We start from the raw sequence: 54524 nt of genomic DNA on the forward strand, positions 1-54524 counted from the left end.
GCTCGACGTGGCGGACAGCACCTTCAAGGGCGCAACGCGCGAGTTCAAGCGGTGCGTCTGGGGCAGTGGCACCGCCCGCAAGGAAAAATGGACCGCTCAGAATAACTGGTGGTACTTCCGCACACCGGCCCGCTCGAACGACCAGCTTGAAGACGAGCTTGCGACGGTTCGCTAAGACTGACGCCATGAGCACGCCGAAAATCCTGGTCGAGGCCCACGGGCCGGTGACCACCATCATCATCAACCGGCCGCAGGCAAGGAACGCGCTCGACAACGAAGCTGCGCACGGCCTGGCCGATGCGCTGCGCGCCTTCGAAGCCGATCCCGAGGCACGGGTCGCCGTGCTGACGGGTGCGGGCGGCGCCTTTTGCGCCGGTGCCGATCTCAAGGAGCTGGGCTCGGGCACGGATTATTTTCCATGGGCCGGCAGCGACGAAGGGCCGCTGCGTGCACCTCTCTCCAAGCCGGTGATCGCCGCCGTGGAAGGGCATGCCTGCGCCGGTGGCCTCGGCGTGGCGCTGTTCTGCGACATCCGCATCGTCGACGACACGGCGACCTTTGGCGTCTTCTCGCGACGCTGGGGCGTGCCGATGAGCGACGGCACGACGGTGCGCCTGCCACGCATCGTGGGTCAGGGCCGCGCAATGGACATGCTGCTGACAGGGCGCGCCGTGAGCGCCGACGAGGCGATCGCGATCGGACTGGCCACGCGTAAGGTGGCGCGCGGCACGACACGCACCGAGGCCGAGACGCTGGCGCGCCAGATCGCAGGCTTTCCGCCGATCGCCATGACCTCGGACCGCAAGTCGGCCTACGAGAGCTTCGACCGCGACGAGGCCGCGGCGATCAAGCGCGAGATGGAACTGTCGCTCGACGCGCGACGGCAGGAATCCCAGGGCGGCGCTGCACGCTTCGCCCGTGGCGAAGGCCGCCACGGTCAGTTCAAGAAGTAGAATCAGTTCGAGAGGTAGGAAGATGCGGGCGCTGGTTTGTCATGCCTATGGTCCGATCGACAGTCTGAAGGTCGAGGACATCGCTTCACCCGAGCCGAAGGCGGGCGAGGTGCTGGTGAAAGTCCGCGCCGCAGGCGTGAGCTTCGCCGCCATGCTGGGCGTGCAGGGCAAGCACCAGAACAAGCCGCCCCTGCCCTACGTGCCGGGCAATGAACTGGCCGGCCACGTCGTGGCTCTGGGCGAAGGCGTGACGAACGTGGCGGTCGGCGACCGCGTGGCGACGGGCGTGAGCCAGGGCGCCTTCGCCGAATACGCCACGGCCGCTGCCGCCAACCTCATCCCGATCCCCGAGATCATGCCCTATGCCGAGGCGACGAATTTTCCGACCCTGTACCCCACCGCCTACGGCGCCCTGAAGTGGAAGGCCGACATGAAGCCGGGCGAGGTACTGCTGGTGCACGGCGCGGGCGGCGGCTCGGGCCTTACGGCCATCGAGGTCGGCAAGGCGATGGGCGCGGTGGTGATCGCCAGCGCCGGCGGCGCCGACAAGCTCAAGGCCGCCCAGGAGGCCGGTGCCGATCATCTGATCGACTACCGCGCGGAGGATCTGCGCACCAGGGTGCTGGAAATCACCGGCGGACGCGGCGCCGACGTGATCTACGATCCGGTCGGCGGCTCGGCCTTCGATGCGTCGCTGCGCTGCGTCGCTCCCGAGGGCCGCATCATCCCGATGGGTTTCGCGAGCGGCACCGTTCCGCAGATTCCGGCCAATATCCTGCTGGTCAAGAACGTGACGGTGATCGGCTTCTATTACGGATACTGGAACGGCTGGGGCGGGAAGAGCGCGCCCTCGCCCCGGGAAGCGGCTTCCCTCGCGCAGCGCCGTGCCATGGTCGCCGAGGCGCAGAGTGTCCTCACGGGCTGGTTCACCGAAGGCAAGTTGAAGGCCACCGTTGCCGCAACCTATGACCTTGCAGATTGGATGAAGGGTTTCCGCCTGATCGAGGAGCGTACGGTGGTCGGGAAAGCCGTTCTCGTTCCCTGACGCAAACGCGGGTTACGGCAACTTGTCGGGCCGGAGGAAACTCCGGCATAGTCCTCTCGCATGCCGGTACAGTGGACGATCTCCAATCCCCACCGACTCGTGATTGCCGTCGCGCGCGACGAGCTGCGCCTCGAGGACGTCGAGAACTATCTCGACGGCGTGGCGGTGGCGGATGCCCTCGCGTACCGCAAGATCTTCGATACGACGCACGCCAAGATGATGCTGAGCGACGCCGACGTTATGGCGCTCGGGGCTCGCATCCGCGCCTACCTCAAGATGGGCAGGCTCGGCCCATTGGCCATCGTGGCCGTCACGGAGCGCGCCTACCAGCAGGCCCGCCTGTTCGAGACGCTGGCCGAAGGCAACCGCCCGATCCGGATCTTCCGCGAGCTTCACCTCGCGCGAGAGTGGCTCGACGGGTTCGGCGAGGCGGCCTAGCCGCCACGGAACGGCCTCGACGCCCGACGCGAGGGGCGTTTATCGCGGCCACACCTTGGGAAAGGTCTCGCATTCCAGCCGGTCGCCGGGCTTCAGCCCATGCCCTTCGATGGGGGGCGAGATCTGGCCGGCGCGCGCGCCGTATCGGGCATCGTCGCCGCACCAGCGTGTCGCGTAAGCGCGGCGGCGGCGCGAAGTCGAGCGATTGCCCGAGGCGCCATGCAGGGTGAGCGCGTGGAAGGCGATGACGTCGCCCGGCTCCATCTCCCAGGCGAGGAACTCGTGCACGTCCCGTTCGGCGTCGAGATCGGGCAGCGGCTCGAAGCGGCTGTCCTGCACCTGCAGATCGACGCCGCCCTGCTTGAAGAACTTCGGCTGGAACCAGCGGCCCCAGCGATGGGAGCCCTTCACGTACTCCACGCAGGTCTCGCGATCGACAGGATCGAGCGGCGTCCATAGCGAGATGACCTGCTCGCCGTCGATCGGATAGTAGGGTTGGTCGTGATGCCAGGGCGTACGCTCCTGCGTGCCCGGCTCCTTCACCAGCAGGTGGTCGTGATAGTAGATCACCTCGCTCGCCCCCATGAGCTTCGCGACGATTTCACGCGCAGGCGACTCGTAGGCAAAGGCGCGCGCCGCGGGATGGCGCTGCCACAGCTGGAAGTCGACGAAGAAAAGGCCGGGCGCGCCCTGGGGCGTGTTGATGCGGACCATGGGCCCGGGGCTCTTCATGTCGTCGTCGACGGCATCGCGCAGGCGTTCGATCCATTCCAGCGGAATGGCGTTGCGCAGGCAGATCGCCCCGTCCTCGCGATAGCGGGCAATCTCGGCGTCGGTCGGCAGTGGCATGATCAGATCTCTCCAAAATCGCCGCCGCGGCCCTTGCCGGCGGCGAAGCGGGCCGCGCCCTTGCGCGACTCGGCCTGCAGCGCCGGCATGCCATGGCGGGCTTCGTTGACGAGGGCCGCCGGCACGTCGAGCGACCACTGGTCGTAGGACGACAGCCGGTCGGAGCGCAGGCAGGTCTGCGGGAACTTCGCCAGCTGCTCGGCCAGCGCCAGAGCCTCCGCCAGCGCCTGCCCTTCCGGAACCAGCCGGTTGGCCAAGCCCCAGTCGAAAGCCTCGCGCGCCCCGACCTCACGCCCGGTGAGGATCATGTCGAGGGCGCGGCTGTGGCCGATCAGCCGCGGCAGGCGCACCGTGCCGCCATCGATCAGCGGCACGCCCCAGCGCCGGCAGAACACGCCGAACCTTGCGCTCTCCGAGGCAACGCGCAGGTCGCACCACAGAGCGAGTTCCAGCCCGCCCGCGACGGCATATCCCTCGACCGCGGCAATGACCGGCTTGGAAAGAAGATGGCGAGTCGGCCCCATCGGGCCAGGCCCCGCGGGATCGTGCCTGGCCACGCCATCTCGGCTGGCCGCGACCTTGAGATCGTAGCCCGCGCAGAAGGTACCGCCGCGTCCGGTCAAGATGGCGACGGACTGGCTGTCGTCGTTATTGAAGGCGAAGAAGGCCTCGCGCAGCAGGATCGCAGTCTCCGGATCCACGGCATTGCGGGCCTCGGCAAATCGGTCGATCGAGACGATCGTCGTCGCGCCCGCCGTCTCGACCGCGACCTTCGCCACTTCTAGCGGCCCTGCATCATTCTCAAGGGCGTGTAGACCAGCACCGTCCCGCCCTTCTGATTCTTGACGAGATTGGTGGTCCGCACGAGGGCGCGCGAGGGATCCTTGGAGGTCGGCTTGATCTCGGTGATCTCGATCTCGACGTGAATCGTGTCGTTCACGTAGGTCGGCCCCTTGATGTCGAAGCCCATCGACAGGAAGGCGAGGCCCGTTCCCTGCAGCGTCGTCGGGATCACCAGGCCCTCGGCCATGGAATAGACGAGCGCCCCCGGCACGGGGTGCCCGCCGCGCATGGGCGCGTGCTCCTGGATATATTCCCGGTTGGTGAAGAGTTCCTCCGAGAAGCCGCACAGGGTCACGAAGCTGAGCAGATCCGATTCGAAGATCGTGCGGCCGTAGGTGACGAACGTGTCGCCGACCTTGAGGTCGCGCCAGTTCCAGCCTTCACCGAGCTGCTTCACGATACCGCTCCTTCAGTGGGCGTGCGCGGGGTGTGCCCCTTCGCGCAGCTTGTAGAGCCGGCTGCAATAGGGGCATTCGACATGCCCTTCGGCACTCAGGTTGAGATAGACCTTGGGATGGCCCAGCGCACCGCCGCCGCCATCGCAGGCGACGCGGTCGGTTTCGACGATGATGACTTCAAACGGCTCCGTCACGGTCCCACTCCTGTTGCGCGGGCCGATGATAGCGGCCCGGACGGTCGCGGTCATGCTTTCAGCCTGTGCTCGAACAGCGCGGAGCCAGACGCTCCGGTACTAGCCGCCGCAGCGGATGACCACGGAGGCCGCACCGCGAACCGACGTCATGTCGCCGCGCGTGGGCATGTTTTCCATCCTGAGCGTCGTATAGTTTCCACCGCTGCTGTTGCACATGGCGACCGCGCGGGTCTGGCAGGCGCCGGGTTCCTTGCAGCTGATGGCGATGGCGGGCTTGCCGTCCGTCCAGGTCACCTGCGTCGCATTGGTTTCCGTGCGGGGATCCTCGCCGGGCGTTCCCTTGGCCATGCCGCAGCCCGCGAGCAGTCCCGCGATGCCGACCACGAACGTCCACTGAACCATCGATCGCGCCGTCATCGCCTCTCCCCCTTGGCCCCGCCTGAAAGGGGCCAACGACAGTACATCGCGCCTGCGGAAACGTGCAAGGTCGCGCGGTCGGAAGCGGATTCTCGGCCGGGTCACCGCGACGTGATCCGATGGCGGCACAGGAGGCTCTAGGATGAGCCATGAGAAACTGCTCCAGTGCCCCGGTCCTGTGTGCCCTTGCGGGCTTCCTGCTGTCTGCCGCAGCGGCCAGCGCCCAGCAGACGAACGAACAGCTCGCCGCGCGCTGCGCCGAACTGGGCGCGCTCTACGATCGCTACAATACGCGCCGCAGCGAAGGCTCGGGTGGCCCCGACATGATACGCCTCGGGGCCGGCATCGATTGCCAGAAGGGGCGCTACCAGCAGGGCATCAAGGCGCTGGAGGATCTCCTGCAGCGCAACCGCGTGCCCATACCGCCGGCAAACTGAGGCCTACTTGCCCTTCAGCTTGAAGTCGCGCCACAGCACGATGCCGCTGGCATTGTCCAGCGTCGTGCCGTCGAGCTGCTTCTTCAGCTCATGCACCGTCGGCCGCCAGACGAGCGTGCTCTCGCCGGTCGCGCCGGCGAAGCGGGCGGTGCCGCCGGTCAGCTTGAACGTGCCACGGCACCCCACCAGCTCGTAGCCGGCGCAGTCCCATTCGCCCCAGGCCGTGGCGCCGTCGCCCGCGGTGAACGTGCAGCCGCCCGACGCGCTGGTCTTCCGGCTGGCCTGGTCGATCTTCGACGACAGGGCGCAGCTCACGCGACCCGCCTGCTGCGGCCCCTCGTCGGTTTCGATGAACAGCGGCCCCGACAGGCTCGCCGCCACGACCACCTGCTTCTCGGCGGAGCGTACGATCGTCCCGTTGGCGTTGACGACCGCGAAGGCGTTGAAAGTCTGGACATCGTCCTGGGCGAACGCGGGGCCGGCGACGGCCACGCAGAGGGCGCCCACGAGGGCGCGAGCGAACATCGTCATGGGTCGCCTCACTTGAAATCGATGACGACGGCATCGGCGCCGAGCGACACCGCCAGGCCCTGGCGGCGCGTCTTCAGGTCGATCATCACGCCGTTGGTGTTCTCGAGCCACATCTCGCCCTTGCCCTGGTCGCCGTAGGCGGCGCCATAGCGCGCCTGGCCGTAGGCGCCGGGAAACTGGCGCAGCTCGCGCAGATTGTAGACGTCGCCATAGGCTTCCATCTTGGAGATTCCGAAGCCGCCGACCCCGAGCCCGCCCACCGAGAACCGGTAGTTGCGGCCTTCGTAGTGGAGGGTGCCGCTGCCGACATTGCCGCTGCCGAAGAACGCCACCTGGACCTGCTCGATTGTCACGGTTCCGGACTTCACCCGCTGCTGGGCGATGGCCGGCGCCGCCAGCGCCGTTCCCACCAGCCCCACCGAGCCGACCAGCGCCTGCCGGCGCCCGAGCACACCCACTCTCTTCACACTCATCCCGCTCTCCCCGATCGGTCGCATCAGACGTCGACGACGGCCGTGGCCTCAATTTCGACCAGCAGGCCCGGCACGGCAAGGGCGCTCACGGCCACCAGCGTCGAAGTGACCACCGACCCCTTGAGCGACTTGCCCAGTGCCGCGGTGACGGCGCCCATGTCGCGGATGTCGGTCACGTAGATCGTCGTGCGCACGAGGTCGCCGAGGCGGGCGCCGGCCGATTTCAGGCCAGCCTCGATCTTGCGCATGGTGATCGTCGTCTGCTGGGCGGCGTCCTTGCCTTGGACCCTGCCTTTGGGGTCGAGCGAGGTCGTTCCCGACACGAACACGAACGGCCCGCTCCTGATCGTGCGGACGTAGAAACCCGCCACTTCGGTGCCGTCCGGAAAGACTTTCTTGGCCATGCCTCGCTCCCGCTTTCGATGCGCTATGCTGCCACTCTAGGCGGCCGCTCCCGCCGGGCAAAGGAGGATGCCGTGTCTCTCGATCGCTATCGCACCGCCATCGTCACAGGCGCGAGTCGCGGCATCGGCGCGGCAATCGTCCGCGAGCTGCGGGTCGGCGGCCTCGACGTCTATGCCGTCGCCCGTTCGGCCGACGATCTGACTGACCTGGCCCAGGAGACAGGCTGCCGGCCGATGGCCCTCGATATCTCCCACCGCGACGCCGTGCTGCATGCGCTGGGGTCGCTCGACGCCGACGTGCTGGTCAACAACGCCTCCGCCCCGGTGCGCGGCGGCGTGTCGTGGGAGACCTCGCCCGACGACATCGACCTCCTGATGGACGTGAATCTGCGCGGTGCGCTCAACTGTCTCGCCGCTGTCGTGCCGGGTATGGCGGCACGCGGCCTGGGCCACATCGTCAATCTCGGCTCGACCTCGGGCACCTCGCCGCTCCCCGGGATGCCGGTCTATGCCATGACCAAGGCCGCCATCCACAATCTCAGCCAGACGTTGCGGCTCGACCTGCACGGAACCGGCGTACGGGTCACCGAGATCTCGCCGGGCCGCGTCGAGACCGGCGCCCATCTCGGCCTGATGGAGGATCGCGAGGAAGGACGACGGCGGTTCTACGAAGGGTTCGAGACGCTGCAGCCGGCCGACATCGCCGAGGCCGTCATGTTCGTGCTGGGCGCACCGCAGCGCATGGACGTGAGTTTCATGGAGATCGTGCCGACCGACCAATCGTACGGCGGTTCGCAATTCCATCGCAGGCGCTGATCCGCGGCACGTCACTTGCAGGTACGAGCCCTTTGGGCAATCAGGGAACCATGAGCCTCAAGAACCTCGCCGCCATTCTCGACCCGCAGGCGCCAGCCGACCGGCCCTTCATCATCCAGGTTTCGCCGGAGGGCGACGAGCAGCTCCGCCTGAGCTACGGCGAGGCGCGGGCGCGCATCGCGGCGCTGGCCCGCGGCCTCCTGAAGCGCGGCCTGAAGCGCGGCGAGGCGGTCGCGATCGTCGCGGCCAACAGCACCGACTATCTCGTGCTCTACATGGCCACCATGGCGGCCGGCCTCGTCTCTGTCTGCGTCAACCACAAGCTGCCGCGCGAGACCGTAGCGCACATCATGAAGGACTCGGTCGTCAAGCTGGCGATCGCCGATGCCGAGCGCGCGCCGCTGGTCAGCGCGCTGGTGCCGACCGTCGCCATCGAGCAGCTCGACGGCCTGCTCGATCCCGGGTCCTTCGACGCGGTCGACATGGCGCCGGAAGAAGTCGCCATGATCCTCTACACCTCCGGTTCGACCGGCCTCCCGAAGGGCGTGCCACTGACGCATGGCGGCTACATCTGGGCGACCGGCGCCACGCCCGAGCAGCGGCCCGGCATCGAAGGGCAGAAGGTCATCATCGCGGCGCCGCTGTTCCACATGAACGGCCTGTTCAGCGCCAAGCTGGTGATGATCAACGGCGGCACGATCGTGCTGATGACCAACTTCACCGCGCGCGGCTTCATCCGCGCCATCGACCGCAATCGCGTGGCCATGATCACCTCCGTGCCGACCATGCTGGCGCTGGTGATGCGCGAGACCGGGGAGCTGGCGAAGGCCGACCTCGGCTGCGTCACCACCGCCGTCACCGGTTCGGCGCCGTCGACCGCCGAGTTCTTCGAGCAGATGCACCGCCTGTTTCCCAACGCCGAGACGGCCAACAGCTGGGGCACCACCGAGTCGGGTCCGCTCGGCTTCGGTCCTCATCCCGACGGGATTCCCAAGCCGATGGGATCGCTCGGCTATCCGCGAAAGAACATCGAGGTGAAGTTCGTCGGTGGCGCCGAGACCGGCGCAACGCAGGGCGTGCTGCACATCCGCACACCGGCGCTGATGAGCGGCTACCTCAACCGCGAGGCCGACACGAAGAAGCGGCTGATCGACGGCTGGTACGACACCGGCGACGTGATGCGCCGCGACGAGAACGGCTTCGTGTTCTTCGTCGGCCGCGCCGACGACATGTTCCAGTGCGGCGGCGAGAACGTCTATCCCGGCGAGGTCGAGAAGCTGCTGGGCCAGCATCCCGACGTCGCACAGGCCTGCGTCGTACCGGTGCCGGACGAGATCAAGTACCAGCTGCCGGTCGCCTTCGTCGTGGCGAAGCCCGGCACGTCACCGACCGAGGAGGCGCTGCGCCGCTTCGCGCTCGACAACGGCCCGGCCTACGCCCATCCGCGCGCGGTCTGGTTCGTCGACGAACTGCCGCTCGCGGGAACGAACAAGATCGACCGCAAGACCCTGGTCGACCGCGCCGTCGCGGCCTATGCGCGCGACGACGCGAAGCGCGTTTGACTTCCGACCGAGGTCAGGAGTCCGCGGTGAACCCGATCTTCTTCACGATCGGGCCCCAGCGGTCGTAGCTCTCCTTCAGGAGCGTCGCGAGTTCCTGCGGCGTCGACGACTTGACCTCGAGGCCCATGACGGCGAGACCGTCGATCACATCCTTCTGGGCGAGCGCCACGCGCAGCGCCTCGTTGGCGCGCGTGACCACCGGCGCCGGCGTGCCGCCCGGCGCGAAGAAGCCGAACCATTCGGAGAAGACGAGGTCCTTGTAGCCCTGCTCGGCGAAGGTCGGGACGTTGGGGGCGAAGCGGCTGCGGGTGGCACCCGACACACCGAGGAGGCGGGCCTTGCCGGCGGCGACCTGCTGGGTGAATTCGCCGACCGGGCCTGAGACGGCCTGGATCTGGCCGCCGACCATGTCCTGCACCGCGGGTTGCGTGCCACGATAGGCGACGTGCTTGAGCTCGATGCCACCGGCCTGCCCCAGCAGCACGCCGATGAAGTGCGGCACCGAGCCGGCCGCCGGTGAGCCGTAATTGGCCTTGTCCGGATTGGCTTTGCACCAGGCCAGGAACTCCGGAATGTTCTTCACGCTATCGGGAACGGCGGGGCCGACGCAGAAGCCGAAGTCGAACACGCAGGCCAGCGTGACCGGGGTCACGTCGGTGAAGGCATTGTAGGCCAGGCTCTTGTAGATGTGCGGATAGATCATCAGCATCGAGGCGGGCGTCTGCAGGATGACGCTGCCATCGGTCGCCGCGCCCTTCATCGACTGGATCGCGATCTGTCCGCCGGCACCCGGCTTGTTCTCGACCAGCGCCACCTTGGTATAGGCGGTGCCCTTCAGTCCCTCGGCGACGCGCCGGCACAGCGTGTCGGACGTCCCGCCCGGCGGGAAGCCGGTGACGATGCGGACTGATTCGAGCGGCTGGGTTGCCTGCGCGCCAGCACGGCCGGCGAAGCCCAGGGCGGCGAGCGCAGCGGCGGCGCCCGAAGCGCGGACGAAGCCGCGGCGGTTCTGTTCGGTCATTGGTTTCCTCCCGTTTGTGCGCGGACTGTCGCGCAAAACGGCGGTCGCGCCAAGAGCCGCCGCCGGCGAGATCACTTGCCCTTGTTGCGCCCCCGGGCAGAAGCCTTCCTGGCGCCGGAAGGGCCGGTCCATCGCGGGAACGTCTTGGTATCGAGACCGAACAGGTCGAGTGCCCTGGCCACCGAATGGGTCACGATGTCGTCGACCGTCTTCGGCCGCGTGTAGAACGCCGGCGAGGGCACCGCAACGATAGCCCCCATCTCGGTGACCGCCAGCATGCTCTTGATATGGCCGGCATGCAGGGGCGTCTCGCGGAACATCAGCACGACCCGACGACGCTCTTTCAGACAGACGTCGGCCGCGCGCGAGACGAGGCCCGAGGTCACGCCGGTGGCGATCTCGCTGAGCGTGCGCACCGAACAGGGCGCCACGATCATGCCCATGGTCTGGAACGAGCCGCTCGAAATGGAAGCCGCGATATCGCCCGGCGCATAGACATGATCGGCCATCGCCCGGAGTTCCGCCGCTGAAACGTCGGTCTCGAGCGCGCGGGTCTGATCACCCGCCTTGGAGATCACGAGATGGCTTTCGATTTTCAGCGCCCGCAACGCCTCGAGCACGCGGATGCCGTAGATCGTGCCCGAGGCACCAGTGATGCCGACCACCATGCGCCGCACGGGTTCGCTTGCCGCCATTTCAATGTCCTCCGCGATCGGTCTTGGTGTGACGCGCATACGAACGACGGAGCAGCGGCAGCGGCGCCTCCCAAAAGAGGGGCAGATCCGGCGCGTGACGAAGTACAGGGTCGGGCAAGCCTTCACCTTTATGTGAACAAGTCTCACCCGGAACGCAAGAAGGCGTAAGGTGGCCTTAAGCCAGCGACGATAGCAATGCCCCAAGATCGATCAAGAACCGTCCCCGGGCTGGTTGTCGCGATGAAGGATGCGGTGTCCCCCTCCCCCCTGAACCTGTTCTATGAGCACGACCCGGCTGACCGCTGGCTGCCCCTGGTGCGCCGTGCCTTGCGCAGGACGACGGGCGCCAGCGTGGCGCTGCAGGGCTTCCGCAACCTGTGCGCCGGCCTCGACCGCCTCGGCATCCCCTATCGGGTGAACAACTACGCGCGTCTCCGCCGCCACCCCGGCGAGATCGCCTGCGTCGTCGGCGAGGCCCCCGTCCTCAGGAAGATTCCGTGCGGCACGCCGGTTGTCTTCGGACCCGCGGGCTACGACCACCCGATCGACGATCCCACGCTTCTCTCCGATCACAACATCCGCGGCGTGCTGGTGTCGTGCGAGTGGGTCCGCAAGATGTGCGAGCCCTACTGGGGCAGGAAGGTCCATGCCTGGGCGGAAGGCTTCGACACGGAAGGCTGGAAGCCCTCCCCCGAGGCCCCGCGGGACATCGACGTCCTGGTCTGCGACAGGATCCGCTGCCACCCGGAACGCGATCGCGCGGCGGTCCGCGATCCGGTCATCCGCGAACTCGAAGCCCGTGGCCTTCGCGTGGCCGTCATCGGTCGCGGCGACCCGCGTTTCCGCACCTTCATCGGCCGGGCACGTTCGATGGTGCTGCTGACTGAGTACGAGACCCGAGGCCTTGCCCTCCGGCAGGCGCTGTCGTGCGATGTTCCCGTCCTCGCCTGGGATGCCGGCGGCCTGTGGCAGGACACCCGCTACCATCCACACCGCGTTCAGTTCGGCCCCGTGACCTCGACTCCGGACTGGGACGACCGCTGCGGGATGAAGTTCCGCGACGCCGGCGAGTTCAGCACCGTGTTCCCGCGCTTCTGGACGGACGTTGTCGAACAACGCTTCTCGCCGCGAGCATACATGCTCGAAAATCTGACCCTGGAAGCCGGCGCCCGCCGATACGCCGAACTCGTGCACCGCCTGAATTTCGGCCCGCTCGACCGCGAAGCGCCGGAAGACTGGCGCCGGGCTGCCTGACCCTGCCGACGGCGCCGCGATCCGGGCGCGTTGCACCGCGAGGGTGCCTCCGGTATGGTCCGCCGCGCTGGACCCGTAGCTCAGCTGGATAGAGCGCTGCCCTCCGAAGGCAGAGGTCGTGAGTTCGAATCTCGCCGGGTCCGCCAGTTATTTCATCGGTGTTCGTGTGCCAAAGGCGGCGTGCATCAGCAGCCCGAAGGCGCAGCGATACCTGTGCGCCGCGTCGCCCAGCCGATAAGGTCGCTGCTCCGCGATAAGTCGCAGCCGAGCGCCGCGATCAGATTCGAATCGGCCTGACCGTTGCGTCAGCGGGCCGGAATGCTTCACACACGATGAGGCTGCACCGCCTTGGGAAGTGCCAGGAGAGAGACTTTCCTAGCTCCTGCATTGGGTTGCAAAACGCCATTCAACAAGGATACTCTGTGGTTGATTCGACCCACTTGCGGCATCGACGAGGAACGAGATGGATGAGGAATTTCAGCCGGTAGAAATTTCTACTCCCAGCTCGAAGCGCATCTACGAAGCTCCCAGACTGGTACGCTTGGGAAACCTGCGCGACGTTACCCAGAAGACTGGATACCGAGGCGCGAACGATCGCGGCTTTTTCCCGTTCGCCTACAAGACGTCATACTGAGTCGTGCATTGTGTGGCTCGTGGCCAATCATATTCTCGCTTGATCGGACACTTTGACTCCAAAGCGAGTTGCGCCGCGGCTTGAAGACCTTTGGCGTTTCATTCCGTCCGCACGACGATGAAGCCGTAGCCATTCTGTCAGGCTCCGATACCTGCCGTATCGGCGCCCATCAAATCATCGGCAACGTTCGACTGGACGACAGGGCAAGTCTGGAGGCTCGTATCGGAAGCCTCCCCCCTCAGTCTTCCGACCTCGAAATTTGTCTTCGCGCCTACATCGCGTGGGGCGACGCATGCGTGAATTTCATCCAGGGCGATTTCAGCTTCGTGATCTGGGATGAAACGCGCCGGCGCGTGCTCGGTGTGCGCGATCATCTGGGCGTGCGCGCATTCCACTACGCGCTGGTCCGGGGCACCCTCTACATCAGCGATTCGATCGACTGGATCCTCTCGCAGGAGGCGGTTCCCCGCGATCTCGACGACGTCTGGATCGGCGATTTCCTGATGGTCGGCTTCGGGCTGGATTTCGAGCGTTCGGTCCGCCGTCACGTGTCCCGCCTCGCCCCGGCCCACATCCTCGACTTCTCGTCCAAGGGGCTGACGACCCGCCGCTACTGGCGCCTCGAGATCGGTGATCCCGTCCGCTTCGGAAAGCGCGCCGACTATGTGGACCGCTTTCGCGAACTGCTTCACCAGGCCGTTCGCGATCGGCTCCCGGCAGGACGAGTAGGCATTGCCATGAGTGGTGGGCTCGACTCGACGACGCTTGCGGCCGCGACCGTCGACGTCACCAACGAGCCGTCGAGAATCGTGACCGAGTGCATCCACTATTCCGACTCGCTGCAGGACGAGGAAGGCCATTTCAGCAGGCTCGTTGCGGACAAGCTCAACGTCGAGTTGTCGCTGCGCGAGGCGAGCGATAGCGTCTACGATCCGCTTTGGCGAGCGCGCGGGATCAACACCGCCGAGCCCACTCCGACAATTGTGCAGGCCTACCCGAACATGGTCTTCGCACAACGCAATCGAGAGCTTGCGAGTGTCTGGTTCTTCGGGGAAGGCCCCGACGATGCCCTCCCGTTCGATCGCGATCCATACCTGTCGTGGTTGATATCCCGGCGCAACTGGAAGGGATACGGGCTGGCACTTGCCGATTACGCACGTGTCAAAGGAATCGCAGGCTGGCGCAAGACGTTCCTCCGCGCGCAGCGGCCCGGACGCAAGCCCGGCGTCGACGCCGACAACATCCCGGCCTGGATATCTCCGGAATTCGAGCGTGAGATGAGGCTATCGGAGCGCCTCGCCGACCTCGGTCGAAGTCGTCCTGCACCTCATTGGAAACCAAGCGCCATTCGGGCCTTCAGCGATCCCATCTGGCCCGCGCTGTTCGATACCCTTCGCGTCGGCGAGATGGCCGGCGGGCCGGAATGGCGCCATCCGTTTCTCGATCTCCGCCTGCTGCAATACCTGATATCGCTCCCGACCATTCCGTGGGCCTGGCGCAAGGATATTCTTCGCCAGGCCATGCGGGACAAACTCCCGTCCGAGGTGCTTTCTCGAGACAAGACACCCTTGGTCGATCAACCTCTGCGCGCGCCGCTCATGAAGCATGGGTTCCCCCCGCTGTCGGGCGCTCCTGCCTTCGAGCGATATGTCCAACTGGAGGCGCTACCCCGGCACTACTCGCCGACCGACCATCTGGACCGGGTCATCTTTGCCCACGCTCTCGACTACTGGCTCTCGTGCGATTGAGCCTGCGCAGAACTCCCGCCGGGACGGGATGGATATGGGGGCCACAGGCAGGCAGGAACAGGCTGGCCGACGATTGAAACGTGCGGGCCCCGGTTCGGTCCGTGTGGTGCGACGGGTATTTCCCTTGGAGAAAGGGTGCATCGGCGCAGGCATCGTGTTGAACGCCTCAACTCCGCGTCGAACGCCAAAGGGGCGACGGATGAATGTACCGTCGCCCCCAGTTCGTCGAAGGGTTTCTCAGATGCGCTCGATGATGATCGCCGGCGCCATGCCGCCGGCGGCGCACATCGTGACGAGGCCGAACTGCTTGTCCTGCCGCTCGAGCTCGTCGAGGACCGTGCCGATCAGGATGGCGCCGGTCGCGCCGATCGGGTGGCCGAGCGCGATCGAACCGCCGTTGACGTTGACCTTGTCGCGATCGAGATCGAGGTCGCGCACGAACTTCTCCGAGACGACGGCGAAGGCCTCGTTGATCTCCCAGAGGTCGATGTCGTTCTTCGTGAGGCCGGCCTTCTCCAGCACCTTGCGGGCCGCTGGCACCGGCGCATTGAGCATCAGCTCGGGGCTGTCACCCATGTTCGCCATGGCGACGACCCGGGCACGCGGCTTGAGGCCATGAGCCTTGGCATAGTCGGGCGAGGCGAGCAGCACGGCAGCCGAGCCGTCGACGACGCCGGAGGAATTGCCGGCGTGATGGACATGCTCGATCTCGAGGCCGGGATAGGCCTGCAGGATCAGCGAGCGATAGGTCATGCCCTTGTCGTCGAGCGGCACATCGGCCATCGCCGCGAAGGCGGCCTTGAGGCTTGCCAGCCCCTCGCGGGTCGTCTGCGGACGCGGATATTCCTCGCGATCCAGGGCGAGCGTGCCGTCTTCCTTGTAGACGGGGATCAGCGACTTCGCGAAGCGGCCCTCGGTGATGGCAATCGCCGCGCGCTGCTGGCTGATATAGCCCGCCTCGTCCAGCGCCTGGCGCGGGATCTTCTCGAGCGTGGCGATGGCGTCGGCGCAGATGCCCTGGTGCGTCTGCGGATGATGCAGGCGCAGGCGCAGATTGCCGTTGTCCATGACCGGCGGCCCGCTGCCGCGGCTGCGATCCATCGACATCATCTCCGTACCGCCGGCCACCACCAGGTCTTCCATGCCCGACTTGATGCAGGCGGCGGCGAGGCTCACGGCACTGATGCCCGAACCGCAGAACCGGTCGATCGTGATGCCGCTCGCCTTGACGTCATAGCCGGCATCCAGGGCCGACATGCGACCGAGATCGCCGCTCTGCTTCGAGACCTGGGCGGCCGTCCCCCAGATCACGTCGCCGACCGCCTTCGTGTCGATCTTGTTGCGGTCGGCGATCGCCTTGAGAACGGTCGCGCCGAGCTGTTGCGGATGAATCTCCCACAGCGCGCCCTTGCCCGCCTTGCCGACGCCGCGGGGCGTGCGGCAGGCATCGATGATCCATGCTTCGGTCATTGTTCTGTCCTTTCCCGGTGCCGGCTCAGCGTGGCGCCATGCGGATGGCGCCGTCGATGCGGACGTCTTCGCCGTTGAAGTACCCGCAGGTGATCATCGTATGGGCGACCTGCGCATATTCCTCGGGGCGTCCCAGGCGCTTGGGGAACGGCACCGAGGCGGCCAGCGCCGCCTTGACGTTTTCCGGCGCGCGCGCCAGCAGCGGCGTGTCGAAGATGCCGGGCAGGATCGTATTGCAGCGGATGCCCTCGTTGGAGAGGTCGCGCGCCACCACGAGGGTGATGCCGACGACGCCGGCCTTCGAGGCCGTATAGGCGACCTGGCCGATCTGGCCGTCCTCGGCCGCGACCGAGGCAGTGTTGAGGATCACGCCGCGATCCCCGTCGGGCTGCGGGGCCAGCGTCAGCATGCCCGCCGCGGACTTCGTGATGCAGCGAAATGTGCCGATGAGATTGACGTTGATGATGCGCTCGAAGTTCTCCAGCGGATACTCCTTGGGAGCGCCGGTCGTCCGGTCGAGCGATGCGGTCTTCTGGGCACCGCCGCCAACGCCGGCGCAGTTCACCAGGATGCGCTCCTGCCCGTGGGCCGCCCGCGCCTTCGCGAACCCGGCATCGACCTCTTCGGTCGACGTCACGTTGACCTTGCAGAAGACGCCGCCGATCTCCTTGGCGAGCGCCTCGCCCTGTTCCTCGTTGAGGTCGAAGATCGCGACCTTCACGCCGTGAGAGGCCAGCATGCGCGAGGTGGCGGCACCGAGGCCGGACGCGCCGCCGGTAACGACCGCGGCCACTGTCTTGTCGAGTTGCATGAGCGATGATCCCCCGGGATATGATGCGTGAATGATTGGCCGCGATTGTTAGAGCATCGCGACCGCGGTTGACCAGAGGCGCGGATCCGATCCACGAAATACAGAACCGCAATCCGAAATAGACCATGGGCACCTGCCGGCACCGAGTGCGTGCCCTTGCGCTTCGAGATGGGTCGCCCGTGCCCGGTCGGATCAATCCAGATCGAGCTGTCCTGCAGGCTGGCCTCGGAGCAGCGTCTTCAGTTCGGGATCTTCGGCTTTGTTTCTAAGGGTTGCTTTGCTTGACGGTCCGGCAGCCAGACCTGCGCGGGTACCGGTCCCCTCCAAAGGCAGGGCGCCTAGACTCGAATATCTCCGAGTCTCCCACTTCGCCATGACTTCGCTGGCGGGTCGCGAGATGGCCAGGGAGCCGCAGGCCTACGTGCTGGTCTTGCTCCGGGCGCCCCTTCCCCGGCCGTCGTTCGCTCCCGAACCGCCGACAGACAGGGTGATGTCCGGCAGGGTTCCCAAGCGTTGCAGCACGGGCGCCACATAGACCCGTTTGCCCGCCGGAGCCTTGGGAGTGGCATCAGTGTCAAACCGGTCAGTCATGGCGCTCCCTCACGAAGGCTCGCCGAGGCTGCATCGGGCCCCGGCCTGCATACTCTAGGCAAGTTCTTAGCCGCTGTCCCGCGCCTCGAACGACCGAAGCCCAACCGCATTGACACGGTCGCACCCGGCGATTGATGTAGCGCCCCGGCAAACCGAGGACGTGCGATCGCGCGCCGTCCGCCCGTGTAACAGTCAGGGATCCCCGCGTGACTCCGACGTTCCTGAGCGACTTCTTCTACGAGTTCGTCACGCTCTTCGTCATCCTCGATCCCATCGCGACGGTCCCCATTTTCCTGATGGTCACGGCCGGTCTGGACCGCAGGCGTTCGCTCCAGGTCGCGGCCTATGCGCTCGGCGTCGCGTTCCTGATTCTGCTCTTCTTCATCGTGGTCGGACGACCGCTTCTGTCGGCGCTGCACATTCCCATGGCGTCGTTCCAACTCGCAGGTTCGCTCGTGCTGCTGCTGTTCGGCCTGAAGATGGTGCTGGGCAAGGTGACGGAGGATGCGCTGAGCATGCCGGAGGATGCGACGCCGCTCCAGCGCGCGGTGTTCCCGCTGGCGGTCCCGGGAATCGCAGGCGCCGGCGCGATCCTGACAGTCGTCCTCTTGACCGACAACAATGTCCGTTCGATCGGCGAGCAGATCACGACAACCGCGATCCTGGTCCTCTGCCTCGTCCTGCTCTTCCTCTCCTATGCGCTGGCGGGAACATTGTTCCGCCTGCTCGGCAAGCCCGGCATCGAGATCGTGAGCCGCGTGTTCGGCCTCATCCTGTCGAGCATTGCGGTCACGGGACTGATCGTCGCCATCAAGCTGAGCTTCGGTCTCGCCTGAGGCTCACAATCTCAGGACCCAGGCCTCAACATTGCCCTTGCCCTTGACCTCGATTTCGCCGCGCGCCTCGAAGACGAACTGGTCCTTGAGCTTCTCGTAGACCGGACGCGTGACCTGCACCGAATCGGGAATGCCACCTGATTCCATGCGGCTCGCCAGGTTCACCGTGTCGCCCCACAGATCGTAGATGTACTTGCTCTTGCCGATGACGCCGGCCACGACCGGGCCGCTGTTGATGCCGACGCGCAGCTTCATCGACACGCCGTGCTCCATCGCGTGCTCGCGGGTGATGTGCACCATCCGGATGGCCATGCGCACCATGCGCTCGGCGTGGTTCGGCACCGGCACGGGGAGCCCGCAAACCGCCATGTAGGCGTCGCCGACGGTCTTGATCTTCTCGATTCCCAGTTCGCTGGCGGCGACGTCGAAGCGGGTGAACAGTCCGTTCAGCAGGGTGACGACCTCCGCCGGCGGCATCTCCGACGAGAGCTGCGTGAATCCGACGAGGTCTGCGAAAGCGACCGTGACCTCGGCGAAGCCGTCGGCGATCCCCTTCTCGCCACCTCGCAGCCGGTTGGCGATCGGCGCCGGCAGGACGTTGAGAAGAAGCTCCTCGTTCTCGCGGTTCTTCGATTCGATGACGAGGTTCTTCTGGTTGAGGTCGTCGATCATGCCGTTGAAGGCAAGGCAGAGCTGGCCGATCTCGTCGCGCGAGCGGACCGGGACATGGGCCTCGTGATCGCCGGCCGCAAAGCGCCGCACGCCGGCCGTCAGGTCGCGCAACGGCCCCAGCAGCGAGCGGGAGAGCCAGGCGCCCGTCACGATCACGACCAGGAAGGCGATGGCGCCGACGATCATCAGGTCGCGCTTCAATCGGTAGACCGGCGCGAAGGCCTCATCGCTGTCGATCTTGGCCACGAGTCCCCACTTCACGCCGGAGACCCTGACGGGACCCCATGAGGCCAGCGTGGGAATGCCGCGATAGCCCACGATCTCGCCGAAACCTTCGACGCCTCCGACCGCGGCCCGCGTCGCCGACGTATCGGCGTGCTGGTGCAGAATCGGGGAGCCGAAGCGCTGGATCGCGGCAATGTCCTCCTCGGGTGCCCCGCCGGCCCTCAACTCCGAGAAGTACCGGTCGCGGTTCTCGAAGAAGCTGCGGCCGCTCGAGCGTACCCGGAAGTCCGGACCGACGAGGTAGGCCTCGCCGGTCGAGCGAAAGCCCTCGTTGCGCCAGCGCCGGCCGCCCGTGACGATGCTGTCGATCTCCTCGATGGACAGCTCAGCGATCAGCACCCCGGTCACGACACCCTGGTCGATGACAGGGGCCGCCATGAAGGCCGAGGGCAAGCCTTCCGCGGGCAAATAGGGCGAGAAATCCTCGAGACATGTCGCCGACGGATCGGGGGCACTGGCGCAGCGCGCGGCGGCGGCGGCGAGGTTGGACTGGCGATAGGGGCCGGCGCGAAGCGAGGTCGCGAAATCGGGATCCTTGTCGACCGTATAGATCACGCGCCCCGTCCTCGGATCGACGATCATGAAATCCTGGAAGCCGAGTGTCGCGGCCGCGGTTCGCATCAGCGGGTGATAGACCGCATGAAGCTTGCTGTAGGCACTGCCGTCGCCGGCGTCGTCGAGCAGATCCCGCCGCCCGTCCGGATGGGGATTACGGACGATGTAGAGGTCCTGCAGGAAGTAAGCGGCAGAACTGACCGGCATGAACTCTGCGGTCGGCACGTTCGCCCCCAGCAGCTTGCGCACCATCGGCAGGTAGTGGCCATCGTACCACCCCTGAACAGCTTGCTTCACACCGGCCGGCACCTCCTTCCGGTCGAACTCGTCGACCGCCTCGCGGAAGCCGCGCGTGGCATCGACGACCATCTTGGAGGCGGCGAGCAGGCGCATCTCGCTGCGGACGGTCCGGAAGTACCCCTCAACCTGATGCGCCTTGGTCTCGCGCGCCGCCGTAAGCTGGTCGAAGATCGCCCGCTCAAGCGCCTCGCGGGCCTGGATGTAGCCCAGCACCCCGGTGATCAGGACCGCCACCGCCCCCAGCAGCAGCAGGATCGCGAAAAGCTTGGCCGCCAGGCCCCAGCGAATCGGCCGCGGCTCGGCGACGGTCTCGGACATGGCCCGGCGTCAGCCCTTCTTCGCGCCGTAGGTGCCGCCGGAGTTGATCGCGCGGATCTCGGCAGCCGTCTTGGCCTTCCGCATCTTCTCGAGCTTCTCGGCCTCGTCGGCCAGCATCGCCTGGGCGTTCTTCAGCACGGCACGCGCATGCTGGGCGGGGAATTTAACGGCGCCGTTCTCGTCCATGTGGATCAGTTCACCCGGCGCCACATCCATGCCGCCGACCGACACCGGCGCGTTGACCGACTGCACCGCCATCTCGCCGTGCCCGGCCGTGACACCGCCCAGCAGCATCTGGAACTTCATGCGGCGGATCGCATCGACGTCGCGCGACGGGCCGTTCGACAGCAGGCCGACGCAGCCCACCGCCTGCATGGAGGTCGTCATCATCTCGCCGGCGAGGCCTGCCTTGTTCATAAGCTCCGGCGGCCACTTCTGCTGGATCACCAGGATGGTCGGCTTCTTCATGGCGTCGAGTGCGTCGACTACGTCCATGAAGGTCAGCCGGCCGGCGAAGTTGGGATCGGGCAACCCGTACACGCAGGTGACGGCATATCCGATGATGGCGCCCATCTCCGGATACATGCAGCGGATCGAGGTGTCGGTGTACCAGTTCTCGGTCCACGGATTGTAGAGGCCGAGGCAGAGGGGGTTCTTGGGATAGGTCGCGACCACGTTGGTGATGGTCGGCGTATCGATCTTGCGCAGCTCGGCGAACAGCTGGTCTTCGGAAAGCTCGGACATGTCGGTCGTTTCCCCCTGGGTATGGCTTCGTTCTTCGCGCGAAAGGCGGCGGCGGGCAAGGGCCCTGCCCATCCGGCCCCTCCCTGTCGCCTTACGGCACGAAAATGAGGAAGACGAAGGTCGCGAACAGGACCAGGTGGACGAAGCCGGGCAGGATGTTCGTCCGCCCCCCGCCGAAGGTCACGAGGCTGACGCCGAACGTCAGGACCAGCAGCACGATGTCATGCGTGTCGATACCCAGAGCGAGCGGCTGGTTCAGCACCATGGCCAGCAGGCTGACCGCCGGAATGGTGAGGCCGATCGTGGCGAGTGAGGAACCCAGTGCCAGGTTCAGGCTCTTCTGCAGCTCGTCGCGCCGCGCCGCGCGCAACGCCGCCAGGGTCTCGGGCAGCAGCACCAGCAGCGCGACCAGGAGACCGACCGCATCCCGCGGCGCGCCAACGGCGGTGACAACCTTCTCGACCGAGCCGGAGAAGCCCTTGGCCAGGAGCACCACCGCGACCAGCGAGACCAAGAGCTGACCGACGCTTTCCCAGAACTCGGCCGGCGTTGGGTCGCTACCGGCTTCGCCGTGACTGTCGCCAGAATCGGAGAGGAAGTAGTCGCGGTGCCGGATCGTCTGGACGTAGAGGAAGACGCCATACAGGATGAGGGTGACGAAGCTCACAAAGACGAGCTGCGTGGGCGAATAGAATGGTCCCGGCGCGCTGGTCGTATAGGTCGGCAGGATCAGCGTCAGCGTCGCCAGCGGCATCAGCACCACGAGATAGGCGTTGGCGCCGGGCAGGCGGAACCCCTGCTCGCCGTAGCGCAGGCCGCCCACGATCAGGCAGAGGCCGACCATGCCGTTGCACACGACCATGATCACTGAGAAGACCGTCTCGCGCGCGAGGCCCGCATTGCCGTCGCCCGCCAGCATGATCGACAGGATCAGCGCGACCTCGATCACCGTCACGGCCACCGTCAGCACGAGCGTGCCGTAGGGCTCGCCCAGCCGGTGGGCGATCACATCGGCATGATGGACGGACGAGAAAACCGTCGCCATCAGCACCGCCAATTCGATGACGGGCAGCAGGGTGGCCAGGGTCGGTGAGAGCGAGCCCCGCCCAATGGCCAGCGAGATCGCGAGGGCGATGAGGAGGCCGAGCGCAGGAACCAGCCGCCACGCCAGGGGCTTGCGCGCGGCTGCCATCCGTCAGCGCGCCTGGCGGCGCTTCCACCACTCCGCGAACTCGCCGACGACTCCCTTGCGGAAGGCCAGCACGATGACGACGAAGATGGCGCCCTGGATCACCAACACGAACTCGCCCGTGAAGGCCAGGTAGTTCTGCATGGTGACGATGATGAAGGCGCCGACCACCGGACCGATGATGGTGCCGAGGCCGCCGACCAGCGCCATCAAGACGACCTCGCCGGAGGTCGAGGCAGCGACGTCGGTGAGGGTCGCGAACTGCTGCACCATCGCCTTGGTGGCGCCAGCGAGGCCGGCCAGCGCAGCCGACAGGACGAAGGCCAGGAGTTTGTAGCGGTCGGCCTCGTAGCCCAGCGACTGGGCGCGCTGTTCGTTGTCGCGGATCGCCTTCAGCACCTGGCCGAAGGGCGAGTGGATGAAGCGGTAGATGGCAGCGTAGCCGAACAGAAAGATCGCCAGCACGACGTAGTAGAGCACCCGATCGTCCTTGGTCGGGATCAGCCCCCCCAGCAGCGCCTTGCGCGGAATGCCCTGCAGCCCGTCCTCACCGCCGGTGAACGGCGCTTGCACGCAGAAAAAGAACACCATCTGCGCGAAGGCGAGCGTGATCATGGCGAAGTAGATGCCCTGGCGACGGATCGCGAGGGCACCGGTTACCAGACCGAGCAGGGCCGCGCCCCCGACGCCAGCCAGCAGGCCGGCCTCGGGGGCAAGGTCCCATGCCTTCACGACATGGCCGTAGAAATAGCCCGCCATGCCGAAGAACATGGCGTGGCCGAAGCTCATGAGGCCCGCATACCCCAGCAGCAGGTTGAAGGCGCAGGCGAAGAGCGCGAAGCACAGCGCCTTCATCAGGAAGACGGGATAGGCGAACAGCGGCGCGACGAGCGCCAGCACGATCAGGACGGCGTAGCCGATGCGGGTCGCGTTCATTTGGTCTGCCCGAACAGGCCGGCCGGCTTGATCAGCAGGACGAGCGCCATGACGACGAAGATCACCGTGTTGGAGGCCGGCGGATAGAACACCTTGGTCAGACCCTCGATCAGGCCGAGCCCGAAGCCAGTGACGATCGAACCCATGATCGAGCCCATCCCGCCGATCACCACGACCGCGAAGACGACCAGCACGAGGTTGACGCCCATCAGCGCCGAAACCTGTTGGATCGGTGCGGCGAGTACGCCGGCCAGAGCGGCGAGCCCCACGCCCAGACCGTAGGTCAGCGTGATCAGGCGCGGCACGTTGATACCGAAGGCGCGAACCAGCGTCGGGTTTTCGGTGGCCGCCCGCAGGTAGGCGCCGAGCTTGGTGCGCTCGATGCCGTACCAGGTGGCGAGGCAGATCACGAGCGCCGCCAGCACGACGAACCCGCGATAGGTCGGCAGGAACATGAAACCGAGGTTGAAGCCGCCAGGGATCGGGTTGGGATAGGGAGCGCCCGAGGAGCCCCACTTCCACTGGAACAGCCCCTCGATCACCAGTGCCAGGCCGAAGGTCAGCAGAAAGCCGTAGAGATGGTCGAGGTGATAGATTCGTTTGAGCAGCAGCTTCTCGAGCACGATGCCGAACAGGCCCACGATGATCGGTGCGATCACGAGCGAGGCCCAGAACGGCACGTCAAGGATGCCGAGCAGCAGCCAGGCCGCGAAGGCGCCCATCATGTACTGGGCGCCGTGCGTGAAGTTGATGACGTTCAGCATGCCGAAGATCACGGCGAGGCCGAGGCTCAGCATGGCGTAGAACGCGCCGTTGATCAGGCCGAGCAGGAGCTGGCCGAACAGCGCCTGCGGGGGAATGCCTAGAAGTTCGAACATGGCGGCCTCATACCCCCAGATAGGATTGCAGCTTGCCGATGCTCTGCTGCACGTCGCTCGACGCCACCGTGTCGATCACGCGACCGTCCTCCATCACATAGTGGCGGTCCGCGACCGTCGCCGCGAAATGGAAATTCTGCTCGACCAGCAGGATGGTGAAGCCACGGCTCTTGAGTTGGCGGATGATCTCGCCGATGCGCTGCACGATGACCGGCGCCAAGCCTTCGGTGGGCTCGTCGAGCAGCAGCAGGGTGGCGCCGGTGCGCAGGATGCGGCCGATGGCCAGCATCTGCTGCTCGCCGCCCGACAGTTTGGTGCCCTGGCTGTACCGCCGCTCCAGAAGGTTGGGAAAGAGCTTGTAGATCTCCTCGATGCTGAGCCCGCCCGGCTTGACGACCGGCGGCAGGCGCAGGTTCTCGTCGACGTTCAGGCTCGAGAAGATGCCGCGCTCCTCCGGGCAATAGGCGATGCCGAGGCGGGCGATGTGATCGGAGGTCATGCCGGTCGTCTCACGGCCCTCGAAGGCGATCGACCCGGTGCGCTTGCCGAGGATGCCCATGATCGAACGCAGGGTCGTGGTCTTCCCCGCCCCGTTGCGCCCGAGCAGCGTCACGAGTTCGCCGCGGCGGATCTCGAAGTCGACGCCGTGGAGGATGTGCGATTCGCCGTACCAGGCCTGCAGGCCCGCGACTTTGAGAAGTGTCTCAGCCATGACCGGTTCCGACATAAGCCTCGACGACGGCGGGATGCTTGGAGACCGTGGCGTAGGGCCCTTCGGCCAGCACTTCGCCGCGCGCCAGCACGGTGATCGTGTCGGAGAGGTCGGCGACGACCGACATGTTGTGCTCGACCATCAGGACGGTGCGGTCCTTGGCGACGGTACGGATCAGGGAGGCGATGCGCTTGATGTCCTCCTGCCCGAGGCCTGCCATCGGCTCGTCGAGCAGCATCATCTCGGGCTCCAGGGCCAGAGTGGTGGCAATCTCCAGCGCACGCTTGCGGCCGTAGGGAAGATCGACGGCCGGCGCTTCGGCGAAGTCCGCGAGGCCCACGGCACCGACCAGTTCCAGCGCCCGGGGATCCAGCCGGGCAAGAACGCTCTCAGAGCGCCAAAACTGGAAGGAATTGCCAAGTTTGCGCTGCAGGGCGACGCGGACGTTCTCCCGAACGCTCAGATGCGGAAAGACGGCCGAAATCTGGAAGGACCGGGCCAGGCCCATGCGGGCGATGGCGGCAGGGGAACTGCCGGTTATATTGCGACCGTTGAAGTGAATTTGGCCGGCCGTGGGCGTCAGGAAGTGCGTCAGCAGATTGAAGCACGTCGTCTTGCCCGCGCCATTTGGCCCGATCAACGCGTGAATTGTGTGTCGTTTGACTCGCAGATTGACGTTCTTGACCGCGACGAAGCCTTTGAACTCCTTCGTCAGCCCGGTCGCCTCGAGAATTACATCTTCGTTGGCCATCGGCGCTCCCTGTGCCGCGAATTAATCGAAGCTTTGTCCGTCTGTCCAGCACTGGCGTCCGCTTCGCCCCGCCGCTAGATTTCGGCGACCAGAAACGGGGAACACATTGGGAGGATCGAGTTCATGAAGTTCAACACCAGCATCCGGCGTGCCGGAGCGGCGGCCGCCGTGGCAGGCCTCGTCGTCGTCGGCCTCGCCGCCTACGCCCAGGCCCAGGCGCCGCAGCCGCTCAAGATCGGCGTCATGGAAGGCTTTTCGGGCGTTTACGGCGACCTGACCCAGGGCGAAGTCGAAGCCATCCAGATGGCGATCGACGATTTCGGCGGGAAGGTCCTTGGCCGTCCGATCGAGGTCCTGCAGGCCGACCACCAAACCAAGCCCGACGTGGGCGCCGCCATCGCCCGCAAGTGGTACGATGTCGACGGCGTGAAGATGATCACTGGCATCGGCACCTCCTCGGTGGCGCTGGCGGTGCGCAAGATTGCCCAGGAAAAGGGCATGATCGACATCAACACAGGCGCGGCCTCGGCCGACCTCACCGGTCCCGCCTGCTCGCCCACGGGCGCGCACTGGGTGTACGACACCTATTCGCTGGCCAAGGTGACCGGCGGCGCGGTCGTGAAGGACGGCGGCGACTCCTGGTACTTCCTCACCGCCGACTACGCTTTCGGCCACGCGCTCGAGCGTGACGTGACCGCGGTCGTGAAGGCGGCCGGCGGCAAGGTATTGGGCGGCGTCAAGCATCCGCTCAGCACCCAGGACTTCTCGTCCTTCCTGCTGCAGGCCCAGGCCTCGAAGGCCAAGGTCATCGGCCTCGCCAATGCGGGCCAGGACACGATCAACTCGATCAAGCAGGCGGGCGAGTTCGGCATCACCAAGGGCGGACAGCGCCTCGCCGGCCTGCTCGTCTTCTCGACCGACGTCGCCGCCCTCACGCTGCCGGTGGCACAGGGCCTCGTCCTCACCGAAGCCTTCTACTGGGATCTGAACGACGAGACCCGGGCGTGGACCAAGCGTTTCCGCGCCAAGAAGGACAAGATCCCCAGCATGCTGACGGTCGGCGTCTACAGTTCGACCCTGCACTACCTCAAGGCCGTGCAGGCCGCGGGCACCGACGAGCCGAAGGCGGTGATGGCGAAGATGCGGGAAATCCCCGTCAACGACGTCATGACCAAGAACGGCAAGCTGCGCGAGGACGGCCGCCTGGAGCGCGACATGTACCTGTTCCAGGTCAAGACACCGGCGGAGTCCAAGAACAAGGACGATATCTACAAGCTGATCGCCACGGTGCCCGGCAACGAGGCCTTTCGTCCGATGAGCGAGGGCAATTGTCCGTTCGTGAAGAAGTGATCGCTCGCATAGCGTGAAAGCGAAAGGGGCGCCGCGAGGTGCCCCTTTTTCTTTGCGGTCCTCCCCATTCACATGGGGAGGTGGCGGTGTCTTATGGCGATGGCGCGGTCATGAGCCTCGTGTGATCGCTTTTTCTTCGGCGCTCCCGGACATTGCTTCGCTTGGCGGCTTGTCACCAAGCCGCGGCCTGACGCTCATTGGCCGGGCTTCGCTCGGCCTCCTACTCGATCTTGATGTTCGCGGACTTCACCACCTTCCGCCACGCTTCGATCTCGCTCCTGGTGAACTCCATCAAGCCCTCCGGCGTGGTGAAGCTCGGGGCGCCGCCCATGTTCTCCAGCTTGGCCAGGATCTCCGGCGAGGTGCCGGCGGCGATGATGTCTTTGTTGAGCTTCACGATGATGTCGCGCGGCGTGCCCTTGGGCGCATAGAAGGCCGACCAGGTGGTGAAAATCAGCCCCGGCATGCCGGCCTGCGGCGCGCTCGGCACGCCAGGCAGCGCCGCATAGGGTTCGGCCTGCGTCACCGCAAGAGCGTCGGCCCAGCCCGAGGCCAGGATCATCTTGGCGCTGCCCGTGTCGCAGATCATAAAGGTGATGATGCCGTTGTTCAGGTCAGGCGCGGCCTGCTGATTGTTCTTGTAGGACACCGAGACCGCATCGATGCCCGCCTGCATGCGATAGAGTTCGCCCGCCACACGCGCCGAGATCGCGCCCGAGCCGAAATTGTGCTTGCCCGGCTCGGCCTTGAGCTTCGCCGTCAGCTCGGCCAGCGTCTTCACGCCGAGCTTCTTGGTGACCAGCACCGCCATCGGCACCAGGCTCATGCGCGTGATCGGCTCGAAGTCGGCGATCGGATCGTAGGGCAACTTGTCGTAGAGCACCGGATTGCCGGCATGCGTCATCGACGAGGTAGCGAGCAGCGTATAGCCGTCGGGCCGGGCGTTCTTCACCGCCTCGGCGGCGATGATGCCGTTGCCGCCGCCCTTGTTTTCGACCAGAACAGGCTGGCTCCACATCTGCGAAAGCTTGTCGGCGATCACGCGCATCGTCGTGTCGGTCGAGGCGCCGGGTGGAAATGGCACCACCAGGGTGACGCGCGAAGAAGGGAAGTTCTGCGCACGCACTGAACCGGCGGCCCCTAGGCTCGCGGCCCCAAGACTGGCGGCTCCAGCCAGGACCGCGCGACGGCCGGCCTTCATTATCTTCGTCATTTCGTTTCGCTCCCTTTTGCGCAAAGTATGACGCGCCGCGCTTTCCTTGACGAGCCATCGGCGCTCACGTCTGATGAGCGAAAGCCCGATGCGAACGGGCGGGTTGGGAGAATCGCCGCGTGACCGTCCAGGACCGGCCCCTCAAGGGGGCCTGGGGCATGACTGCCCTGCTCTTTCTCTTCATGCTGATCAACTTCGCCGACAAGGTCGTGGTTGGCTTGGCCGCCGTTCCCCTCACCCGCGATCTCGGCCTCACGCCCGAACAGTTCGGAGACATCGGGTCGGCGTTCTTCCTGCTGTTCGCGATCTCCGCGATCGTCGTCGGCTTCATCTCCAACCGCGTGCAGACCAAACACACGCTGCTGGTCATGGCGATCATCTGGTCGGTGGTGCAGTTTCCGATGCTTGGCATGGTAAGCCTGGAGACGCTCATCATCTGCCGCATCATCCTCGGCGCGGGCGAAGGACCGGCCGGCCCGGTCGCCACCCACGCCATCTACAAGTGGTTTCCAGACTCGCTGCGCGGACTACCGACGGCCGTCATCGCCCAGGGATCGGCGTTCGGCGTCATCATCGCCGTGCCCCTGCTCAACTGGATCATCGAAAAATACTCCTGGCACTGGGCGTTCGGCGCGCTCGGCATCGCAGGCCTCGTCTGGGCCGTGCTGTGGCTGATCTTCGGCCGCGAAGGCACCCTGGTCGATGCGCCGGTCAGCAACACGAGCAGCGGCAACGAGCGGGTGCCCTACCGCTACCTGCTCACCTGCCCGACCATCCTCGCCGCCTGCGCCGCGGGCTTTGCCAGCTATTGGGGCCTGGCGCTCGGCCTCACTTGGTTCACCTCCTACCTCGTCGCGGGCCTGGGATTCAGCCAGAAGCTCGGCGGGAACCTGACGGTCCTGCCCTGGGTCTTCGGCGCGCTCGTGGTCCTGGCCGGTGGCTACGTTTCCCAGAGATTGAAGCGAAAGGGCGTATCCAGCCGCCTCTGCCGCGGCGTCGTTCCGTGCCTCACCATCCTGGCCGGCGGCTGCGTGCTTCCCTTCGTGGGGGCCATGCCCTCGGACGCCCTCAAGATCGCCGCCCTGGTGTTCGGGTCCGCGATCGGCAGCACGATCTACGTCGTCCTGCCCATGATCATCAGCGAACTCACCCCTCACCCGCAGCGCGCCGCCATGCTGGCCATCACCACCTCGGTCGTGACCTTCGCAGGCGTCCTCGCGCCCCGAATCATGGGCTCGATGATCCAGAATGCGGCGACGCCCCTCGCCGGCTACGAGCAGGGATATGTCATCCTGGGCCTCCTGCTGCTCGCCGGCGGCCTCATCGGCCTGCTCTTCATCCGCCCCGAACGTGATCGCAAGCGGCTGGCCGCGCACGCCGTCGCGGACCTGTCGCTCCAGCCCGCCCGCGCATGATCAAGGAGGATCAGATGGTTTCACCCCTTTTCCGCCGTCCATTGCTTGCCGCGCTCGCCGCCGCGCCCTTCGTTACGGCAACGGCCGCCTCCGCCCAGGGAGAACTCGTGAACATCGAGAAGAAGTTCTTCACCATGAAGGAGTTCCGCCTCGAAAGCGGCACCGTCATGCCCGACGTCAGGATCGCCTACGAAACCTACGGCACCCTCGCGCCCGACGGCCGCAACGCCGTGCTGCTGACCCACGGCTATACGTCGAGCCAGCACATGGCCGGCCGCGTCGGGGCCAACGGCGCGGAAGGTTCGTGGGACGGGCTGGTCGGCCCGGGCAAGGCGATCGACACGAACAGGCTGTTCGTCGTGTCGTCCAACATGCTGGGCTCCTCCTACGGTTCGACCAATCCAGCGCAGCTCAACCCGAAGACCGGCAAGCCCTACGGCCCCGATTTCCCGACCATCACGCTGGTCGACATCGTCAACGCGCAGAAGGCCCTGCTCGACAGTCTCGGCGTGAAACACCTCGTTGCGGTCGCCGGTCCTTCCTTCGGCGGCTACCAGACTTTCCAATGGGGCGTCACATATCCCGATTTCATGGACGGGCTGGTGCCGGTGGTCAGCGCGCCCAAGGGCTCGGGCGGCGAAGCCTCGGTCAAGGCACTGATCGATGCGCTGGCCAAGGACCCGAACTGGAACGGCGGGCACTACTACGAGAATGGCGGGATCACCAAGGTCCTGACCGAGATGCGCGTGGCGACCCTGAAGCGCTACGGGATCGACGAGCAGCTCGCCGCGCAGTTTCCCGACAAGGAAAAGCGCGAGGCCGAGATCGTGAGGCGTGCCGAGACCTGGTCGAAAGTGTTCGACGGCAATTCGCTGGTCGTTCTGCGCCGCGCCAGCGTGAACTTCGACGCCGAGAAGGACATGCCGAAGATCAAGGCCAAGGTGCTCTACGTGATCTCGCGCACCGACAAGCTGTTCCCGCCCTCGATCGCCCCCGGCGTGATGGAGAAGCTGAAGGCCGCCGGCGTAACCGCCGACTATTTCGAGATCGACAGCGAGCTCGGCCACTCCGCCTCGGGCCTCGACGCCGCCAAGTGGGCGCCGCGGCTCAAGGCCTTCATGGCGACCCTGCCGAGGGGCGCGTAGTCGGACTCATCGGAGCGCCGCTCCAATGATCAGAAAGGCCGGTCGCCCTTGACCGTCACGCGGTGCCCGCTGCGGGTGTGGGGCCAGTAGTCCCACATGGCGCGGTGCTGGGCGCAGCGATTGTCCCAGAAGGCGATCGAGTTCTCGCGCCAGCGGAAGCGGCATTGGAAGAGCGGGTTCTCCATGTGCTGGTAGAGATAGCGCAGGACCGCGTCGCCCTCGTCGCGCGGCACGCCCAGCAGGCGGCTGGTGAAGCCGGCATTGACGTAGAGACACTTGCGGCCGGTCACCGGATGGGTGCGCACGACCGGATGCTCGGCACGCGGATACTCCGCCTTGTCGGCGACGCCGATCGGCTTGAAGAGGCCGCGATAGACCGGCTCGCCGTCGTGCAGGGCGATCATGCCGTCGAGATAGGCCTTCATGCGGTCCGACAGGGCGTCGTAGGCCGCATACATGTTGGCGAACAGCGTATCGCCGCCGCGCGGCGGACAGGTCTTGATGTGGAGAATCGAGCCCATCGGCGGTTCGACCTCGCAGCTCACGTCGGTATGCCAGCCCTCGCCGTTGGCACGCGGGCTGTTCTTGTCGGAGTGGATGCGCATCATCTCCGGCATGCCCGGCTCGTGCGGCGCGGCGGGATGGACGTGCAACTCGCCGAACAGGCGGCCGAACGCCATGTGCTGCTCGGGCGTCAGCACCTGGTCACGGAAGAAGATCACGAGGTTCTCGGCCAGGGCACGATGGATCTCGTCCTGCTGGCGATTCGACAACGGCTTGCTGAGATCGACGCCGCCCAGTTCCGCCCCGATGATCGGGGTCAGCTTGTCCACGGTGATCGTCTCGTAGGGCGCGCCCTCCTCCGCGGTGTAGCGGATGCGCGGGCCGGCATTGGCGTTCAATGAGCCTGTCATGTCTGTCTCCTTGGCCCTATTCGTCGAGGGTGATCTTGTTTTCGCGGATCAGCTTGGACCAGACCTCGCCTTCCGCGGCGACGAACTGGTCGAACTGTTCGGGGGTCCAGTCCTTGAGGACGGTGCCCAGCTGGGTCGAGCGCTCGATGACGACGTCGAGCTTCGCGATCTTGCGCATCGCCGCATTCAGCTTGTCGACGATCGGCTTGGGCGTACCCGCCGGGGCGAACATCCCGTACCAGGCATCGAAGATGAAACTCGGCAGCCCCGCTTCCGCCGTCGTGGGAATCTCGGGAAAGGCGGGGTGACGCACCTCGTTGGCGATGGCGAGCGCCTTCACATTGCCGTTGCGGATGTGCGCCGCGACCGACGGCGGACTCATGACCGCGAGTTCCACCTGTCCCGCCACCAGGTCGGCACTCACCGGGCCCGCGCCCTTGTACGGAATGTGCACGAGATCGATGCCGGCGGCCTTGTTCAGCAGCACGCCACCGATATGGGCGACCGAACCCGGCCCGAAGGAGGCGTAGTTGAGCTTGCCGGGATTGGCCTTGGCGTAGGCGATGAAGTCCTTGAGGTTGTCCGCCGGTACCCGCTTGGCGATGACGATGACCTGCGGTGCGATCGCACCCATGGCAACACCCGTCAGGTCCTTTGGCGACCAGTTGAGGTTCTTGATCATCGCGGGATTCGCCGAATGGAAGGACGAATACTGCATCAGCAGCGTGTAGCCGTCGGGCTTGGCCTTCGCGACCAATGCCGTGGCGATATTGCCGTTGCCGCCGCCCTTGTTGTCGACGACGACCTGTTGGCCGAACTCCTTGGAGAGGTGCTCGGCGAACATGCGGCCGACGATGTCTGTGCCGCCGCCGGCCGGGGCGGCAACGACGAGCGTGATCGGCCGGTCGGGATAGGCGCCCTGCGCCCGGGACGCCCGGTTCGCGGCGAGCGATCCGGCGGCAACGGATCCAAGGGCTAGGAGGCGGCGGCGCTTCATCCCGGTTTGTCCTTCCTGTCTTCGTTCGATGGGCGACCCTGTCGCGTTGCCACAGGGCGCGGTTGACGCAGCGCTAGCACCAATCCACTTTATGCATGAAGTGCATTATTTGCAGACTAATTGATGAGGATTTCGCACGAATGCACAAGCGGCTGCTGGAATCCTTCGTGGCCGTCTATCGGTCGGGGTCGCTCGTCGAGGCCGCCGAGCGCCTCAACATTTCGCAATCCGCCCTCTCCCGCCGCATCACGGAATTCCAGCACCGACTGGGTCTCCCTCTGTTCGAACCGTCGGGCCGCGGCATGGTGGCGACCAGCGATGCGCACGACCTGCTGCCACTGGCCTCGGCGGCGCTGGAAGGCATCGCCCGGCTGGAAGCGGCGGCCCGGGTCAACAGCGTCCAGCCCGCGGTGCACATCACGGTGGCCGCGACCGCCCACACGATCGAAACGGTGGTGGCGCCGCGGATCGCGGACGTCGTCCGGACCCGGCCGAACGTCCGCATCGGCGTCATCGAGGCGAACGGCGTCGAGATCGAGAACCTGGTGCTGAGCGGCGAGGCCTCGATGGGCATCACCGGACGCCCGCGCTACGACACGGGTCTCGTCTACCACCAGATCGTGCGGCTCGACATTCTGGCGGCCTCGCCCGCTCCCTTCACGGCCAGCGAGCGCCGGCACGGGATCGACCTGCGCACCCTCAGCGAGCGCGATCTCCTGGTGCTGGACCGCGGGTACCAGTCGCGCCTGACGCTCGACGCAGCCCTGCGATTGCTCTCCCTGTCGCCGAGCATCCGCCACGAAGGTGGCTCGGGGACGGTGATCCTGGCGCTGGCGCGAGCGGGCCTCGGTACCGCCGTCATCCCCGCGACCACCCAGACGGACCTCCCTACGGCCAAGATCATCGCCAACGGGATCGTGCTCGGCATGGATCTCGCGGCGATCTGGGATCCGGCGCTGCGCTGGCGGACCGAGGTCGAGCAGTTCGCGGAAGCGATGCGGGCGTCCTTCATCCGCAAGCGCTCACGGCGCGGCTGAGGCCTAGCCTTTTACCGCACCGGCCGTGAGCCCCGAGGACATGTAGCGGCGGAAAGCATAGTAGATGGCGGCCGGCGGCAGCGCGTAGAGGAAGCCTGCCGTCATCAGCAGTTCCCACGGCGAATCGTCGGCCGACAGGAAGTTGCCGAGCGCGACCGGGAGCGTGATCGCCGTGTCCTTGGACAGTAGCAGGAACGCGTAGAGATACTCGTTCCAGGCCAGCAGCAGCGCGTAGGTACCGACGGCAATCAGCGACGGCACCATCAGCGGCAGGTAGATCAGGCGGAACAGCTGGAACGGCGAGGCGCCGTCGATCATGGCGGCCTCGTCGAGTTCGACCGGCAGCTTGTCGGAGGCCTGGCGCAGGATCCAGATCGCGTAAGGCGAGGCGATGGTGGCCATCGCGAGCACCAGGGCCCAGTCGTTGTTCAGCAGCCCGTACATGCCCATGGTCTTGTACATCGGCACCGCCAGGAACGCGGCCGGGATGAAGTAGGTCAACAGCGCGAGGTTCATCACCGTGCGGCCGCCCTTCATGCGCAGCCGGCTGATGGCGAAGGCCGCGGCCGTCGCCACGAACAGCGTGATCGCCGCCGTGCCGACCGAGATGATCACCGAGTTGAACATCTGCAGCCAGAAGTGATTGAGGAAATGGTGCTTCTGGCCCACCACCGTGCCGAAATTGCGCAAGGTCGGACTAGTCGGCCAGAGCTGGCCCGAGAAGGCCGCGTCCTTGGGTGAAATCGCGAACAGGAACATGTGGTAGATCGGGATCAGCGTCCACAGCAGCACCGGGATGCCGATCAGTAGCAGACCGCTTTCGAAGCCGACGGTGCGCAGGAACTTGCGCGGGCTCATCGCGAGAGCCGCCGCATCATGAAGTAGACGAGCGGCAGGATCAGCGGCAGCGCGCACACGATCGACGCCATGGCGAGACCGACCTGGTCGAGCCGCAGATAGCGGATGCCGAGCGTCGCCAGCACGTGCGTGAGATCGGCCGGGCCGCCGCCGGTCAGCAGGTAGACGCTGTTGAAGTCGCCGACCGTGAAGATCATCGAGAGCAGCGTGCAGGTGACGTAGAGCGTGCTCATCGACGGCCAGGTGATGTAGCGGAAGCGATGCCAGGCGCCCGCCCCGTCGACCGAGGCGGCCTCGTAGAGCTCGCCCGGGATGGCCAGCCGGCCGGCCAGCAGGATCAGCGTCCAGAAGGGCAGCGACTTCCAGATATGGACCAGCATCGAGAGCGTCAGCGCCAGCGCGGGATCGTTCAGCCAGTTCGGCCCGTCCTCGGCGGTGAGACTGAAGATCAGCTGGTTGATGACGCCCCACTCCGGATTGAGCATGAAGCGCACCGACAGGATGGTCGGGATCGAGGGCACCGCCCAGGGCAACACGAACAGCACCGCGAGGACCTTCACCCACCAGCGCTTGTGGGTGAAGAAGCCGGACAGGAAGAGCGCCAGCGCCATCTTCACGTTGATGGCGACGACCAGGAAAACAAAGGTGTTGATGACAGTCCGCAGGAAGATCGGATCGGCCGCCAGCTCGACATAGAGCTGCGGGCTGCGCGCCAGCCAGAAGCTGTAGCCCACCGGGAACAGCACGAAGCCGATGAAGATCGCGACATAGGGCGCGACGAACAGCAGGCTCCAGGCCTGCCGCTCCGACAGGCCCAAGCCCGCCCACCGGGATTTCTCCCGGCGGGCCGCCGTATCGATTGCGGTTGCCGCCATACGCGTACCCGACTCGCAGACTTACGCGTGGAGGCCTACTTGGCCACTTCCTTTATGCGAGCGATCAACTCGTCCACCGCCTTCTCGACCGAGACCTTCTCGCTGACCACGCGGTTCATCGCCTTGGCCCATACGTTCTCGTTGTTGAGGATGGTGAACTTGTAGTTCTTGGTGAACTCGAACGGGAGCGTGCCGGCCTTGAACTGGTCGTAGACGGCCTTGCGATGCTTGTCGGCCTGCCAGAACGGGCTCTCCTGGCTGGCCTTCGTCACCGGAAACCAGCGGCCGAGCGCGCCCTCGACATAGGGGCGGAGGTTTTCCTCCTCGAGCAGGAACTTCAGGAACTCGCGCGCACGCGGCTTGTTCTTGGAGTCCTGGAAGATCACGCCGACCTTCACCGCCGTACGATAGACCATCGCCGTGCCGTCGGGCTTCTTGGGGAAGCCGGCGGTCGCGATCAGCTCGTCGTAGGCCTTGCGGCCGGCGGCGCGCTGCTCGGGCGTCAGCTGCTCGTTGTTGGCGTCGTCCAGCCACTTGGCCGCGATCGAGATCGTGTAGTTGTGCGTCATGATCGTCGTGCGATTGTGGAAGGCGACGTTGTTGTCGGGGTCCTTCCAGGTCGTCGACGAGGGCGGCGTGCAGCCCTTTGTGTAGACGTCGGTGTAGTCGCGCAGCGCCGCGATCAGACCCTCGCGCACCTTGGGGTCGTCGACCAGCAGCTTGCCGGAATCGTCGACCAGCTTGACGTTGTAGGCGTCGACCCAGCTCAGGAACGACTGGAACGAATCGGTCGATTCGACGCCCATCGGGCTGCCGATGCCGTAGACGCGGCTGCTGGTCGCCTTGCGATAGGCTGGCTGGACCTTGTCGCACCAGAAGGACCAGTATTCCTTCCAGGTGCCCGGGATGTCGTTCTCCTTGAAGCCGGCCGTCGCCAGCATATCCTTCCAGTACTGGATGTGCAGCGTCTGCTGCTTCAGGACGAAGCCGTAGAAGGCCTTCTTCTTGGCCTTGTCGTTGTAGAGATAGGCCGTCTCGATGGTGACCGGCGCGAAGCGGTCCTTCATCGGCTCGATGACGTCGGAGATGTCCTCGAGCTTGCCGTCATAGGCCCACTTGCCCGCGACCTGGACGTCGTACGTATCGGAATAGGCGATGTCGGGCGGCGAGCCGGAATCGAGGGCCGCGACGGTCTTGGGGATCATGTCCTGCACGGCATACTGCGACAGGTCGACTTTCACGCCGGTCTTGGCCTCGAACTTCTTGATCGCGGCGAACAGCGCCTCATCCTCGGACTTGTAGAAGCCCTTCACCCACCAGACGTTGAGTTTTTCCTGGGCAAATCCGGGGGCCGCCGAAAAGGCGATCGCCAGTGCCGCGGCGCCGGCCAGAATCCGTCTCATTGTTTCCTCGTCATTCTTAGTTGTCTGACAACTCGATTATCAGTCCAACCTGCGGGAGTCGAGAAAAGACCTGAGCTTCTGTGCGCATTGCACAGCGTGCGAGAATGGCAGCCCATGCCGCGAGCGGCCGAAGACGTTCAACTCCGCGTCGGGAAGGCCGCCAAGCAGGTCTGCCATGACGGACACTGGAATGAACGGGCTGCCGTCGGGATGCAACAGCAGCGTGGGACACTTGATGTCGGACAACCGGCGCGTGAGGTCGGTGTCGATCAGGACTCCGAGCGCGTTCAGGATCGAGGCACGCGACCACTTCTCCTGCTCCGCCGCGAACCATGCCAGGCGCTCGGGCGACAGGGCGCCGTCGTGAAAGCGATCACGCAGGAAGACGTCGGACCACCCTTTCGAGCCACCTTCGTCGAGCTGCCGTCGCCAGGCTTCGACACGCTGGATGGATGCGCCGAGATGGGCACCGTTGCTGACGGTGAGGGTTGTGATCCGTCCGGGCCGCGAGAGTGCCGCCGCCAGAGCCACGGTGCCGCCGATCGATTCGCCCACCAGATGGAACCGCTCCGCACCGGCCGCATCGGCCACCGCGAACACGTCCTCGACCAGCAAGTCGAGCGACCATCTGAAATCGGCTGCCGGGATCGTCGAGCGACCGTAGCCGCGCATGTCGAAGGTGACGAGCCGATAGGCATCGGCCAGCGCCGGCCGCCAGCCTGTCCAGATGCCGGCGCTGGCACCGATCCCGTGATGGAACAGGATCGGCAGGTTTTCCCGCTCCCATGGCGCCGCCTGATCCACGACGTCATAGTGAAGCGCTCCGTGCGCGGTGACGGCCAGCGGCATGATCAGTCGGCGCGGATGCCCGCCTCCTTGATCACCTCTTCCCACTTCTTGCGATCTGCCATGATGGTCGCCTTGAACTCGGCGGGCGAACCGATGATCGTGTCCATGCCGCTTTCGGCGAAGCGCTTCTGGACCTCGGGCTTGGCGACCGACGCACGCAACGCCTTGTTCCAGTAGTCCGTCAGGTTGGCCGGCAGGGCCCTCGGCCCGAACACGCCGAACCAGTTCACCACCTCGAATCCAGGCAGGTATTTCGAGATCAGCGGCAAATTGGGAAACATGGGAGATGGCTTGGGCGAACCGAAGGCCACCGGAATGAGTCCGCCGCCGTTAATCTGGCCCAGGAACTCCGGCATGTTGCCGAACATCATGTCGCAATTGCCCGAGATCATGTCTTGGATCGCCGGCGCGCCACCGCGATAGGGCACATGCAGGATGTTGATGCCCGCCATCTTCTTGAACAGCTCGGCGGCGAGATGCTGCGACGTGCCGTTGCCCGCCGAGGCGTATGTGAGCTTGCCGGGATTCTTCTTGGCGAAGTCGATGATCTCCGGAATCGTCCGGTACTGCATGTGCTTGCCGACCACGAGCATGTTGGTGACGCCGGCGATGTTGGCGATGGGCGTCAGGTCGGTATCGACATTGATCGGCAGCTTCTGTCCCGGCATCACCGGCGACACGCACATGGCGGCCATGGCGGCGAGGCCGATGGTGCGCCCGTCGGGCGGAGCATTGGCAACCGTCTCGTTGGCAATGAAGCCGCTGGCGCCGGTCTTGGTGTCCACGATGACCTTCTGGCCCACTTCCGATGTCGCCGCTTCGGCGATGATGCGGCACAGCAGATCGGCCGTCCCGCCCGGCGCGAAGCCGCAGAGGAAGCGGACGTCGCCGCCCAGCGTCTGCGCGCGCGCCGGCAACCCGGCCAGCGAGCCGAACAGGGCCGCCGTCCCGGCGGCCGTGAATGTCCTGCGTTGCATTATTGTTTCCTCCCTGTGTTGGGAAAAAGCCTAGCATACTTCGTGCATGAGCAAGCCCCTTCGCCGCCACCTGCTCGCCGGCCTCGCCGCGCTTCCACTGGCCCCTGCGCGCGCCCAGGCGCCGGACTTTCCCGACAGGCCGCTGCGTTTCATCGTGGGCTTCCCGCCCGGCGGTCCCAACGATCTGCTGACCCGGGTGATCGCGCCGGGCATCGGCGAGCGGCTGGGCCGCACCGTCGTGGTCGAAAACAAGGCGGGCGCCAACGGCGAGATCGCCGCGAGCTTCACCGCCAAGAGTCCCCCTGACGGCAGCGTGTTCATGCTGGCCTCCAACGGCTCGACCACGGTGGCGCCGGCGCTCAACCGCGCCATGCCCTACGACGTTCGCACGGACTTCATCGCCGTGGCGCCGGTCGGCATCAATCCGATGCTGCTTGTCGTCCGGCCGGACCTGCCGGCGAAGGACATCGGCGCGCTGCTGGCGCTGGCCCGTGCGCGGCCTGGAAAGCTGAACGGGGCCTCCGCCGGTGCGGGGGGCGCGACCCATCTGGCGCTCGAGCTCTTCAAGGCGATGGGACGGCTCGACATCGTGCACGTACCCTACAAGGGGGGTGGCCCGGCGATGGCCGATCTCATGGCGGGCCAGGTCGACCTGTATTTCGGCGGCCTGTCGACGGCGCTGCCTCACGCGAAGGCCGGAAAGATGCAGGCGCTCGGGCAGACCGCCCTCGCCCGCTCGGCGGCCGCTCCGGACGTTCCGACCATCGCCGAGTCCGGACTGCCCGGGTACGAAGCGGCCATCTCCTATGGCGTCTTCCTGCCAGCCGGTACGCCGAAGGCTCTGGTGGGTCGCCTGCACGCGGCCGTCGATGCCACCGTCCGCTCGCCCGATGTCGTGAAGAAGTTCGTCGAACTGGGTGCCGACCCGCAGTTCGGCACGCCCGCCGAGTTCGCGGCCTATGTGGCCGACGACCTCGCCAAATGGGCCCGCCTCGCGAAGGAGGCGGGCCTCAAGGCGGAGTAGGCTCGCGGCTTACTGGACCGACGAGAAAGCCGTCGGCGTCAGCATCTGCACCGCCACGTTCTCGACGATGGCGCCGTCCTTCTCGGTTTCGGCGCGCTTGGCCAGCCATTCCGGATCGGCGGCGAAGGCATTCCACTTCTTCTCGCGATCGGCCAGCGATTCCCAGGCAAGGAAGTAGGTCAACTCCTGGTTCGACTCGCCGATCAGGGTCGTGAAGAAGCCCGCCTGCTTGATGCCGTGCCGCTCCCAGATCTTGAGCGTGATGGTGTTGAAGCGGTTGAGCAGGGCCGGCAGCCGGCCCGGCACGCACCGGTAGACGCGCATTTCGTAGATCATTCTTCTCTCCCCTAGAATTGCCCGCCGAAGCGCGGCACGAACCCATCGCCCTTGTGGTCGATGTGGCAACTGAACGGCGCCCCGAAATGGCACGGCATCAGCCGTGCCCCATTGCCGGCGCAATGCTCGAGCGCCGCGCGCCGGCTCTTGCGCGCGCCGACGCCATCGGCGCAGGCGAAGCTGTTCCATTCGGGATGATAGACCTGCAGTGCGTGATGAAGGATGTCGCCGCAGAACAGCGCTTTCTCGCCGCGCGAGTCGAACTGGATGGCGATGGTGCCCGGCGTATGGCCGGGCGCGGGCTCGACCTTCAGGTGCTCGTCGAGTTGAGCGGCGCCATCGACCATGCGTGTGAGCCCCGCCTCGACGACCGGCAGCACCGAGTCACGGAAGGAGCCGCCATTGACCGGGCCGGACGCGGGATCGCTGTCCAGCTTCAGATAGTGATCGTAGTCGGCGCGGCTGAAGACGTACTCGGCGTTGCGGAAGGTCGGGACCCACTTGCCGTTCTCGAGCCGCGTGTTCCAGCCGACATGGTCGACGTGAAGGTGCGTGCACATGACCATGTCGATCTGGTCGGGCTCGACGCCGGCCGCCTTCAGCCGCTCGAGGTACTTCGTTTCCATCAGGTGCCACTTGGGCCGATGAGGACGCGGCTTGTGATTGCCGACGCAAGTGTCGATCAGAATCGTCTTGCCGCCGATCTTGAGCAACCAGCTGTGGATGCTGAGCTTCAGGAAACCGGAGGCCTCGTCGTAGTGCGCCGGCACGAGCCAGTCGCGATGACGGTCCACGACGGCTGCATCCCAATCGGGGAAAAAACTCCTGGCTTCGAAGTTCGGTTCGTAGCTTTCCTCGATGCGCACCGCCGTACCGGCGCCGAGCCTGACCTCGACCATTCCTGCCTCCCCGATTTGTCGGGGAGCTTACCGGGGCGAGGCCGTCGCAGGAAAGGCGCCCGTTTCGCCGGGCGCCCTCGCTTCAGAACGGCAGGCGCGAGGCGTCGGCGCGCTCGACGTGGCGGTGCGTCAGTCCTGCAATCGCGGCTCCCCCGAGCGGTCCCACGATGGCGAGCGCGATGAAATGAACGCCGAGAAGCCACGGCTCGAACAGGCCAGGCATCATGTGGCCGACCGTCACGGTCGACACGAAGAACAGGACGGCGAAGCTCGCGCCCGCAAGCAGCCCGCCCAGCATCACGAGAAGAAGCGAGGCCGTCAGCGATCGTCCGATGAGATAGCTTGCCGCGAAGGCGGCCCCGGCGGCGACAAGCGCTGTAACAGTTTCCATCACGTACCCCCTCCAATACGCTCTCGACTTGGGAGAAATCAGAGTCGACACTGCATCGTCATCCTCACTCTGAAACATCCAATGTTTGTCGAGAACCGACCAATTGCGCATGTCTGACTCTGCATTCGACTGGCTTTCCGCAGCGGAACTCTCAAAACTTTTTTCGCGACGTCAGGCTTCTCCGGTCGAACTCGTGAATGCGATGTTGAAGCGTGCATCGGCGCTGCAACCTCATCTGAACGCTTTCGTCCTGATCGATGCCGAAGGAGCCCTGAACGCGGCAAGGGCCGCGGAATCACGCTGGCAGCAAGGAAGCCCCCTGTCGCCGTTCGACGGCATACCGACGACCATCAAGGACACCACCAACGTGAGGGGCTGGCCGACCCGTGTCGGCTCCTACTCGACGGACGAGACTCCGGCCATCGAGAACGCAGCCGTCGTCGACCGGTTCCTTGCGGGGGGCATGATTCTTCTGGGCAAGACGACCACGCCGGAATTCGGCTGGAAGGCCCTGACCGATTCGCCGTTGCAGGGCACGACGCGCAATCCCTGGAACCTCGCCCATTCGCCGGGCGGCTCTTCGGGCGGCGCCTCGGCGCTCACGGCGGCCGGCGTCAACCCCTTCAACCATGGCAACGACGGCGGCGGGTCGATCCGCATACCCGCCGCGCACACCGGCCTCGTGGGCCTGAAGCCGTCCTACGGACGGATCCCGCAATCCCCCGCCGACGCACCCTTCGCCGATGTCATCAGCCAGGGCGTGCTGGCGCGCTCGGTGCTCGACACCGCGATGGCGCTCAACCTCACGGCCGGTCCCGATCCGCGTGACTGGCGGTCGCTGCCCGCCGAGGCGCGCGACTACACGGTGGGCCTCGACGCCGGCGTGCGCGGCTGGAAGATCGGTCTCAGCCTCGACCTCGGCCATGTGACGGCCGATCCGGAAGTACGCGACCTCATCGTCGCCGCCGCGAAACGCTTCGAGGATCTCGGCGCACATGTCGAGGAAGTCGGTCCGATGTTCGAGCCGTTGCAGCAGCATTTCGAGCCGCTATGGATCGGCGGCTTCGCCACGCGCTTCCGCCAGATCCCGACCCAGCTCCACGACAAGCTCGACCCCGGCCTGCGCGCACTCGCGGAAAAGGGCCTGTCGATCACCCTCGCCGACTACGCCCGCGCCTACGAAGCCAAGAGCAAGCTCGCGCGCGACCTCGCGCTGTGGCATCGCAACTACGACCTGCTGCTGGCGCCCGTCACGCCGACCGCCGCTCCGCCGGTGGAGACGCTTTACAATTCCGATGCGTTCCCGCGCTGGACCAAGGGTGCGCCATACACCCTTCCCTGCAATCTCACGGGCCAACCCGCCGCGTCGATGCCGGCGGGTCTCACTCAGGCGGGTCTGCCGGTCGGACTGCAGATCATCGGCCCGCCGCGCGCGGACGAGGTCGTGCTGCGTGCGATGCGCGCCCATGAAAGCGCGAGCGGATGGACCTGGCCGCAGCCGCGCGTGCTCGAGACGCTTCGGGGATTGTGAGGGCGGCCGACCGTCAGGCCGCGGGAGAGACCTTGTCGCTCGTCGGACGCACGACGCGCAGCGCAATCACCAGGACGCGATAACCGAGGAAGCCAGCGCAGAGCGCGCTGCCCGCGGCGATGTATCCCGGTTCGATCAGCGCCTCGCCCATCATCGCCGACGAGAAGTCGACGACGGAGAGCGCGACGAGGATGAGGGCGGCGACGAGGCCATCGACCGTCGCCGGCAGCGACACGAGGCCCGACTCCCGGTTCGACTGCACGCTCAGCATCCATCCGCGGATGCGCCCGATCACCGAGCCGACGGCAAAAGCCGCGACCCAGAGGATGTCGAACAGGAAGCTCGCCTCGAAGACGCCAGCGAGAAGCATCAGGGTCGCCAGCACCGCAAAACCGCCGGGCAGCGCGAGACGGCCCAATGTCGTGACGCCGCCGCGCGACTGCGCCGCCATCGTCCAGAGGCAGAGGGCGGCGAACAGAAGCGTGAGGCCGTTCGCCAGGCTGAGGGCCGAAACCATGACCGAAGGAAACGACACGGCGCGCGGCGAGTAAAGCGCTGAGGCTGCACAAGCACTGTCGGCAGGGGTGCTTTTCCGCCGCCGCGCACGAGAAGTTGAATGGGCCTCACAGGCTCTGAAAGTCAGGATGGAACTCGCGGCAACATATGAAAATTGGGGAAAAATCGACATGAGACTCGGATCCGGATTCGCGGCCCTTGCCGCTTCGACGCTCCTGCTGGCTGGTTCAGTCACGTCGTCGCAGGCGCAGCAGACGCCGCCGCAATTTCCCAACATGACCTTTTTCATCACCAGCACCGGCGGCCCGCAGGGCGCCAATTTCGGCGGCCTCGAGGGCGCGGACCGGCATTGCCAGGCGCTTGCCACCAAGGCCGGCGCCGGTGCCAAGACCTGGCGGGCCTATCTCAGCACCCAGGCCGTCGGCGGTGCGACCGCGGTCAACGCCCGGGATCGCATTGGCAAGGGACCGTGGGCGAATGCCAACGGCGTTCAGATCGCATCGAGCGTCGAGGACCTGCACTCGGACAACAACAAGCTGACCGCAGCCACCAGCGTCGCCGAAACCGGCAGGCTGATCCCGAGCCGCCTGTACACGGTGAACCAGCACGACATCCTGACCGGCACACAGGCTGACGGCACCGCCTTTCCGCCGGACAAGGACATGACCTGCGGCAACTGGACGAAGAGCGGCGAGGGAAGCGCCATGGTCGGTCACACCGATCGCATGGGCCTGCGCGACGATGCCCCGTCCAAGTCGTGGAACACCTCCCATCCATCGCGCGGCTGCGACCTGCCCTCGCTGGTGGCGACGGGCGGTGCGGGCCTGCTCTACTGCTTCGCGGCGGACTGAGCCGAAAGGGCGGCGCCGGCACAGCCGGCGCCACCGCTCCGATGCGGGATCAGGCGTCGGGCTTGACGCCGGCGGTCGTGATGACCTTCTCCCACTTGTCGATCTCATTCTGAAGGAACTTGCCCGTATCGGCCGGCGTGGCGCCGACAGGGATGACAGCCTGTTCGGCGAGGCGCTTGCGCAGCGCTTCGTCCTTCAGGGCACGCCCCACTTCCGTCGACATCCTGTCCACGATGTCCTTCGGCGTACCCGCCGGCGCGAGGAACATCACCCAGGTCGAGGATTCGATCAGCGGTCCGCCGGACTCCACGATGGTCGGAACTTCCTCGACGCCCGGCACGCGATCCTTCGACAACATCGCCAGCGCGCGGATCTTGCCGGCCCGGACCTGGGCCATCACGCCGATCGGTGCGTCGATCAGCATCTGGATGTTGCCCGAGGCCAGATCGGCCAGCGCAGGCGCCGTGCCCTTGTAGGGCACATGCACCATGTTGGTGCCCGTCACCTGCTTCATCAGCTCGCTGGTGAGATGCGCGGCGGCGCCGACACCGGAAGAGCCGAACGAGATCTTGCCTGGGTTCTTCCTGGCGTACTCGATCAGTTCCCCGACGTTCTTCACGGGCAGATCGTTGGTGACCGTGATGATGAGCGGCGCGACGCCGACCAGCGAGACCGGCTCGAAGCCTTTCACCGGATCGAACTTCAGCTTGCCGGCATAGAGCGTCTTGTTGGCCGCGTGGGCCGCGATCACGGTCAGGAACGTGTAACCGTCGGGCGCGGCGTTGGCGACGATCTCGGCGCCGATCAGAGAGTTGGCGCCGGGCTTGTTGTCGACGACGAAGGTCTGCCCGACGTTCATCTTCTCTAGCGTGAGGCGCGTGGTGACGTCGGTCAGCCCGCCCGCCGTATAGGGCACGACCCAGCGGATCGGCTTGTTCGGCCAGGCCTGGGCACGCACGGCGCCCGGAATCAGGGCAGCCGCCGCCGTGGCCGCGAGCGCCGTGCGGCGATTGATCGTCTTCATGTGTTTTCCTTTTCCCTGTTTTGCTTCAGTCCAGATCGAGGCCGTTCATCCCGGCGTTCTTGCGCGCCTTCTTCGCGATCTCGCTGAGCACCTTGCCGGCCTGCACCGGATCCATGATCTGCTCGACCGTGGGGCCCTTATGCCAGCCCTCGGCGACGGCGAAAATGCCGTTTCCGGCCTGGAAGACGCGACCAGTGACCTCGCGGCTGTCCTCGCTCACCAGCCAGGTGGCGACGGGCGCGATCCACTTCGGATCGCGGCGCTTCTTGTCCTCGTCCGTGTATTCCCGCAGGTCCTCGGTCATGCGCGTGAAGGCCGACGGCGAGATCGAGTTCACCGTGATCCCGTAGCGGGCGAGTTCGCGCGCCGCGATGATGGTGAAGGAGGCGATGCCGGCCTTGGCCGCACCGTAGTTGGTCTGGCCGATGTTACCGTAGATGCCCGAGACCGAGGTCGTCGTGATGATACGCGCATCCACCGGGCCGCCCTTCAGCTTCGCCTGGTCGCGCCAGTAGGCGGCCGCGTGGCGAGCCGGCGCGAAGGTGCCCTTGAGATGCACCTTGATGACGGCGTCCCACTCGTCCTCGCTCATGTTGACGAGCATGCGGTCGCGCAGGATGCCGGCATTGAGGACGATGGCGTCGAGCTTGCCGAAGGCCTCGACCGCCTGGTCGATCATCCGCTTGGCGCCGTTCCAGTCGGAAACGTCGTCGCCGTTGGCCACGGCCTCACCGCCCATCGCCTTGATCTCGTTCACGACCTGCTGGGCCGGTCCGACGTCGTTGCCCTTGCCGGCCCGGTCGCCGCCCAAATCGTTCACGACCACCTTGGCGCCGTGCTCGGCGAGCATCAGGCAATGTTCCCGGCCGACGCCGCGGGCGCCGCCCGTCACGATCGCAACCCGTCCCTCGCACAATCTCGCCATTGGTGCCTCCCGTCTTTTGCGTGTCTGAAACCCGTCGTCCTGGGCTAGTCTAGCGGGGCTCACAGGAGGATCGCCATGGACACGCTGCCGCTCGTCACCCCCGAACAGGTCGGGCTTTCCGCAGCGCGGCTCGACCGCGTGCGCACTTGGATGAACGGCTGGGTCGACAGCGGAAAGCTGGCCGGCATGGTGACCTGCGTCATGCGCCGGGGCGAACTGGCCTTCGCCGAGGTCGCGGGCAAGTCGGACCTGGCCCGCAACAAGCCGATGCGCGCCGACACGATCTTCCGCATTTATTCGATGACCAAGCCGCTCACCTCGGTGGCCATCATGATGCTCTACGAAGAGGGCCGGTTTCAGCTCGACGACCCGATCTCGAGGTTCATCCCCGCCTTCGCCAATCCGCGCGTCATGGTGGGCGGCAGCCGCGGCAAGATCGAGACCGTGCCGGCCGAGCGAGAGATCAACTTCCGCGACCTGCTCACCCACACGTCGGGCCTGACCTACGGCTTCATGGAGAGCAATCCGGTCGATGCCGCCTATCGCGCCAAGCAGGACGGCGTAGACTTCCAGACCGCCGACACCAGCCTGAAGCAGGTCGTAGAGCGGCTGGCGCAACTGCCGCTGATCGCGCAGCCGGGCAAGGCCTGGAACTACTCGGTTTCTACCGACGTGCTGGGCTACCTCGTCGAGGTGATCTCCGGCCAGCCCTTCGAGAAGTATCTGAAGGAGAAGGTCATCGACCCGCTGGGCATGGTCGACACCGACTTCCACGTCCCGGCCGCCAAGCACGACCGCTTCGCCGCCAACTATGCCGCGGGCCCCGGCGGCCGGCTCGATCTGATCGACGATCCGGGCAAGAGCCGCTACCTGGCGCCGCGCAAGGTGAACTCGGGCGGCGGCGGCCTCGTCTCGACGGCATCGGACTATCTCCGCTTCTGCAAGTTCATGCTGAACAAGGGCGAGCTCGACGGCGTGCGCCTGCTCGGCCGCAAGACGGTCGAGCTGATGACCATGAACCACCTGAAGGGCGACATGGCCGACATGGGCACGCCGCGCTTCTCGGAATCGACCTACACCGGCATCGGCTTCGGGCTGGGCTTCTCCGTGATGATCGATCCGGCCAAGGCCTACATCGCCGGCACGCCGGGCGAGTATGCCTGGGGCGGCGCGGCCTCCACCGCCTTCTGGATCGATCCGGTCGAGGACATGGCCGTAGTGCTGCTGACGCAGCTCATGCCGTCGTCGACCTATCCGATCCGCCGTGAGCTGCGCGTGCTTACCTACCAGGCGATCATCGACTGAGGGGACAGGGCCATGCGCAACACCGGCAGCATCGAAGTCCGCAAGCTCCATCCGCTGTTCGGTGCGGAGATCACCGGCATCGACATCACGCGCCCGCTCTCGGCGCGCGAGTTCGGGCCGATCCGCGCCGCGTTCGAGGAGCATTCGGTGCTCCTCTTCCGCGACCAGCCGATGAACGACGATCAGCAGATCGCCTTCAGCGAGAATTTCGGGCCGCTGGAGACGACGCTCAGCGCCAATCCTGCCGCCGGCACCAAGTTCGCGCGCCAGTCCAATCTCGACATCATGACCGGCGAGCCGATCCCGCCGGACGACATGCGGATGATCTACCAGAAAGCCAACTACTTCTGGCACTCCGACTCGTCCTTCAAGCGCATCCCCTCGCTCTGCTCGATCCTGACGGCGCGGATCTGCCCGCCCGAGGGCGGCAACACCGAGTTCCTGAACATGCGTGCGGCCTGGGACGCGCTGCCGCCGGCGCTGCAGGCGACGATCCATCCGCTGGTCGCCGAGCATGCGCTCGCCCATTCGCGCGACCGCGTGCAGAAGGGGATCCTGAGCGCCAAGTCGCTGGCGGAACTGCCGCCCGTGAAGCAGCGCATGTTCCGCGACAATCCCATCAATGGTCGCCGCGCGCTTTATATCGGCGCCCATGCCGGCCGCATCCTCGACTGGCCCGAGCCGATGTCGAAGGCGATCCTTTGGGAGCTGGCGCAACGCGCCGAGCAGCCGGAGTTCATGATGTCCCATGCCTGGCGCGAGGGCGATGTGATCGTCTGGGACAATCGCGCCGTTCTCCATCGCGCCACATACTATGACGCGACTAAGCACAAGCGCCTGATGCAGCGCACGACCGTCGGCGGCGACGAACTGACGGTTCCCCAGTAAGCATGGCCGAGCCCGCTTCAGCCGGTCCGCTCCCCGACGGCATGCCGCCGGGGCCACGGCGCCTCGCCGCCGTGGCGACCATCACCATCGGCCTGTCGATGGCGGTGCTCAGCAACTCGATGACCAATCTCGCCCTGCCCTACATCGCGAAGGATCTCGCGATCACGGCGGAGAGTTCGATCTGGATCGTCAATGCCTACCAGATCGCGCTGATGATCCTGCTGCTGCCGGTGGCGGCGCTGGGCGACATCGTGGGCTACCGCACTGTCTACCGCTGGGGGCTGGTGTTCTTCTCGCTGGCGTCTATCGGATGCGTGCTGGCGCCCTCTCTTTCATGGCTGATCACCGCCCGTACGCTGCAGGGACTGGGCGGTGCCGCCATCATGGCCATCCAGCCCGCCCTCGTGCGCTCGATCTATCCGCGCGCCGCGCTCGGCCGCGGCCTCGGCTTCAACACGACGGTCGTGGCGACCTCGCTGGCCGCCGGCCCCAGCCTCGGCGCCGCTCTGCTCGCGATCACGAGCTGGCCGATCCTGTTCGCCGTCTATATCCCGCTCGGCCTGCTTTCCTTCTTCCTCGCGGGTCGCTTCCTGCCGGTGACGACCCATGCCAAGCGGCCGTTCGACGTGCCCTCGGCGGTGCTGTCGGGCGGCACGTTCGGCCTGCTGATCTTCGGCATCGACGGCGTCGGCCATGGCCATCCATTGCCCGTGATCGTGGCCGAACTGGTCGGCGCGGCCCTGTTCGGCACGCTCTTCGTCTGGCGCCAGCGCACCCTCGCCGACCCGATGATGCCGATCGACATGTTCGGCCGGCCGATCTTCTCGCTGTCGATCTCGGCCTCGACCTGCACCTTCACGGCTCAAGGGCTCGCCTTCGTGAGCCTCCCCTTCTTCTTTCACACCGTGCTCGGCCGGGATGCCACCGCGACCGGCCTGCTGCTGACGGCCTGGCCGCTGGCACTGGCGGGCGTGGCGCCGATCGCCGGCCGGCTGGCCGACCGCCACCATGCGGGTGCCCTGGGCACGATCGGCCTCACCTGCATGGCCTCGGGCCTGGTGCTGACGGCGTTGCTGCCACCGGATCCGTCGGCCTTCAACATCGTGTGGCGCCTCGTGCTCTGCGGCATGGGCTTCGGCATCTTCGCCTCTCCCAATAACCGGCTGATGATGAACGCCGTGCCGCGCGACCGCAGCGGCAGCGCCGGCGGCATCATCGCGACCGCCCGGACGCTCGGCCAGACGATGGGGGCCGCGCTGGTCGCGCTGGTCTTCGGCCTGTTCGATTTCTCTGGCGGCGGAGCCGCCGATGCCGCGCGGGCCGCCCTCTGGCTGGCCGCCGGCTTCGCCCTCACCGCCCTGATCCTGAGCAGCCTGCGGCTACGCCACTGACGTGGCGTGCATCTCGCGGAACAATGACGGCGCCATGCCGAAGCGGCGTTCGAAGGCCTGGCCGAGCCGCGCCGAGGAACGCAGGCCGACGCGCCCGGCGATGGCCTTGAGCGGCAGCCCCTTGGCCAGCAGGGTACGCGCCGCGTCGAGCCGCAGCCCCTCGACGAAATGCGCCGGGGTCTTGCCGGTCGCTTCGACGAACTTGCGATAGAAGCTGCGCTCCGACAGGCCGGCGCGCGCCGCCAGCGCCGGCACGTCGAGCGGCTCGTCGAGATGCGTCTGCATCCATTCGATCAGCCGGGCGAACGGCGCGTCGACATCCGTCTGCGCCTGCAGCAGCGGGCTGAACTGCGACTGGTAGCCGGGCCTCCGCGCATAGAGCACGAAGTGTCGCGCGATCAGGTTGGCCGTCGCCGCGCCGAGATCGGCCTCGACCAGCGCCAGCGCCATGTCGATGCCGGTGGTCACGCCCGCGGACGTCCAGACCTGGCCATCGACGACATAGAGTGCATCGGCATCGACCGTGATCGCCGGATACCTGTCGGCGAGACGCTTGCAGCTCGCCCAGTGCGTCGCCACACGCTTGCCATCGAGCAACCCCGCCGCCGCCAGCACGAAGGCACCGGTGCAGACCGAGCCGAAGCGCCGCGCCTGCGGCGCTGCCTTGCGCAACCAGCGGCGGACATCCTCCCGCGCCATCACGGCTTTCAGGCCACGCGAGCCCCCGGCCACCAGCAGCGTGTCGCAGCGCCCGCCGATCGGCTGGCTCATCAGCGCCACGCCGCAATTGGATGCGACCGCACCGCCATCGGGCGACACGATCCGCACCTCGTAGGCCGGCCGATCGCGCGCATCGTTGGCGGCGCCGAATACCGCGGCGGGCCCGGTCACGTCGAGGAGCTGGCAGCCTTCATAGGCGAGGAGAGCGATACGATGGGGCTTGGTCATTGGCAGAAAATACCTTCTGTTTGTCATTTCTGCCAGAGGCCCGAACCGGCTATACACGGCCATCGACTTTTGAACTCGCGAAGGGAACCCCATGGCTGACACCGTCCATATCGGCATCCTGCTCTTCCCCGATCTCACGCAGCTCGACGCGACGGGACCCGCGCAGGTCTTGTGCCGCGTGCCCAACGCCAAGCTGCACATGATCTGGAAGACGCTCGATCCGGTTCCGACCGACGCTGGTTTCTCCATCGTGCCGACCACGACCTTCGCCGACTGCCCGCAGCTCGACGTGATCTGCGTGCCCGGCGGCGGCGGCCAGGTGGCACTGATGAACGACGAGGAGACGCTGGCCTTCCTGCGCAAGCAGGCCGCGGGCGCACGCTACGTCACCTCTGTCTGCACCGGCTCCCTGGTGCTCGGCGCGGCCGGCCTGCTCAAGGGCTACAAGTCAGCCTGCCACTGGTCGTCCCGCGAGTTCCTGCCGGCCTTCGGCGCGATCCCCGTGGCAGACCGCGTGGTGCGCGACCGCAATCGCGTGTCGGGCGGCGGCGTGACGGCCGGCATCGATTTCGGCCTCACCCTCGCGGCCGAACTGGCCGGCGAGGAAGTGGCGAAGTCGATCCAGCTCACCCTCGAATACGATCCGCAACCGCCCTTCGATTCCGGCAGCCCGGAGAAGGCGGGAGCGGAGCGGGTCAAGCGCCTGAAGGAGCGCATCCACGCCATGCTGGAGAAGCGCCAGAAGGCAAACGACGAGGCCGCCGCCCGGCTTGCCTGAGCCTGACGCCGGCGGGAGAGGATGTTGCGTCCTTGTCCGGCTCCCGCGACGGGACCTAGAGTCCAAGCGTGATCAGACTCGAACTCAAGGTCCCACCGCCGGCCGTCGCGCTGCTCATGGCAGTGGCGATGTGGCTGGCCGCCTACGGCCTGGAGACGCTCGCGTTTGCGTTGCCGGAACGACGGGCGGTTTCGATGGTGCTGGCCGCCTCCGGCATCGCCATCTCCTCGGCCGGCACCTGGTCCTTCTGGCGTGCTCGTACGACCGTCAATCCGACACGGCCCGCAGCCACCTCTTCTCTGGTCGCGACCGGGATCTTTCGCGTGACCCGCAACCCGATGTATCTCGGCCTCTTCCTCGTGCTGGCGGGATGGGCGGCGCATCTGGCAAACGCAGCGGCCTTGGCGGGCCCGCTGCTGTTCGCCGTCTACATCACCCGCTTTCAGATCCTGCCCGAGGAACGGGTGCTCGCCGCCAAGTTCGGTCCGGACTTCGAGGCTTACAAGCTTCGCACCCGACGGTGGATCTGATGCCGGCCGATCCTGGCCGACGCGGGAGCCCGGGATCTTCGCCGCGGTCGATGCTCACCCCATCCCCAGCAGCCGCCGCAGCACCACCTCGAGCGTCGTCGTGCCGCGCCGCAACTCGCCCGATCCGGCCGGAAAGTCCAGTCGGCCGGCGTTGATCGCCTCATAGAGGTCCGCCAGATGTCGGGCATAGTCCGCTCCCAGGCCGGCGGCGGCGAAACCGGCCATCGTCTCCGCGCGCGGCGACGGCACGGCTGTGACGGTTCCCCCGAGCAGCCTCGACAGTATTTCCGCCGCGTCGATAGCCGAGTATTGCGTCGGTCCCGCGAGATTGACCACGCGCGTGCCTGTTTGCACATCGCAGAGAAGCTCGGCCGCCGCGCGGCCGACGTCCAACGCCGAGACCGCCTCGCCCCGCAGGTCGAGCGGGACCTTGACCGAGGGCAGCACCCTCGCCGTCTGCGCGACCGGCAGCATGGCACCCCAGTTCTCGAGGAAATCGCCCGGCCGCAGGAAGACGAGCGACGGAGCGACGCCGGCCAGGGCCACTTCGAAGTCGTGCAGCGCCTGCACGATGCCGTTGCCCTCGGCGAGATGCGCACCCACCGAGGAAAGGGCCACGACATGCGGCACGACAGCCGCGCGAACGGCGGCCGCGACCGAGCGTGCCAGCTTTCTTGCCTCCGCGAGGACATCGCTCGCCTGCGGCGGCGGAACCAGCATAACGAAAGCGGCCTCTGCCCCGCGCAAGGCGTTCGTGAGATCCGCCGTGTCGCCCGCATCGGCGCGCACCGCTTCGACGCCGAGCCCCGCCAGCCGGGCCGGGTCGCGCGACACGGCGCGTAGCGCCTTGCCGTGCCCCTTCAACGCTGCGACCGCCGCTCCACCGACCTGCCCGCTGGCTCCCATGATGACGAACATTGCGACCTCCAACTGTGTGTGAGGTCGCACCTATCATTGCGGTACGCTTTGCATAAGTACGCACATTTTTTATACTTAGTGTCAGTCATGGATATGGAAAGGCGCGCACGATGGCCGAGAGCAAGGCTCCCTGGTGCCCGGTGACGGCGACGGTCGAGGTGATCGGCGGGCGCTGGAAGCCAACGATCCTGTTTCAGCTCAAGGACCGCCCGCGCCGCTTCAACGAACTGCGGCGCCTCGTTCCAGGAATCACCCAACGCATGCTGACGCTTCAGTTACGCGCGCTCGAGCAGGACGGGATCGTGTCGCGCACGGTGCACAACACGATCCCGCCTCACGTCGAATACTCGTTCACGAAGAAGGGCTGCATGCTCGGGCCCATCCTCGACGCCATGGAGGCCTGGGGCGATGCGCACCGCCCGCGCAAGCGCGGGCGAAACTGAGGCCGCCTAGTTGGCGCCGGCCGTCGCGCTTTCGATGGTAATGGCCTTGCCCGCGGCCATGTCGAACTTGAGACGGCGTACATAGTCGAGGTCGCGGCCGGTGACGCGCACGAAGCGACTGCCGTCGGGATAGTCGATGGCGTGGATCGCGCCGACGTCGTAGACGCCCGCATGACCGGGCTCGAGGCGGTAGCTCCTGACCTTCTCGAGCTTCGCATCGCCCGCGTCCGTGCCGCCATCGACCCGTCTGTATTCGCTCATGTCGGTGTACATCACCGCCTGTCCATAGACCGCCCACGAAGCGCCGTGGTCGTGCGGCGGGCTCTTGTGCGGCTTTGGATTGCAGTGCGCCAGCACGACGAAGCCAAGATCCTTGTCCTCGTAGAGCTTGCGCGTGCCGAGTGGCGCGGCCGGGCCGACCGCCTCGTCGACGAACGAGGAGTTCGCCAACAGCTTCTCCAGCAGCACGCGAACCTGTTCGCGGCCGGGGGGCCCTTCATGCGTCTTGAGCGCGGACTGGGCGTCCTTGACGAAGCTGTCGAGCGTGTAGGTCATGCGTCGGCTCCCCCGAGAAATCCTGCGTCGAACGGCGGAGGGAAATGATCCGCCCGCCGTTCGGCCCGTGTCAACGGCCGCCGAAGATGCGGCGGGCGATCACCATGCGATGCACTTCCGACGGGCCTTCGTAGACCCGCATGGTGCGGACCTTCTGCGCCATGATCGACAGCGGCAGCTCCTGCGTCACGCCCATAGCGCCGAACGCCTGCTGGGCGTGGTCGATCACCTCGGTCGCCATCTCGGTCGCATAGACCTTGATCATCGAGGCTTCCATGCGCACGTCGCGGCCCTCGTCCTGCTTCACGGCGGCATCCATCACCATCAGGCGGCAGGCATGCAGCTTCATCGCCGCGTCGGCCACCCACCATTGGATCGCCTGGCGATCGGCCAGCTTCTCACCGAAGGTGACGCGCTGGTTGGCGTGCTCGACCAGCATGTCGAGGGCGCGCTGCGCCATGCCGACGCACCACGAGCC

General features: G+C 66.3%; 61 protein-coding genes and 1 tRNA gene (2 of these 62 running past the window's edge). 25 read left to right on the forward strand and 37 right to left on the reverse strand.

Annotated elements, in window-relative coordinates; genetic code table 11:
• The 4 genes in view from LJ725_RS07410 to LJ725_RS07425 are tightly spaced (at most 60 nt apart) and all read left to right on the forward strand, a layout consistent with a single transcriptional unit that may run on beyond the window.
• Positions 1-175, forward strand: the end of a protein-coding gene (locus LJ725_RS07410) for a hypothetical protein (RefSeq protein ID WP_230549994.1). 209 nt of this gene lie to the left of the window's left edge; the window shows 175 of its 384 coding nt (coding positions 210-384); the start codon falls outside the window, past its left edge; its stop codon occupies positions 173-175.
• 10 nt (positions 176-185) lie between these two features.
• On the forward strand, positions 186-953 hold the full coding sequence (locus tag LJ725_RS07415) for a crotonase/enoyl-CoA hydratase family protein (RefSeq protein ID WP_230549995.1): 768 nt from the start codon (positions 186-188) through the stop codon (positions 951-953).
• Between the two features lie 22 nt (positions 954-975).
• The gene (locus LJ725_RS07420; RefSeq protein WP_230549996.1) at positions 976-1998 is read left to right on the forward strand and encodes an NADPH:quinone oxidoreductase family protein; all 1023 of its coding nucleotides are present in this window, start codon (positions 976-978) and stop codon (positions 1996-1998) included.
• A 60-nt stretch (positions 1999-2058) separates the two neighbouring features.
• Complete coding sequence (locus tag LJ725_RS07425) at positions 2059-2436, forward strand: hypothetical protein (RefSeq protein ID WP_230549997.1); 378 nt, start codon at positions 2059-2061, stop codon at positions 2434-2436.
• Between the two features lie 39 nt (positions 2437-2475).
• Here LJ725_RS07425 and LJ725_RS07430 read toward each other — a convergent pair whose 3' ends face one another.
• The 5 genes from LJ725_RS07430 to LJ725_RS07450 all read right to left on the reverse strand — a co-directional run bounded on the left by LJ725_RS07430 (position 2476) and on the right by LJ725_RS07450 (position 5137).
• A complete protein-coding gene (locus LJ725_RS07430) occupies positions 2476-3285 on the reverse strand; it encodes a phytanoyl-CoA dioxygenase family protein (protein ID WP_230549998.1) in 810 nt (269 codons plus the stop codon).
• Between the two features lie 2 nt (positions 3286-3287).
• Positions 3288-4064 (reverse strand): crotonase/enoyl-CoA hydratase family protein, encoded by a 777-nt coding sequence (locus LJ725_RS07435; protein ID WP_230549999.1) that lies wholly within the window; start codon positions 4062-4064, stop codon positions 3288-3290.
• 2 nt (positions 4065-4066) lie between these two features.
• Complete coding sequence (locus tag LJ725_RS07440; protein WP_230550000.1) at positions 4067-4525, reverse strand: MaoC family dehydratase; 459 nt, start codon at positions 4523-4525, stop codon at positions 4067-4069.
• Between the two features lie 12 nt (positions 4526-4537).
• A complete protein-coding gene (locus LJ725_RS07445) occupies positions 4538-4720 on the reverse strand; it encodes a zinc-finger domain-containing protein (RefSeq protein ID WP_230550001.1) in 183 nt (60 codons plus the stop codon).
• Between the two features lie 99 nt (positions 4721-4819).
• Complete coding sequence (locus tag LJ725_RS07450; protein ID WP_230550002.1) at positions 4820-5137, reverse strand: hypothetical protein; 318 nt, start codon at positions 5135-5137, stop codon at positions 4820-4822.
• Positions 5138-5286: 149 nt separating this feature from the next.
• On the opposite strand from LJ725_RS07450, the gene LJ725_RS07455 reads away from it, so the two are divergent.
• The gene (locus LJ725_RS07455; RefSeq protein WP_230550003.1) at positions 5287-5574 is read left to right on the forward strand and encodes a hypothetical protein; all 288 of its coding nucleotides are present in this window, start codon (positions 5287-5289) and stop codon (positions 5572-5574) included.
• 3 nt (positions 5575-5577) lie between these two features.
• On the opposite strand, the gene LJ725_RS07460 is transcribed toward LJ725_RS07455, so the two are convergent.
• The 3 genes from LJ725_RS07460 to LJ725_RS07470 are packed head-to-tail and all read right to left on the reverse strand — an operon-like array spanning position 5578 to position 6982.
• Positions 5578-6105: a hypothetical protein gene (locus tag LJ725_RS07460; protein ID WP_230550004.1), complete on the reverse strand. Its 528-nt coding sequence runs from the start codon at positions 6103-6105 to the stop codon at positions 5578-5580.
• A gap of 8 nt (positions 6106-6113) precedes the next feature.
• The gene (locus LJ725_RS07465) at positions 6114-6578 is read right to left on the reverse strand and encodes a hypothetical protein (RefSeq protein WP_230550005.1); all 465 of its coding nucleotides are present in this window, start codon (positions 6576-6578) and stop codon (positions 6114-6116) included.
• Positions 6579-6601: 23 nt separating this feature from the next.
• A complete protein-coding gene (locus tag LJ725_RS07470; protein WP_230550006.1) occupies positions 6602-6982 on the reverse strand; it encodes a Rid family hydrolase in 381 nt (126 codons plus the stop codon).
• A gap of 72 nt (positions 6983-7054) precedes the next feature.
• Between LJ725_RS07470 and LJ725_RS07475 the strand changes: the two genes are divergently transcribed.
• Both LJ725_RS07475 and LJ725_RS07480 read left to right on the forward strand, forming a co-directional pair.
• Positions 7055-7798 (forward strand): SDR family oxidoreductase, encoded by a 744-nt coding sequence (locus LJ725_RS07475; RefSeq protein WP_230550007.1) that lies wholly within the window; start codon positions 7055-7057, stop codon positions 7796-7798.
• Positions 7799-7848: 50 nt separating this feature from the next.
• Entirely contained in the window at positions 7849-9360 is a 1512-nt protein-coding gene (locus LJ725_RS07480) for a class I adenylate-forming enzyme family protein (RefSeq protein ID WP_230550008.1), read from the forward strand.
• A 13-nt stretch (positions 9361-9373) separates the two neighbouring features.
• Here LJ725_RS07480 and LJ725_RS07485 read toward each other — a convergent pair whose 3' ends face one another.
• Complete coding sequence (locus tag LJ725_RS07485) at positions 9374-10381, reverse strand: Bug family tripartite tricarboxylate transporter substrate binding protein (protein WP_230550009.1); 1008 nt, start codon at positions 10379-10381, stop codon at positions 9374-9376.
• A gap of 71 nt (positions 10382-10452) precedes the next feature.
• Positions 10453-11076 (reverse strand): UbiX family flavin prenyltransferase, encoded by a 624-nt coding sequence (locus LJ725_RS07490; RefSeq protein WP_268990518.1) that lies wholly within the window; start codon positions 11074-11076, stop codon positions 10453-10455.
• Between the two features lie 240 nt (positions 11077-11316).
• Between LJ725_RS07490 and LJ725_RS07495 the strand changes: the two genes are divergently transcribed.
• The 4 genes from LJ725_RS07495 (at position 11317) to LJ725_RS07505 (ending at position 14712) form a co-directional block, all read left to right on the forward strand.
• Complete coding sequence (locus LJ725_RS07495; RefSeq protein ID WP_230550010.1) at positions 11317-12330, forward strand: glycosyltransferase; 1014 nt, start codon at positions 11317-11319, stop codon at positions 12328-12330.
• Between the two features lie 69 nt (positions 12331-12399).
• Positions 12400-12476: transfer RNA gene (locus tag LJ725_RS07500), tRNA-Arg, on the forward strand.
• Between the two features lie 317 nt (positions 12477-12793).
• Positions 12794-12964 carry a lasso RiPP family leader peptide-containing protein gene (locus tag LJ725_RS29295; protein ID WP_408015727.1) on the forward strand — a complete coding sequence of 57 codons (171 nt, stop codon included), beginning with the start codon at positions 12794-12796 and terminating at the stop codon, positions 12962-12964.
• Positions 12965-13044: 80 nt separating this feature from the next.
• Positions 13045-14712, forward strand: coding sequence for an asparagine synthase-related protein (locus LJ725_RS07505; RefSeq protein ID WP_230550011.1), 1668 nt, complete (start codon positions 13045-13047; stop codon positions 14710-14712).
• A 237-nt stretch (positions 14713-14949) separates the two neighbouring features.
• Here the strand turns inward: LJ725_RS07505 and LJ725_RS07510 are convergent, their stop codons facing one another.
• Together LJ725_RS07510 and LJ725_RS07515 are read right to left on the reverse strand one after the other, a co-directional pair.
• Positions 14950-16182 carry an acetyl-CoA C-acetyltransferase gene (locus LJ725_RS07510; protein ID WP_230550012.1) on the reverse strand — a complete coding sequence of 411 codons (1233 nt, stop codon included), beginning with the start codon at positions 16180-16182 and terminating at the stop codon, positions 14950-14952.
• A gap of 25 nt (positions 16183-16207) precedes the next feature.
• Complete coding sequence (locus LJ725_RS07515) at positions 16208-16993, reverse strand: SDR family NAD(P)-dependent oxidoreductase (RefSeq protein ID WP_230550013.1); 786 nt, start codon at positions 16991-16993, stop codon at positions 16208-16210.
• A gap of 797 nt (positions 16994-17790) precedes the next feature.
• On the opposite strand from LJ725_RS07515, the gene LJ725_RS07520 reads away from it, so the two are divergent.
• The gene (locus LJ725_RS07520; protein WP_230550014.1) at positions 17791-18420 is read left to right on the forward strand and encodes a MarC family protein; all 630 of its coding nucleotides are present in this window, start codon (positions 17791-17793) and stop codon (positions 18418-18420) included.
• A 3-nt stretch (positions 18421-18423) separates the two neighbouring features.
• Here the strand turns inward: LJ725_RS07520 and LJ725_RS07525 are convergent, their stop codons facing one another.
• The 7 genes from LJ725_RS07525 to LJ725_RS07555 all read right to left on the reverse strand — a co-directional run bounded on the left by LJ725_RS07525 (position 18424) and on the right by LJ725_RS07555 (position 25760).
• Positions 18424-20550, reverse strand: a complete 2127-nt coding sequence (locus LJ725_RS07525; protein ID WP_230550015.1) for an adenylate/guanylate cyclase domain-containing protein — start codon at positions 20548-20550, stop codon at positions 18424-18426.
• A gap of 9 nt (positions 20551-20559) precedes the next feature.
• Positions 20560-21294 carry an RraA family protein gene (locus LJ725_RS07530; protein ID WP_230550016.1) on the reverse strand — a complete coding sequence of 245 codons (735 nt, stop codon included), beginning with the start codon at positions 21292-21294 and terminating at the stop codon, positions 20560-20562.
• 91 nt (positions 21295-21385) lie between these two features.
• Entirely contained in the window at positions 21386-22486 is a 1101-nt protein-coding gene (locus tag LJ725_RS07535) for a calcium:proton antiporter (protein ID WP_230550017.1), read from the reverse strand.
• Between the two features lie 3 nt (positions 22487-22489).
• A complete protein-coding gene (locus LJ725_RS07540) occupies positions 22490-23419 on the reverse strand; it encodes a branched-chain amino acid ABC transporter permease (protein ID WP_230550018.1) in 930 nt (309 codons plus the stop codon).
• Positions 23416-24297, reverse strand: a complete 882-nt coding sequence (locus LJ725_RS07545) for a branched-chain amino acid ABC transporter permease (protein WP_230550019.1) — start codon at positions 24295-24297, stop codon at positions 23416-23418. Before LJ725_RS07545 ends, LJ725_RS07540 begins: the two co-directional genes overlap by 4 nt.
• Before the next feature lie 7 nt (positions 24298-24304).
• Positions 24305-25009 carry an ABC transporter ATP-binding protein gene (locus tag LJ725_RS07550; protein WP_329958345.1) on the reverse strand — a complete coding sequence of 235 codons (705 nt, stop codon included), beginning with the start codon at positions 25007-25009 and terminating at the stop codon, positions 24305-24307.
• On the reverse strand, positions 25002-25760 hold the full coding sequence (locus LJ725_RS07555; protein ID WP_230550021.1) for an ABC transporter ATP-binding protein: 759 nt from the start codon (positions 25758-25760) through the stop codon (positions 25002-25004). The genes LJ725_RS07550 and LJ725_RS07555 overlap by 8 nt, the downstream gene beginning before the upstream one ends.
• A 123-nt stretch (positions 25761-25883) precedes the next feature.
• On the opposite strand from LJ725_RS07555, the gene LJ725_RS07560 reads away from it, so the two are divergent.
• Positions 25884-27110, forward strand: coding sequence for an ABC transporter substrate-binding protein (locus tag LJ725_RS07560; protein WP_230550022.1), 1227 nt, complete (start codon positions 25884-25886; stop codon positions 27108-27110).
• 220 nt (positions 27111-27330) lie between these two features.
• On the opposite strand, the gene LJ725_RS07565 is transcribed toward LJ725_RS07560, so the two are convergent.
• A complete protein-coding gene (locus tag LJ725_RS07565; protein WP_230550023.1) occupies positions 27331-28323 on the reverse strand; it encodes a Bug family tripartite tricarboxylate transporter substrate binding protein in 993 nt (330 codons plus the stop codon).
• Between the two features lie 119 nt (positions 28324-28442).
• Here LJ725_RS07565 and LJ725_RS07570 point away from each other — a divergent pair, with 119 nt between their 5' ends.
• Together LJ725_RS07570 and LJ725_RS07575 are read left to right on the forward strand one after the other, a co-directional pair.
• A complete protein-coding gene (locus LJ725_RS07570) occupies positions 28443-29738 on the forward strand; it encodes an MFS transporter (protein ID WP_230550024.1) in 1296 nt (431 codons plus the stop codon).
• 14 nt (positions 29739-29752) lie between these two features.
• A complete protein-coding gene (locus LJ725_RS07575; protein ID WP_230550025.1) occupies positions 29753-30883 on the forward strand; it encodes a homoserine O-acetyltransferase family protein in 1131 nt (376 codons plus the stop codon).
• Positions 30884-30912: 29 nt separating this feature from the next.
• On the opposite strand, the gene LJ725_RS07580 is transcribed toward LJ725_RS07575, so the two are convergent.
• Together LJ725_RS07580 and LJ725_RS07585 are read right to left on the reverse strand one after the other, a co-directional pair.
• Positions 30913-31797, reverse strand: a complete 885-nt coding sequence (locus LJ725_RS07580) for a TauD/TfdA dioxygenase family protein (protein WP_230550026.1) — start codon at positions 31795-31797, stop codon at positions 30913-30915.
• Between the two features lie 16 nt (positions 31798-31813).
• Positions 31814-32794: a Bug family tripartite tricarboxylate transporter substrate binding protein gene (locus LJ725_RS07585; RefSeq protein ID WP_230550027.1), complete on the reverse strand. Its 981-nt coding sequence runs from the start codon at positions 32792-32794 to the stop codon at positions 31814-31816.
• A gap of 140 nt (positions 32795-32934) precedes the next feature.
• On the opposite strand from LJ725_RS07585, the gene LJ725_RS07590 reads away from it, so the two are divergent.
• A complete protein-coding gene (locus LJ725_RS07590; RefSeq protein ID WP_230550028.1) occupies positions 32935-33831 on the forward strand; it encodes a LysR family transcriptional regulator in 897 nt (298 codons plus the stop codon).
• Between the two features lie 3 nt (positions 33832-33834).
• Here the strand turns inward: LJ725_RS07590 and LJ725_RS07595 are convergent, their stop codons facing one another.
• The 5 genes from LJ725_RS07595 to LJ725_RS07615 are packed head-to-tail and all read right to left on the reverse strand — an operon-like array spanning position 33835 to position 38793.
• Positions 33835-34689 (reverse strand): carbohydrate ABC transporter permease, encoded by an 855-nt coding sequence (locus tag LJ725_RS07595; RefSeq protein ID WP_230550029.1) that lies wholly within the window; start codon positions 34687-34689, stop codon positions 33835-33837.
• Positions 34686-35564: a carbohydrate ABC transporter permease gene (locus LJ725_RS07600; RefSeq protein WP_230550030.1), complete on the reverse strand. Its 879-nt coding sequence runs from the start codon at positions 35562-35564 to the stop codon at positions 34686-34688. The genes LJ725_RS07595 and LJ725_RS07600 overlap by 4 nt, the downstream gene beginning before the upstream one ends.
• Positions 35565-35599: 35 nt before the next feature.
• The gene (locus LJ725_RS07605; protein WP_230550031.1) at positions 35600-36967 is read right to left on the reverse strand and encodes an ABC transporter substrate-binding protein; all 1368 of its coding nucleotides are present in this window, start codon (positions 36965-36967) and stop codon (positions 35600-35602) included.
• A gap of 39 nt (positions 36968-37006) precedes the next feature.
• Positions 37007-37816 carry an alpha/beta fold hydrolase gene (locus LJ725_RS07610; RefSeq protein WP_230550032.1) on the reverse strand — a complete coding sequence of 270 codons (810 nt, stop codon included), beginning with the start codon at positions 37814-37816 and terminating at the stop codon, positions 37007-37009.
• A gap of 2 nt (positions 37817-37818) precedes the next feature.
• Positions 37819-38793 (reverse strand): Bug family tripartite tricarboxylate transporter substrate binding protein, encoded by a 975-nt coding sequence (locus LJ725_RS07615; protein WP_230550033.1) that lies wholly within the window; start codon positions 38791-38793, stop codon positions 37819-37821.
• 46 nt (positions 38794-38839) lie between these two features.
• Between LJ725_RS07615 and LJ725_RS07620 the strand changes: the two genes are divergently transcribed.
• Positions 38840-39817: a Bug family tripartite tricarboxylate transporter substrate binding protein gene (locus LJ725_RS07620; protein WP_230550034.1), complete on the forward strand. Its 978-nt coding sequence runs from the start codon at positions 38840-38842 to the stop codon at positions 39815-39817.
• Positions 39818-39826: 9 nt separating this feature from the next.
• Here LJ725_RS07620 and LJ725_RS07625 read toward each other — a convergent pair whose 3' ends face one another.
• The 3 genes from LJ725_RS07625 to LJ725_RS07635 form a co-directional block, all read right to left on the reverse strand.
• The gene (locus tag LJ725_RS07625; RefSeq protein ID WP_230550035.1) at positions 39827-40153 is read right to left on the reverse strand and encodes an NIPSNAP family protein; all 327 of its coding nucleotides are present in this window, start codon (positions 40151-40153) and stop codon (positions 39827-39829) included.
• An 11-nt stretch (positions 40154-40164) separates the two neighbouring features.
• Positions 40165-41052, reverse strand: coding sequence for an MBL fold metallo-hydrolase (locus LJ725_RS07630; protein WP_230550036.1), 888 nt, complete (start codon positions 41050-41052; stop codon positions 40165-40167).
• 82 nt (positions 41053-41134) lie between these two features.
• Positions 41135-41443, reverse strand: coding sequence for a hypothetical protein (locus tag LJ725_RS07635; protein ID WP_230550037.1), 309 nt, complete (start codon positions 41441-41443; stop codon positions 41135-41137).
• Positions 41444-41552: 109 nt separating this feature from the next.
• Here LJ725_RS07635 and LJ725_RS07640 point away from each other — a divergent pair, with 109 nt between their 5' ends.
• Entirely contained in the window at positions 41553-42974 is a 1422-nt protein-coding gene (locus LJ725_RS07640; protein ID WP_230550038.1) for an amidase, read from the forward strand.
• A 13-nt stretch (positions 42975-42987) separates the two neighbouring features.
• Here the strand turns inward: LJ725_RS07640 and LJ725_RS07645 are convergent, their stop codons facing one another.
• Entirely contained in the window at positions 42988-43509 is a 522-nt protein-coding gene (locus tag LJ725_RS07645) for a hypothetical protein (RefSeq protein ID WP_230550039.1), read from the reverse strand.
• Positions 43510-43660: 151 nt separating this feature from the next.
• Here LJ725_RS07645 and LJ725_RS07650 point away from each other — a divergent pair, with 151 nt between their 5' ends.
• A complete protein-coding gene (locus tag LJ725_RS07650; protein ID WP_230550040.1) occupies positions 43661-44341 on the forward strand; it encodes a lectin in 681 nt (226 codons plus the stop codon).
• A gap of 49 nt (positions 44342-44390) precedes the next feature.
• On the opposite strand, the gene LJ725_RS07655 is transcribed toward LJ725_RS07650, so the two are convergent.
• Both LJ725_RS07655 and LJ725_RS07660 read right to left on the reverse strand, forming a co-directional pair.
• Positions 44391-45365: a Bug family tripartite tricarboxylate transporter substrate binding protein gene (locus LJ725_RS07655; protein ID WP_230550041.1), complete on the reverse strand. Its 975-nt coding sequence runs from the start codon at positions 45363-45365 to the stop codon at positions 44391-44393.
• Between the two features lie 25 nt (positions 45366-45390).
• Positions 45391-46290, reverse strand: coding sequence for an SDR family NAD(P)-dependent oxidoreductase (locus LJ725_RS07660; protein ID WP_230550042.1), 900 nt, complete (start codon positions 46288-46290; stop codon positions 45391-45393).
• 75 nt (positions 46291-46365) lie between these two features.
• Between LJ725_RS07660 and LJ725_RS07665 the strand changes: the two genes are divergently transcribed.
• The 3 genes from LJ725_RS07665 to LJ725_RS07675 are packed head-to-tail and all read left to right on the forward strand — an operon-like array spanning position 46366 to position 49874.
• Positions 46366-47595: a serine hydrolase domain-containing protein gene (locus tag LJ725_RS07665; protein WP_230550043.1), complete on the forward strand. Its 1230-nt coding sequence runs from the start codon at positions 46366-46368 to the stop codon at positions 47593-47595.
• A 12-nt stretch (positions 47596-47607) separates the two neighbouring features.
• Positions 47608-48483: a TauD/TfdA dioxygenase family protein gene (locus tag LJ725_RS07670; RefSeq protein WP_230550044.1), complete on the forward strand. Its 876-nt coding sequence runs from the start codon at positions 47608-47610 to the stop codon at positions 48481-48483.
• A gap of 2 nt (positions 48484-48485) precedes the next feature.
• Positions 48486-49874, forward strand: coding sequence for an MFS transporter (locus LJ725_RS07675; RefSeq protein WP_230550045.1), 1389 nt, complete (start codon positions 48486-48488; stop codon positions 49872-49874).
• On the opposite strand, the gene LJ725_RS07680 is transcribed toward LJ725_RS07675, so the two are convergent.
• The gene (locus tag LJ725_RS07680; protein ID WP_230550046.1) at positions 49863-50822 is read right to left on the reverse strand and encodes a GlxA family transcriptional regulator; all 960 of its coding nucleotides are present in this window, start codon (positions 50820-50822) and stop codon (positions 49863-49865) included. The genes LJ725_RS07675 and LJ725_RS07680 overlap by 12 nt on opposite strands.
• A 91-nt stretch (positions 50823-50913) precedes the next feature.
• Between LJ725_RS07680 and LJ725_RS07685 the strand changes: the two genes are divergently transcribed.
• Together LJ725_RS07685 and LJ725_RS07690 are read left to right on the forward strand one after the other, a co-directional pair.
• Positions 50914-51600 carry a DJ-1/PfpI family protein gene (locus LJ725_RS07685; protein ID WP_230550047.1) on the forward strand — a complete coding sequence of 229 codons (687 nt, stop codon included), beginning with the start codon at positions 50914-50916 and terminating at the stop codon, positions 51598-51600.
• A gap of 68 nt (positions 51601-51668) precedes the next feature.
• Positions 51669-52130 (forward strand): methyltransferase family protein, encoded by a 462-nt coding sequence (locus LJ725_RS07690; protein ID WP_230550048.1) that lies wholly within the window; start codon positions 51669-51671, stop codon positions 52128-52130.
• Between the two features lie 54 nt (positions 52131-52184).
• On the opposite strand, the gene LJ725_RS07695 is transcribed toward LJ725_RS07690, so the two are convergent.
• Positions 52185-53048 (reverse strand): NmrA family NAD(P)-binding protein, encoded by an 864-nt coding sequence (locus tag LJ725_RS07695; protein WP_230550049.1) that lies wholly within the window; start codon positions 53046-53048, stop codon positions 52185-52187.
• A 110-nt stretch (positions 53049-53158) separates the two neighbouring features.
• Here LJ725_RS07695 and LJ725_RS07700 point away from each other — a divergent pair, with 110 nt between their 5' ends.
• The gene (locus LJ725_RS07700) at positions 53159-53491 is read left to right on the forward strand and encodes a winged helix-turn-helix transcriptional regulator (protein WP_230550050.1); all 333 of its coding nucleotides are present in this window, start codon (positions 53159-53161) and stop codon (positions 53489-53491) included.
• A gap of 6 nt (positions 53492-53497) precedes the next feature.
• On the opposite strand, the gene LJ725_RS07705 is transcribed toward LJ725_RS07700, so the two are convergent.
• Both LJ725_RS07705 and LJ725_RS07710 read right to left on the reverse strand, forming a co-directional pair.
• The gene (locus LJ725_RS07705) at positions 53498-54046 is read right to left on the reverse strand and encodes a cupin domain-containing protein (protein WP_230550051.1); all 549 of its coding nucleotides are present in this window, start codon (positions 54044-54046) and stop codon (positions 53498-53500) included.
• Positions 54047-54116: 70 nt separating this feature from the next.
• Positions 54117-54524, reverse strand: the final stretch of a protein-coding gene (locus LJ725_RS07710) for an acyl-CoA dehydrogenase family protein (protein ID WP_230550052.1). Its footprint extends 753 nt past the window's final position; only the last 408 of its 1161 coding nucleotides appear in the window; its start codon lies off the right edge, out of view; it ends in the stop codon at positions 54117-54119.

Source organism: Reyranella aquatilis, assembly GCF_020880995.1.
Taxonomy (GTDB): domain Bacteria; phylum Pseudomonadota; class Alphaproteobacteria; order Reyranellales; family Reyranellaceae; genus Reyranella; species Reyranella aquatilis.

Coding starts and splice junctions, on each gene's coding strand:
- LJ725_RS07415 (WP_230549995.1), top strand. CDS start 186: ATGAGCACGCCGAAAATCCTGGTCGAGGCCCACGGGCCGGTGACCACC.
- LJ725_RS07420 (WP_230549996.1), top strand. CDS start 976: ATGCGGGCGCTGGTTTGTCATGCCTATGGTCCGATCGACAGTCTGAAG.
- LJ725_RS07425 (WP_230549997.1), top strand. CDS start 2,059: ATGCCGGTACAGTGGACGATCTCCAATCCCCACCGACTCGTGATTGCC.
- LJ725_RS07430 (WP_230549998.1), bottom strand. CDS start 3,285: ATGCCACTGCCGACCGACGCCGAGATTGCCCGCTATCGCGAGGACGGG.
- LJ725_RS07450 (WP_230550002.1), bottom strand. CDS start 5,137: ATGACGGCGCGATCGATGGTTCAGTGGACGTTCGTGGTCGGCATCGCG.
- LJ725_RS07455 (WP_230550003.1), top strand. CDS start 5,287: ATGAGAAACTGCTCCAGTGCCCCGGTCCTGTGTGCCCTTGCGGGCTTC.
- LJ725_RS07460 (WP_230550004.1), bottom strand. CDS start 6,105: ATGACGATGTTCGCTCGCGCCCTCGTGGGCGCCCTCTGCGTGGCCGTC.
- LJ725_RS07465 (WP_230550005.1), bottom strand. CDS start 6,578: ATGAGTGTGAAGAGAGTGGGTGTGCTCGGGCGCCGGCAGGCGCTGGTC.
- LJ725_RS07470 (WP_230550006.1), bottom strand. CDS start 6,982: ATGGCCAAGAAAGTCTTTCCGGACGGCACCGAAGTGGCGGGTTTCTAC.
- LJ725_RS07480 (WP_230550008.1), top strand. CDS start 7,849: ATGAGCCTCAAGAACCTCGCCGCCATTCTCGACCCGCAGGCGCCAGCC.
- LJ725_RS07485 (WP_230550009.1), bottom strand. CDS start 10,381: ATGACCGAACAGAACCGCCGCGGCTTCGTCCGCGCTTCGGGCGCCGCC.
- LJ725_RS07490 (WP_268990518.1), bottom strand. CDS start 11,076: ATGGCGGCAAGCGAACCCGTGCGGCGCATGGTGGTCGGCATCACTGGT.
- LJ725_RS07495 (WP_230550010.1), top strand. CDS start 11,317: ATGAAGGATGCGGTGTCCCCCTCCCCCCTGAACCTGTTCTATGAGCAC.
- LJ725_RS29295 (WP_408015727.1), top strand. CDS start 12,794: ATGGATGAGGAATTTCAGCCGGTAGAAATTTCTACTCCCAGCTCGAAG.
- LJ725_RS07510 (WP_230550012.1), bottom strand. CDS start 16,182: ATGACCGAAGCATGGATCATCGATGCCTGCCGCACGCCCCGCGGCGTC.
- LJ725_RS07515 (WP_230550013.1), bottom strand. CDS start 16,993: ATGCAACTCGACAAGACAGTGGCCGCGGTCGTTACCGGCGGCGCGTCC.
- LJ725_RS07525 (WP_230550015.1), bottom strand. CDS start 20,550: ATGTCCGAGACCGTCGCCGAGCCGCGGCCGATTCGCTGGGGCCTGGCG.
- LJ725_RS07530 (WP_230550016.1), bottom strand. CDS start 21,294: ATGTCCGAGCTTTCCGAAGACCAGCTGTTCGCCGAGCTGCGCAAGATC.
- LJ725_RS07535 (WP_230550017.1), bottom strand. CDS start 22,486: ATGGCAGCCGCGCGCAAGCCCCTGGCGTGGCGGCTGGTTCCTGCGCTC.
- LJ725_RS07540 (WP_230550018.1), bottom strand. CDS start 23,419: ATGAACGCGACCCGCATCGGCTACGCCGTCCTGATCGTGCTGGCGCTC.
- LJ725_RS07545 (WP_230550019.1), bottom strand. CDS start 24,297: ATGTTCGAACTTCTAGGCATTCCCCCGCAGGCGCTGTTCGGCCAGCTC.
- LJ725_RS07550 (WP_329958345.1), bottom strand. CDS start 25,009: ATGGCTGAGACACTTCTCAAAGTCGCGGGCCTGCAGGCCTGGTACGGC.
- LJ725_RS07555 (WP_230550021.1), bottom strand. CDS start 25,760: ATGGCCAACGAAGATGTAATTCTCGAGGCGACCGGGCTGACGAAGGAG.
- LJ725_RS07560 (WP_230550022.1), top strand. CDS start 25,884: ATGAAGTTCAACACCAGCATCCGGCGTGCCGGAGCGGCGGCCGCCGTG.
- LJ725_RS07565 (WP_230550023.1), bottom strand. CDS start 28,323: ATGACGAAGATAATGAAGGCCGGCCGTCGCGCGGTCCTGGCTGGAGCC.
- LJ725_RS07575 (WP_230550025.1), top strand. CDS start 29,753: ATGGTTTCACCCCTTTTCCGCCGTCCATTGCTTGCCGCGCTCGCCGCC.
- LJ725_RS07580 (WP_230550026.1), bottom strand. CDS start 31,797: ATGACAGGCTCATTGAACGCCAATGCCGGCCCGCGCATCCGCTACACC.
- LJ725_RS07585 (WP_230550027.1), bottom strand. CDS start 32,794: ATGAAGCGCCGCCGCCTCCTAGCCCTTGGATCCGTTGCCGCCGGATCG.
- LJ725_RS07590 (WP_230550028.1), top strand. CDS start 32,935: ATGCACAAGCGGCTGCTGGAATCCTTCGTGGCCGTCTATCGGTCGGGG.
- LJ725_RS07595 (WP_230550029.1), bottom strand. CDS start 34,689: ATGAGCCCGCGCAAGTTCCTGCGCACCGTCGGCTTCGAAAGCGGTCTG.
- LJ725_RS07600 (WP_230550030.1), bottom strand. CDS start 35,564: ATGGCGGCAACCGCAATCGATACGGCGGCCCGCCGGGAGAAATCCCGG.
- LJ725_RS07605 (WP_230550031.1), bottom strand. CDS start 36,967: ATGAGACGGATTCTGGCCGGCGCCGCGGCACTGGCGATCGCCTTTTCG.
- LJ725_RS07610 (WP_230550032.1), bottom strand. CDS start 37,816: ATGCCGCTGGCCGTCACCGCGCACGGAGCGCTTCACTATGACGTCGTG.
- LJ725_RS07615 (WP_230550033.1), bottom strand. CDS start 38,793: ATGCAACGCAGGACATTCACGGCCGCCGGGACGGCGGCCCTGTTCGGC.
- LJ725_RS07620 (WP_230550034.1), top strand. CDS start 38,840: ATGAGCAAGCCCCTTCGCCGCCACCTGCTCGCCGGCCTCGCCGCGCTT.
- LJ725_RS07625 (WP_230550035.1), bottom strand. CDS start 40,153: ATGATCTACGAAATGCGCGTCTACCGGTGCGTGCCGGGCCGGCTGCCG.
- LJ725_RS07630 (WP_230550036.1), bottom strand. CDS start 41,052: ATGGTCGAGGTCAGGCTCGGCGCCGGTACGGCGGTGCGCATCGAGGAA.
- LJ725_RS07635 (WP_230550037.1), bottom strand. CDS start 41,443: ATGGAAACTGTTACAGCGCTTGTCGCCGCCGGGGCCGCCTTCGCGGCA.
- LJ725_RS07640 (WP_230550038.1), top strand. CDS start 41,553: ATGTCTGACTCTGCATTCGACTGGCTTTCCGCAGCGGAACTCTCAAAA.
- LJ725_RS07650 (WP_230550040.1), top strand. CDS start 43,661: ATGAGACTCGGATCCGGATTCGCGGCCCTTGCCGCTTCGACGCTCCTG.
- LJ725_RS07655 (WP_230550041.1), bottom strand. CDS start 45,365: ATGAAGACGATCAATCGCCGCACGGCGCTCGCGGCCACGGCGGCGGCT.
- LJ725_RS07660 (WP_230550042.1), bottom strand. CDS start 46,290: ATGGCGAGATTGTGCGAGGGACGGGTTGCGATCGTGACGGGCGGCGCC.
- LJ725_RS07665 (WP_230550043.1), top strand. CDS start 46,366: ATGGACACGCTGCCGCTCGTCACCCCCGAACAGGTCGGGCTTTCCGCA.
- LJ725_RS07670 (WP_230550044.1), top strand. CDS start 47,608: ATGCGCAACACCGGCAGCATCGAAGTCCGCAAGCTCCATCCGCTGTTC.
- LJ725_RS07675 (WP_230550045.1), top strand. CDS start 48,486: ATGGCCGAGCCCGCTTCAGCCGGTCCGCTCCCCGACGGCATGCCGCCG.
- LJ725_RS07680 (WP_230550046.1), bottom strand. CDS start 50,822: ATGACCAAGCCCCATCGTATCGCTCTCCTCGCCTATGAAGGCTGCCAG.
- LJ725_RS07685 (WP_230550047.1), top strand. CDS start 50,914: ATGGCTGACACCGTCCATATCGGCATCCTGCTCTTCCCCGATCTCACG.
- LJ725_RS07695 (WP_230550049.1), bottom strand. CDS start 53,048: ATGTTCGTCATCATGGGAGCCAGCGGGCAGGTCGGTGGAGCGGCGGTC.
- LJ725_RS07700 (WP_230550050.1), top strand. CDS start 53,159: ATGGCCGAGAGCAAGGCTCCCTGGTGCCCGGTGACGGCGACGGTCGAG.
- LJ725_RS07705 (WP_230550051.1), bottom strand. CDS start 54,046: ATGACCTACACGCTCGACAGCTTCGTCAAGGACGCCCAGTCCGCGCTC.